At 44.1% G+C, this 57,671-nt stretch carries 52 protein-coding genes and 2 pseudogenes (2 of these 54 cut by a window edge); 11 read left to right on the forward strand and 43 right to left on the reverse strand.

The window, feature by feature from the left end; all coding sequences use genetic code 11:
* On the reverse strand, positions 1 to 1,098 hold the start of the coding sequence (locus OE749_RS02600; protein WP_263710784.1) for a TonB-dependent receptor. 1,569 nt of this gene lie to the left of the window's left edge; only the first 1,098 of its 2,667 coding nucleotides appear in the window; its start codon is at positions 1,096 to 1,098; its stop codon lies off the left edge, out of view.
* A gap of 260 nt (positions 1,099 to 1,358) precedes the next feature.
* Here OE749_RS02600 and OE749_RS02605 point away from each other — a divergent pair, with 260 nt between their 5' ends.
* Positions 1,359 to 3,347, forward strand: coding sequence for a BCCT family transporter (locus OE749_RS02605; RefSeq protein ID WP_263710785.1), 1,989 nt, complete (start codon positions 1,359 to 1,361; stop codon positions 3,345 to 3,347).
* Between the two features lie 185 nt (positions 3,348 to 3,532).
* Positions 3,533 to 3,785: pseudogene (locus tag OE749_RS18575) on the forward strand (helix-turn-helix domain-containing protein); the annotation flags it as partial.
* An 11-nt stretch (positions 3,786 to 3,796) separates the two neighbouring features.
* On the opposite strand, the gene OE749_RS02610 reads toward OE749_RS18575, so the two are convergent.
* From OE749_RS02610 to nudF, 12 genes and pseudogenes are all read right to left on the reverse strand, one after another.
* Entirely contained in the window at positions 3,797 to 4,276 is a 480-nt protein-coding gene (locus OE749_RS02610; RefSeq protein WP_263710786.1) for a hypothetical protein, read from the reverse strand.
* Positions 4,277 to 4,327: 51 nt separating this feature from the next.
* A complete protein-coding gene (locus OE749_RS02615; RefSeq protein WP_263710787.1) occupies positions 4,328 to 4,483 on the reverse strand; it encodes a hypothetical protein in 156 nt (51 codons plus the stop codon).
* A 185-nt stretch (positions 4,484 to 4,668) separates the two neighbouring features.
* Positions 4,669 to 5,310, reverse strand: coding sequence for a hypothetical protein (locus OE749_RS02620; protein ID WP_263710788.1), 642 nt, complete (start codon positions 5,308 to 5,310; stop codon positions 4,669 to 4,671).
* Between the two features lie 99 nt (positions 5,311 to 5,409).
* Positions 5,410 to 5,595, reverse strand: a complete 186-nt coding sequence (locus OE749_RS02625) for a hypothetical protein (protein ID WP_263710789.1) — start codon at positions 5,593 to 5,595, stop codon at positions 5,410 to 5,412.
* Between the two features lie 242 nt (positions 5,596 to 5,837).
* Positions 5,838 to 6,224 carry a DUF2750 domain-containing protein gene (locus OE749_RS02630; RefSeq protein WP_263710790.1) on the reverse strand — a complete coding sequence of 129 codons (387 nt, stop codon included), beginning with the start codon at positions 6,222 to 6,224 and terminating at the stop codon, positions 5,838 to 5,840.
* A gap of 28 nt (positions 6,225 to 6,252) precedes the next feature.
* Positions 6,253 to 6,408 (reverse strand): annotated as a pseudogene (locus tag OE749_RS18590) (NucA/NucB deoxyribonuclease domain-containing protein); the annotation flags it as partial.
* 218 nt (positions 6,409 to 6,626) lie between these two features.
* Positions 6,627 to 6,980 carry a DUF7668 domain-containing protein gene (locus OE749_RS02635; RefSeq protein WP_263710791.1) on the reverse strand — a complete coding sequence of 118 codons (354 nt, stop codon included), beginning with the start codon at positions 6,978 to 6,980 and terminating at the stop codon, positions 6,627 to 6,629.
* A gap of 284 nt (positions 6,981 to 7,264) precedes the next feature.
* Positions 7,265 to 9,154 (reverse strand): DNA topoisomerase IV subunit B, encoded by a 1,890-nt coding sequence (gene parE / locus OE749_RS02640; RefSeq protein ID WP_263710792.1) that lies wholly within the window; start codon positions 9,152 to 9,154, stop codon positions 7,265 to 7,267.
* Positions 9,155 to 9,318: 164 nt separating this feature from the next.
* Complete coding sequence (locus OE749_RS02645) at positions 9,319 to 9,900, reverse strand: YqiA/YcfP family alpha/beta fold hydrolase (protein ID WP_263710793.1); 582 nt, start codon at positions 9,898 to 9,900, stop codon at positions 9,319 to 9,321.
* A gap of 20 nt (positions 9,901 to 9,920) precedes the next feature.
* On the reverse strand, positions 9,921 to 10,658 hold the full coding sequence (locus tag OE749_RS02650) for a metallophosphoesterase (RefSeq protein ID WP_263710794.1): 738 nt from the start codon (positions 10,656 to 10,658) through the stop codon (positions 9,921 to 9,923).
* Positions 10,659 to 10,663: 5 nt separating this feature from the next.
* Complete coding sequence (locus tag OE749_RS02655; RefSeq protein ID WP_263710795.1) at positions 10,664 to 11,125, reverse strand: DUF1249 domain-containing protein; 462 nt, start codon at positions 11,123 to 11,125, stop codon at positions 10,664 to 10,666.
* 1 nt (position 11,126) lies between these two features.
* Positions 11,127 to 11,750: an ADP-ribose diphosphatase gene (nudF, locus tag OE749_RS02660; protein WP_263710796.1), complete on the reverse strand. Its 624-nt coding sequence runs from the start codon at positions 11,748 to 11,750 to the stop codon at positions 11,127 to 11,129.
* A 202-nt stretch (positions 11,751 to 11,952) separates the two neighbouring features.
* Between nudF and tolC the strand changes: the two genes are divergently transcribed.
* From tolC to OE749_RS02675, 3 genes are all read left to right on the forward strand, one after another.
* Positions 11,953 to 13,293 carry an outer membrane channel protein TolC gene (gene tolC / locus OE749_RS02665; protein ID WP_263710797.1) on the forward strand — a complete coding sequence of 447 codons (1,341 nt, stop codon included), beginning with the start codon at positions 11,953 to 11,955 and terminating at the stop codon, positions 13,291 to 13,293.
* A 206-nt stretch (positions 13,294 to 13,499) separates the two neighbouring features.
* Entirely contained in the window at positions 13,500 to 14,345 is an 846-nt protein-coding gene (locus OE749_RS02670; RefSeq protein ID WP_263710798.1) for an ion transporter, read from the forward strand.
* Positions 14,335 to 14,742 carry a hypothetical protein gene (locus tag OE749_RS02675; protein ID WP_263710799.1) on the forward strand — a complete coding sequence of 136 codons (408 nt, stop codon included), beginning with the start codon at positions 14,335 to 14,337 and terminating at the stop codon, positions 14,740 to 14,742. The genes OE749_RS02670 and OE749_RS02675 overlap by 11 nt, the downstream gene beginning before the upstream one ends.
* Here OE749_RS02675 and OE749_RS02680 read toward each other — a convergent pair.
* Complete coding sequence (locus tag OE749_RS02680; RefSeq protein WP_263710800.1) at positions 14,739 to 15,347, reverse strand: toxin co-regulated pilus biosynthesis Q family protein; 609 nt, start codon at positions 15,345 to 15,347, stop codon at positions 14,739 to 14,741. The two genes, OE749_RS02675 and OE749_RS02680, sit on opposite strands and share 4 nt — an antisense overlap.
* Before the next feature lie 28 nt (positions 15,348 to 15,375).
* Positions 15,376 to 16,308, reverse strand: coding sequence for an LpxL/LpxP family Kdo(2)-lipid IV(A) lauroyl/palmitoleoyl acyltransferase (gene lpxL, locus OE749_RS02685; protein ID WP_263710801.1), 933 nt, complete (start codon positions 16,306 to 16,308; stop codon positions 15,376 to 15,378).
* Between the two features lie 217 nt (positions 16,309 to 16,525).
* On the opposite strand from lpxL, the gene OE749_RS02690 reads away from it, so the two are divergent.
* On the forward strand, positions 16,526 to 20,083 hold the full coding sequence (locus OE749_RS02690; RefSeq protein WP_263710802.1) for a PAS domain-containing protein: 3,558 nt from the start codon (positions 16,526 to 16,528) through the stop codon (positions 20,081 to 20,083).
* Positions 20,084 to 20,215: 132 nt separating this feature from the next.
* Here OE749_RS02690 and yghU read toward each other — a convergent pair whose 3' ends face one another.
* On the reverse strand, positions 20,216 to 21,085 hold the full coding sequence (gene yghU / locus OE749_RS02695; protein ID WP_263710803.1) for a glutathione-dependent disulfide-bond oxidoreductase: 870 nt from the start codon (positions 21,083 to 21,085) through the stop codon (positions 20,216 to 20,218).
* A gap of 504 nt (positions 21,086 to 21,589) precedes the next feature.
* On the opposite strand from yghU, the gene OE749_RS02700 reads away from it, so the two are divergent.
* On the forward strand, positions 21,590 to 22,822 hold the full coding sequence (locus OE749_RS02700; RefSeq protein ID WP_263710804.1) for a PqqD family protein: 1,233 nt from the start codon (positions 21,590 to 21,592) through the stop codon (positions 22,820 to 22,822).
* Positions 22,819 to 24,621, forward strand: a complete 1,803-nt coding sequence (locus OE749_RS02705) for a tetratricopeptide repeat protein (RefSeq protein WP_263710805.1) — start codon at positions 22,819 to 22,821, stop codon at positions 24,619 to 24,621. Before OE749_RS02700 ends, OE749_RS02705 begins: the two co-directional genes overlap by 4 nt.
* Before the next feature lie 122 nt (positions 24,622 to 24,743).
* On the opposite strand, the gene OE749_RS02710 is transcribed toward OE749_RS02705, so the two are convergent.
* The 11 genes from OE749_RS02710 to OE749_RS02760 all read right to left on the reverse strand — a co-directional run bounded on the left by OE749_RS02710 (position 24,744) and on the right by OE749_RS02760 (position 36,188).
* Positions 24,744 to 27,149 (reverse strand): TonB-dependent receptor, encoded by a 2,406-nt coding sequence (locus OE749_RS02710; protein WP_263710806.1) that lies wholly within the window; start codon positions 27,147 to 27,149, stop codon positions 24,744 to 24,746.
* A 320-nt stretch (positions 27,150 to 27,469) separates the two neighbouring features.
* Positions 27,470 to 27,715 (reverse strand): recombinase family protein, encoded by a 246-nt coding sequence (locus OE749_RS02715; RefSeq protein ID WP_263710807.1) that lies wholly within the window; start codon positions 27,713 to 27,715, stop codon positions 27,470 to 27,472.
* Between the two features lie 189 nt (positions 27,716 to 27,904).
* On the reverse strand, positions 27,905 to 28,414 hold the full coding sequence (locus OE749_RS02720) for a hypothetical protein (protein WP_263710808.1): 510 nt from the start codon (positions 28,412 to 28,414) through the stop codon (positions 27,905 to 27,907).
* 611 nt (positions 28,415 to 29,025) lie between these two features.
* On the reverse strand, positions 29,026 to 29,259 hold the full coding sequence (nqrM, locus tag OE749_RS02725; protein ID WP_263710809.1) for a (Na+)-NQR maturation NqrM: 234 nt from the start codon (positions 29,257 to 29,259) through the stop codon (positions 29,026 to 29,028).
* A gap of 9 nt (positions 29,260 to 29,268) precedes the next feature.
* Positions 29,269 to 30,291 (reverse strand): FAD:protein FMN transferase, encoded by a 1,023-nt coding sequence (locus OE749_RS02730; RefSeq protein ID WP_263710810.1) that lies wholly within the window; start codon positions 30,289 to 30,291, stop codon positions 29,269 to 29,271.
* Positions 30,292 to 30,373: 82 nt separating this feature from the next.
* Positions 30,374 to 31,606 carry an NADH:ubiquinone reductase (Na(+)-transporting) subunit F gene (gene nqrF, locus OE749_RS02735; protein WP_263710811.1) on the reverse strand — a complete coding sequence of 411 codons (1,233 nt, stop codon included), beginning with the start codon at positions 31,604 to 31,606 and terminating at the stop codon, positions 30,374 to 30,376.
* A gap of 21 nt (positions 31,607 to 31,627) precedes the next feature.
* On the reverse strand, positions 31,628 to 32,236 hold the full coding sequence (gene nqrE / locus OE749_RS02740; RefSeq protein WP_263710812.1) for an NADH:ubiquinone reductase (Na(+)-transporting) subunit E: 609 nt from the start codon (positions 32,234 to 32,236) through the stop codon (positions 31,628 to 31,630).
* A gap of 3 nt (positions 32,237 to 32,239) precedes the next feature.
* Positions 32,240 to 32,872, reverse strand: a complete 633-nt coding sequence (locus OE749_RS02745) for an NADH:ubiquinone reductase (Na(+)-transporting) subunit D (RefSeq protein WP_263710813.1) — start codon at positions 32,870 to 32,872, stop codon at positions 32,240 to 32,242.
* A 12-nt stretch (positions 32,873 to 32,884) separates the two neighbouring features.
* Positions 32,885 to 33,643, reverse strand: coding sequence for a Na(+)-translocating NADH-quinone reductase subunit C (locus tag OE749_RS02750; protein ID WP_263710814.1), 759 nt, complete (start codon positions 33,641 to 33,643; stop codon positions 32,885 to 32,887).
* Positions 33,633 to 34,844, reverse strand: coding sequence for an NADH:ubiquinone reductase (Na(+)-transporting) subunit B (locus OE749_RS02755; RefSeq protein ID WP_263710815.1), 1,212 nt, complete (start codon positions 34,842 to 34,844; stop codon positions 33,633 to 33,635). The genes OE749_RS02750 and OE749_RS02755 overlap by 11 nt, the downstream gene beginning before the upstream one ends.
* A 3-nt stretch (positions 34,845 to 34,847) precedes the next feature.
* On the reverse strand, positions 34,848 to 36,188 hold the full coding sequence (locus tag OE749_RS02760) for a Na(+)-translocating NADH-quinone reductase subunit A (protein ID WP_263710816.1): 1,341 nt from the start codon (positions 36,186 to 36,188) through the stop codon (positions 34,848 to 34,850).
* 513 nt (positions 36,189 to 36,701) lie between these two features.
* On the opposite strand from OE749_RS02760, the gene OE749_RS02765 reads away from it, so the two are divergent.
* Entirely contained in the window at positions 36,702 to 39,173 is a 2,472-nt protein-coding gene (locus OE749_RS02765; protein WP_263710817.1) for a penicillin acylase family protein, read from the forward strand.
* Positions 39,174 to 39,294: 121 nt separating this feature from the next.
* On the opposite strand, the gene fabV is transcribed toward OE749_RS02765, so the two are convergent.
* The 10 genes from fabV to OE749_RS02815 all read right to left on the reverse strand — a co-directional run bounded on the left by fabV (position 39,295) and on the right by OE749_RS02815 (position 51,245).
* Positions 39,295 to 40,473 carry an enoyl-ACP reductase FabV gene (gene fabV, locus OE749_RS02770; protein ID WP_263710818.1) on the reverse strand — a complete coding sequence of 393 codons (1,179 nt, stop codon included), beginning with the start codon at positions 40,471 to 40,473 and terminating at the stop codon, positions 39,295 to 39,297.
* A gap of 104 nt (positions 40,474 to 40,577) precedes the next feature.
* Positions 40,578 to 41,672, reverse strand: a complete 1,095-nt coding sequence (locus tag OE749_RS02775; RefSeq protein ID WP_263710819.1) for a TRAP transporter substrate-binding protein — start codon at positions 41,670 to 41,672, stop codon at positions 40,578 to 40,580.
* A gap of 9 nt (positions 41,673 to 41,681) precedes the next feature.
* Entirely contained in the window at positions 41,682 to 43,046 is a 1,365-nt protein-coding gene (locus OE749_RS02780) for a TRAP transporter large permease (RefSeq protein WP_263710820.1), read from the reverse strand.
* Between the two features lie 3 nt (positions 43,047 to 43,049).
* Complete coding sequence (locus OE749_RS02785; RefSeq protein ID WP_263710821.1) at positions 43,050 to 43,565, reverse strand: TRAP transporter small permease subunit; 516 nt, start codon at positions 43,563 to 43,565, stop codon at positions 43,050 to 43,052.
* Positions 43,566 to 43,752: 187 nt separating this feature from the next.
* Positions 43,753 to 45,108: a lysine-sensitive aspartokinase 3 gene (gene lysC / locus OE749_RS02790; RefSeq protein ID WP_404828105.1), complete on the reverse strand. Its 1,356-nt coding sequence runs from the start codon at positions 45,106 to 45,108 to the stop codon at positions 43,753 to 43,755.
* 151 nt (positions 45,109 to 45,259) lie between these two features.
* The gene (locus tag OE749_RS02795; protein ID WP_263710823.1) at positions 45,260 to 45,706 is read right to left on the reverse strand and encodes a DUF192 domain-containing protein; all 447 of its coding nucleotides are present in this window, start codon (positions 45,704 to 45,706) and stop codon (positions 45,260 to 45,262) included.
* The gene (locus OE749_RS02800; RefSeq protein ID WP_263710824.1) at positions 45,691 to 45,939 is read right to left on the reverse strand and encodes a hypothetical protein; all 249 of its coding nucleotides are present in this window, start codon (positions 45,937 to 45,939) and stop codon (positions 45,691 to 45,693) included. The genes OE749_RS02795 and OE749_RS02800 overlap by 16 nt, the downstream gene beginning before the upstream one ends.
* A gap of 36 nt (positions 45,940 to 45,975) precedes the next feature.
* A complete protein-coding gene (locus OE749_RS02805; RefSeq protein ID WP_263710825.1) occupies positions 45,976 to 47,178 on the reverse strand; it encodes a DUF819 family protein in 1,203 nt (400 codons plus the stop codon).
* Positions 47,179 to 47,328: 150 nt separating this feature from the next.
* Positions 47,329 to 49,941 (reverse strand): bifunctional aconitate hydratase 2/2-methylisocitrate dehydratase, encoded by a 2,613-nt coding sequence (gene acnB, locus OE749_RS02810; RefSeq protein WP_263710826.1) that lies wholly within the window; start codon positions 49,939 to 49,941, stop codon positions 47,329 to 47,331.
* Positions 49,942 to 50,132: 191 nt separating this feature from the next.
* Positions 50,133 to 51,245: a PQQ-dependent sugar dehydrogenase gene (locus OE749_RS02815; protein WP_263710827.1), complete on the reverse strand. Its 1,113-nt coding sequence runs from the start codon at positions 51,243 to 51,245 to the stop codon at positions 50,133 to 50,135.
* A gap of 104 nt (positions 51,246 to 51,349) precedes the next feature.
* On the opposite strand from OE749_RS02815, the gene OE749_RS02820 reads away from it, so the two are divergent.
* Entirely contained in the window at positions 51,350 to 51,817 is a 468-nt protein-coding gene (locus OE749_RS02820) for a hypothetical protein (RefSeq protein WP_263710828.1), read from the forward strand.
* Here OE749_RS02820 and OE749_RS02825 read toward each other — a convergent pair.
* On the reverse strand, positions 51,814 to 52,401 hold the full coding sequence (locus OE749_RS02825; RefSeq protein WP_263710829.1) for a porin family protein: 588 nt from the start codon (positions 52,399 to 52,401) through the stop codon (positions 51,814 to 51,816). The genes OE749_RS02820 and OE749_RS02825 overlap by 4 nt on opposite strands.
* A 409-nt stretch (positions 52,402 to 52,810) precedes the next feature.
* Here OE749_RS02825 and OE749_RS02830 point away from each other — a divergent pair, with 409 nt between their 5' ends.
* Positions 52,811 to 53,398 (forward strand): DUF1554 domain-containing protein, encoded by a 588-nt coding sequence (locus OE749_RS02830; protein ID WP_263710830.1) that lies wholly within the window; start codon positions 52,811 to 52,813, stop codon positions 53,396 to 53,398.
* A 66-nt stretch (positions 53,399 to 53,464) separates the two neighbouring features.
* Here OE749_RS02830 and OE749_RS02835 read toward each other — a convergent pair whose 3' ends face one another.
* From OE749_RS02835 to OE749_RS02855, 5 genes are all read right to left on the reverse strand, one after another.
* Positions 53,465 to 54,682 carry a serine hydrolase domain-containing protein gene (locus OE749_RS02835; RefSeq protein WP_263710831.1) on the reverse strand — a complete coding sequence of 406 codons (1,218 nt, stop codon included), beginning with the start codon at positions 54,680 to 54,682 and terminating at the stop codon, positions 53,465 to 53,467.
* Positions 54,683 to 54,874: 192 nt separating this feature from the next.
* Positions 54,875 to 56,194 carry a tetratricopeptide repeat protein gene (locus OE749_RS02840; RefSeq protein WP_263710832.1) on the reverse strand — a complete coding sequence of 440 codons (1,320 nt, stop codon included), beginning with the start codon at positions 56,192 to 56,194 and terminating at the stop codon, positions 54,875 to 54,877.
* A 13-nt stretch (positions 56,195 to 56,207) separates the two neighbouring features.
* On the reverse strand, positions 56,208 to 56,822 hold the full coding sequence (locus tag OE749_RS02845) for an energy transducer TonB (RefSeq protein ID WP_263710833.1): 615 nt from the start codon (positions 56,820 to 56,822) through the stop codon (positions 56,208 to 56,210).
* 3 nt (positions 56,823 to 56,825) lie between these two features.
* Complete coding sequence (locus tag OE749_RS02850) at positions 56,826 to 57,233, reverse strand: ExbD/TolR family protein (RefSeq protein WP_263710834.1); 408 nt, start codon at positions 57,231 to 57,233, stop codon at positions 56,826 to 56,828.
* Positions 57,234 to 57,294: 61 nt separating this feature from the next.
* Positions 57,295 to 57,671 carry the 3' portion of a MotA/TolQ/ExbB proton channel family protein gene (locus OE749_RS02855; protein ID WP_263710835.1) on the reverse strand. The gene runs 145 nt beyond the window's last position, so only the last 377 of its 522 coding nucleotides appear in the window; the start codon falls outside the window, past its right edge; the stop codon is at positions 57,295 to 57,297.

Here is a 57,671-nt window from a genome sequence, read left to right on the forward strand (position 1 = left end):
ATCAATGGTTGAATCGATTTCACGGTTTAAATAGCCGCCAGTATACACTAACTCGAGCTGCGCTAGCCTGCTGTTAAGTGTCCATGTGGTTAAACCAAATTCATCGTCATTTTCTTCTGGCACAAAGCGATTGGTTGACGTATCACCGTCTAAATTAGGGTCGTAGGCAAACACCCCTTCGGTTTCTAATGTTTGCTGAGTATGCTGAACTAAAAGATCCCAGTCATCAGCACGATAAGACAGGCCCAGACGCGCTCCTGCATAAGTCGCATCATTGAAGTCATCTTCTGTTAACCCGTCGTTTTTAGGTGGGACGACAGGCGTATTTGCAGGATCAGCCAACACACCACCTGAAATACGATCAATCACGACTGCACTGCCGATGTAGCCTCCCTCACCAGGTTGGTTAAGGATATTGTCGATCCATCCTCCTTGTTTATCTGAATATGCAGCCACGCGAACGGCCATATCTTCAGTAGGCGTGAAGTTAAAATACGCTTCGACAGCATTACTCATTTCACCGTCTTTGGTGGTAGACAGATCAACGTCAGCACCGGCTGAAAATCCTGTATGATCTGGCTTTTTCGTGATCATACGTACCGTTCCCGATTGAGAACTGGCACCAAATAGCGTTCCCTGAGGCCCCGGTAGCACTTCTACCCGTTCCATATCGGTTGCGTAAATGTCTAAGTTACGTCCCTGCATAGAAACGGGTTGCTCGTCTAAATAAAACGCCACAGAGGGTTGAAGTGCCTGCACCGTAGAAACAGCGATACTCGTTTGTGTTGTGGCAGCACCACGAATGTAAATCTCATTCTGACCTGGCCCCGTCCCCTGAAACACGACATTGGGAAGGAACTCGACATAATCTTGAAAGTTGTCGACACCCAAATTTTCGAGCGCCTGCCCATTGAGTGCGGTCACCGATACCGGAATATCTTGAATCGATTCGGTACGTTTTGTTGCCGTTACCTGAATAGTCTCGATTTGGGCTCTATTCGTTTGCGTGTTTGGGGCGAGTGCTTCGCTGGTTTGCGCGTGCGCAGAGACAGATGCCAGCGCTGCTACCACCGCGCAATATATCCGGTTTCGTTTCATGTGTGTGCCTTCCTGAAGGGGTATGTCCTATTTTTATGCTGCTGAAAACCATTTGTTTTCAACATATTAACTGTATAACTTTAGCGTAAAATGCCTATATAACAAACCATCATTGTGTAATTAAATCAGTCTGATAGTATTGTTTTTATTACAATTTATTTAAATACTGTCGTTTACCCTGTTTATATATCAATCTATATAGTTAGACATCTAATAGATTGAATAAAGACGATATATCGACAGTTTCGCGTGAATTATTTATGACAATACCCAACAACGCAGAGCGCCCCTCTTCTCACCTGAATAAACAGGTTTTTCTGCCAGCATCTGGTACTATCGTAGCGCTTTTGCTCTTTGCCCTGCTCGCCCCCAACGCCGCAGATACCCTCTTTCAACACGTGCAAGGAGTCATTGTCACCAACGGCAGCTGGTTCTATGTATTAACCGTTACCATCATCGTCATCACCGTGCTGTATTTAGGCCTGTCGCGATATGGAGAAATTCGATTAGGTCCCGACCATGCCCAGCCGGATTACAGCCTATTGACTTGGCTATCAATGTTATTCGCTGCTGGAATGGGAATTGGCTTAATGTTCTTTGGTGTAGCGGAGCCATTAATGCACTTTTTAGCACCGCCGACCGCTCCACCAGAAACGATTTTGGCTGTTAAAGAAGCCATGCGCACCACATTCTTTCACTGGGGCTTTCATGCGTGGTCAATCTATGCAGTAGTGGCTTTGGTGCTCGCGTATTTTAGTTTTCGTCATCAGCTGCCATTAACCTTGCGGTCTGCACTTTACCCTATTATCGGTGATCGCATTTACGGCTGGGCCGGCCATGCGGTCGACATCTTTGCGGTGACCAGCACCATCTTTGGGGTGGCGACTTCGCTGGGTATAGGGGCTGCGCAAATCAATGCTGGGCTAGCCTACATGACCGATATCGAAGTTAACACAGCTAACCAAGTGTGGATGATGGCAGCAGTAACCTTGCTTGCCGTCGTGTCAGTATCAACTGGGCTTGATAAAGGCATTCGCCGCCTATCCGAGCTCAATATGATACTGGCCGTCGCACTATTGGCCTTTATATTACTGCTTGGCCCCACCGTATTTTTACTTCAGGCTTACCTTCAAAATACAGGCGCTTATTTGTCTGATATTGTCCGAAATACTTTCAACTTATTTGCCTACGAAAAAACCGACTGGATTGGCGGCTGGACCATTTTCTATTGGGGTTGGTGGCTGGCTTGGGCACCTTTCGTTGGCTTGTTTATAGCGCGGATTTCACGTGGCCGCACCATTCGCGAATTTGTGATCGGCGTGTTACTTGTTCCCACGGCATTCACTTTATTTTGGATGACCGTATTTGGCAATGGTGCCATCGATTTAGTCTTCGCGCAGGGCGAAAGTACACTCGCAGATCTGGTTAACGAGGATGCCTCGATTGCACTTTTTGCATTCTTGGAATATTTCCCCTTTGCCAATATTCTGTCTGTTGTTGCCATCTGTATGGTGGTTGTATTCTTTGTTACGTCTTGTGATTCTGGCGCAATGGTGGTCGACATGTTGTGCTCACACGGGGAAAACAACACCCCACTTTGGCAACGTATATATTGGGCTGTAGGCGTCGGATTAGTTGCATCAGTCTTGTTATACGCAGGCGGACTAAACGCACTCCAAACCATGACCATCGCCGCAGCGCTCCCCTTCGCTATCGTTTTAATTCTTGCTATTTTCGGGCTGGTGCGTGCGCTAAGAGTCGATGGGTTTAAACGCGACAGTTTGAAATATAACGTCAGCCAAACTCAACCTTCTCAACGCGAAGATGATTGGCGTGAACGTTTGCACACCATTGTTGCCTTTCCTAATCGTGATAAGGTCGACACCTTTATCAAACACGTGGTTGAAACCGCGTTCAACACGGTGGCTGACGAGTTCAAGAAAAACCAGCTTGAAGTAGAAATCCATCATCGCGACAAGGGCATGACATTCGTTGTTAAACACGGTGACGAGCAAGACTTTGAATACAGCGTATATCGCCGCCGACACATCCAACCTGAATACGCAAACGCAGAATTGCTATCAGACGAAGATGATGATGCCAACGACAGCGTCTACTTCCGCGCTGAAGTACATCTCAGGGAAGGCGGGCAAGATTACGACATTATGGGTTGGTCACGAAATGGGGTTATTAATGACATTATCGACCAATACCAAAAACACCAACACTTTTTGCATTTGCTGAGATAGTGTCATTGCTTTAAGTCGTTACTTTACCCAAACGGACTGCACTGTTTTGCTAACTTAAGAAGTGGATGGCCTATGTCGTTATCGCCATGCTTTCTCACTTTATGGCCTTGCGACTGCGCCAAGCGAAGCGGCGAGACTTCCGCTTTTGATCTGTTCACTACGTCATCAGATAGTTGAAGAAGTAAAAAGTGGGACAAGCCCAACCCTCGCTGGATGCATTTACTTAAGAAAGTTACCTTAGAGCTTCACATGAGTACCAACGTCTCACTATTTGAAGAACATGAACGTGGACCTAATGACGATCTGGCTTTAAAGCTGTAAGCGATTAGCCAGATGCCCGAAGATGAGCAGATGGTGATTCGGGAGGTCTTAGAGAGTCTGAGTATTAAGCACCAGTCAAGGCGCTGGGATTCGGGAAGACAAAAGGCTAACGGCTAAGGAAAAGCTAATTACGATTGACCATTAAAGCCGCTATCTTTCAATAGTTTTAGCTCCACTGTCGTTGCAGATAGCCATAGGACGATCCTGTAATAGTCGCCACCTTCTAGGCCATCTTCACTGAGAGTATTCAGCCCTTTATACAATATATGGGCCGCATAATAGCCTGGCTTAACATTGATTCTTTTCGCATCAGGGAGGTAATCACTAGGCCCTCGAACAACTAGAACGCCAGAGCAAAGCTCAACCCCACAAGAAACAGCATGCTCCCATGCTTCTATATCTAACGGCTGCTCACTTTCGCAAATCAGTACCTCCACAGGCACATCCATATTTCTTGCAGTAGCTACGCCGATAGCTCCATCAATCACAGCAGCCATATTTTTATATGCTTTATCATCCCAACTATCAGCAAAGTCAGCTTCAGCTGATTCATCATGCAAATAAACTTGATTGTAATCGGCAAATATCTCTAACTTGTAAGCTGTCACACTAAAAACCTATCCATAAAAAGATAGAACCCAGCATTTGCTGGGCTTTATCTATTCAATAATTTTAAACTCTATTTGAGCACCATCTGGCAAATCAATAATCTGGCGAGCTAAGTTCGCTCTAGACTTCATGCCGCTAACAGCATTGATAGCAATTAAATTATCTAGTTCAAAGCGACCACCACATACGAAAGGAGTTTTAGGCATCAAACGGAATTCACTCGACAGAATTCCACTATGCTCTTGCCTCGCGTACGCTAACGAATACTGTAGTAGCACACTAAACCTGAACCCCATTTTATGTGGTAAAGTTACCGCTATAGAAGAGGTGTTTAATGAAAAGACAACGTCGTTCCTTTTGCAACATTTAATTTTGGCGATCAGTCAAAAAATTACAGATCATAGACCAAGGTTACCTCCCTCACTTTATTGATCACTCTTACCTTGCTGTCATCTATCTCCACCTTGTTAACATCGAAGTGCACGACGAAAGGATCTGGATCACAAGTAAATATTACTTGCTCATCGAGTATTTCCTTCTTCTTGTTAATCTTTTGCACAACTAAAGTGTAGCTATCGTACTTATAGCGATGCAGCGCTTGTACTGTTACATCGCCAACTTTTTTTGGCTTAGCTTTAATGTCATATTTAAGTCCATCAGTGAAACTATTCTCTAGTTTTGCTTGTAAATCAGCCGTAAGGTTTAAATTAAACTGCTTATCGAATCTAGCAAAACCTTCCAAATACTTCGTAGTGAAGTATCGATGAACGTCACCTTCAGTGGCAAACTGATTCAGAGAGTAGAACTCCGGTTCAACGCAAACTCGGAAGGCCTTATCACCTACGGCGGACATATCTCTATCATTACCTTCTTGAAAAACAATCCTATTGAAAAAGCCCAATTCTAATTTGAGCTTTTTCAACCAATCGGAAATGAAAAGAGTGAGATAATTCGCCAATAATTGATACTTAGCCCGTAGTAAAGGCTCAAATTTGGCTTCTTCCAGAGTCATATATACTTGAGATAGCTTCATAGCTAAGGCCTCACATGATAATCAGGGTTAGTAAGATTCGACGGGCGTAGCCCCCTAGCATTAGCAGCCTCTAGTATGAAGCGCTTTTTGCCTAGCCCCTTAGCCCGCTGGGATTTCGGCGATAATGGTTGAATCAAAATCATCCTTACCCAACTTACGCCGCTGCCTCTCAGTACGGTAAGACTTGCCTTTCTTGCTGATCTTTCCTTGACTAATACCAGTTTTCACCACTTCGCCGGTTTTATTGTTACGAATTTCGTATACGTGTTGGGCTCTCTGGCTCAATTTGGAATTACCATGCACTCCCTTCGTAACTTCCTTTACAAACCTCTTCCCTGCATAAGTGACGAGTGAAGCCTAGGAAGTCCAGTTGGCCCAATTGCACCTTTTGGTATCAGGAACGCAGTTCCTCCTAGAAGATTTCGAAATCGGGCGCTTTACCTCCGCCCTTTGTAACATTAGTTCATGCCCATATATCGTAGGCACAAAAGCCCCGAATTACGAGGCTTCCGGCATCACAACGTTATTTATTCGTACTTGGCCAATTCTTCCCTAAGATCAGCTTCGAGTTCGTCAACATCAGCATTTACACTTCCATCATGCATTGTAAAGAAAACGCCCGGCAAAATTCCTCTTTCGCGAAGCATCGGTATGATGCTATCCAAGACTTCGTCCAAATCAATTGGCTCGGGTTGATAATTCACCCAATCCCCTAATATACATAATTCAGCGTATTCTTTCTCAGGCCAAAGAGGAAAGACCAGCTCTCCATCGTCAGTCTCAGACGTTGCCCAACCATCATCGTACAAAGCCCACAACAGCTTCCAGCCAACAACTTTTTTGATAAAATGGCTATATCGTTTAGGGGCTGGCAGCTTGAGTATTGCCTCAATTTGTTTTTGACTAACGCTCATGGTACTGGCCTCTCTGTATTTTTCATAGCTAATCCACGACCCTGACATTAAATGAATCGCCATCTTTGATGTTGTGTTTTTTATCGAACTGGCTGATTTGGCCACCCTGAACGCTTTGCTCTCTGGCGCACACTGCTGCTACACATGCCCCTGAGCCACCTTGCTTGGTTGATGCAAACGAATATTCATCAAGAGACTAACAAGCCCCGCTGACTTCTGCCCCCTTAAGCGTCCCTTCGATTCTGTCTTATCTGTCTTTTGAAAGACTCACGAGTGAGAGTCGTAGGCGCGCATTGAGCCATCGCACTTTCAACATTCTTTGCGATCCCTGGAGTTGCCGACCTGCTTACATCTAGATGTTGGCCCCTTTGTAACGTTACTGCATCGCCGCAACTGAAAAACCTACATCACATGTATATTGTCTAACTCAACCCCCATTATCTCTTGATCAGTTTCGATCAATGTAGCTTCCAAGGATAAATCTGACCGACCTTCGTCTTCAGTCCATAAGTCATACCTAATTGACCATGATCTGGGGCTAGCGCCCGTAATTTCGATAGCGTCGATATTTTCATAATCAGAGTCAGGAGGTAATACTAGAACCGCATCATAGTCACAAATGGCTTGATCGATTTCGGCAGCAGTTAAACGCACACTTCCGCATAACTGCTCTAGCTCCTGATATTTCTTGGCAACCAACAATTCAACTATTTTCTTGATTGTCAAAATAAGCTTGACAAGCGTTGCATCCATCATCGGCTTCCTCTTCTGTTGCGAACGGTTCGCATAGGTGTAGACCCTGTTACTCCTAAGCCGCTGAAATAGTCGTTCGCTTGCTTGGCTTCTGACGGGACTTTAGCCATGAATAAAACCCGCTTGGCGAACAGACAACACGCGGGGCATTGGTAAGTGATATTGCTCACTGAATGAAGAGTACAAAGCGATGAGATCAGGCCAGAAACCATATAATGTCAACTAATGGGGTTCAATTTATGACACAATATGGTTTCCAAATGACAGGTTATGGTGTTTTATACAAATTACACCACCGCCATGTTTCCTTTGGCTTCCAGCCATTCTTTGCGATCGCCTGAGCGTTTTTTGGCAAGCAACATGTCCATTAATTCAAGGGTGCTTTGTGCATCTTCTACCGTGAGTTGAACAAGGCGACGCGTGTTCGGATCCATCGTGGTTTCACGCAACTGCATAGGGTTCATTTCACCCAACCCTTTAAAACGCTGAACATTCACCTTACCGCGTTTTTTCTCGGCCTCAATACGGTCTAGAATGCCTTGTTTCTCGCCTTCATCTAAGGCGTAATAGACTTCTTTACCTACATCAATACGGAATAAAGGAGGCATCGCAACATACACATGCCCTTCGTTCACCAAGGTGCGGAAGTGCCTTACGAATAGCGCGCACAGCAAGGTGGCAATGTGCAGACCATCTGAGTCAGCGTCGGCCAGAATACAGATTTTGCCATAACGAAGCCCTGATAAATCGTCGGAGTCAGGATCGATTCCCAGCGCAACGGAAATATCGTGGATTTCCTGAGAAGCCAACACTTGTGACGAGTCGACTTCCCAGCTATTAAGAATTTTACCTCGTAGCGGCATAATCGCCTGAAACTCGCGATCGCGCGCCTGTTTTGCCGAGCCACCTGCAGAGTCTCCTTCCACCAAAAATAACTCTGAGCGCGTAATATCTTGTGCAGAACAATCGGTTAATTTGCCTGGTAATGCAGGCCCTTGAGTGACTTTTTTACGCGCGACTTTCTTGCTTTGACGTAAACGACGCTGGGCGTTGTTAATGCACATGTCAGCCAATTGTTCGGCAATTTCAGTATGCTGATTCAACCAAAGGGAAAACGCGTCTTTTACCACGCCCGAGACAAACGCCGACGCTTGGCGCGATGACAAGCGCTCTTTGGTTTGCCCTGCAAATTGTGGATCTTGCATTTTGGTGGATAAAATATAGCTACAACGATCCCATATATCTTCTGGGGTCAGCTTAACTCCCCGTGGCAATAAATTTCTGAACTCACAAAACTCACGCATTGATTCCAACAGCCCCTGACGCAAGCCATTTACATGGGTTCCGCCTTGCGCAGTTGGAATTAGGTTGACGTAGCTTTCTGTTACCATATCGCCACCTTCAGGTAGCCACATTACCGCCCAGTCTGCGGCCTCATGGTTACCAGAAAAACTGCCTACGAAAGGCGCATCCTCTGGAAGCGTGACAAACTCTTTCACAGATTGGTAAAGATAATCTCGCAATCCATCTTCGAAGTACCATTCGTGGGTTTCTTTGGCAATTTTATCGTCAAAACGAATCTTTAAGCCTGGGCATAGCACCGCTTTCGCGCGTAATACATGCAATAATTTGGCAACAGAAAATTTGGCTGAATCAAAGTACTGTGCATCTGGCCAAAAGCGTACGCTCGTGCCGGTGTTACGCTTACCGCACGAATCTACCACGGCAAGCTCTTCAACTTTGTCGCCATTCTCAAACGCGATTTTGAATACGTTTCCGTCGCGGCGAATCAACACTTCCACTCGCTTTGACAATGCATTTACAACAGAAATACCTACACCATGCAAACCGCCCGAGAATTGATAGTTTTTATTTGAAAACTTACCGCCGGCATGCAGCTTTGACATGATCAATTCTACGCCGGAAATTCCCTCTTCTGGGTGAATATCTACTGGCATACCACGGCCATCGTCGATCACTTCCAGCGATTGGTCTTCATATAAAGTCACTTTGATATTGGAAGCGTGACCCGCTAGGGCTTCGTCGACACTGTTATCGATAACCTCCTGACTTAAGTGATTGGGTCGTGCAGTATCGGTGTACATGCCCGGACGACGTTTAACAGGTTCAAGACCATTTAAGACCTCAATGGCCTCTGCGGTATATTGATTTGACATAGTATTATCGTGTTATTCTGCTGCCAGATGTTAGATACATACGGCGCACGAGGCAATCTGGCCTTTTGCGCGTGAAAACGGAATCGCCGTTCATGCATCGCTTTTCAATGATGTTACCAACTCGCCGAACTCTCAGCAATCATGATAACGAGGATAAGGCCAAGTTATTCTGCTAATAAAAAGCGGAAGATATCGCTAAGGTAGCGTTCATATCCCTGAAAGCTGTGATCACCGCCCGCCTCAACTGTGTATTTTGCACCTTGATAGTAAGCAATTGCTTTGCTGTAATCCAGTGTCTCATCGCCCTCTTGCAGGAGTACCCAATAGGCTTCTGGGGTAATTAACGATGTGGGTGTCCATTGTTGAATCATATCAACATGACGTTGGGTTAAATGAAACGCCTGCTTCGTGTAAGGATTAACATGATGACCAAGATAGTCAGCAAAAAGCGTATAGGGCTTTACTGCCGGATTAATCAGTACAGCTTTGCCACCAAATTGCTCCACTAAATAGGTTGACAAAAATCCCCCCATAGAGCTGCCAATAAATCGCAGTTCTCTACCTTTAAATGGCGCAAGCGTTGACGCAAGCACGTCTAGCATCCCATCTGGTGTATTCGGCAAAGCTGGAATGACAAAATCAAGATGAGGGTAATGGGTCTCAACAAACTGCTTTGTTTGTTGTGCTTTTACAGATTGAGGGGAGCTTAAAAAGCCATGCAAGTAAACAACCGCAATATTTTGCATAGTAAAAGACGACTTATATATTAAATTCTTTCAACAGATGTGTGCAGTGTACCATCTGGATGCAGTGAAAACAGCCTAAAGCCGGCGCTTTCGTCAGTAACAGCAAAAGAAGGCGTGAGTGCGAATTGCCAACAGGTTGAAGGCGCAGCAAAAATATCACACTGAGCAATACGCGCTTGTTTGTCTGCATGAATATGCCCATGCATAAGCCCACGAATTTGCGGCGTACTCTCTATCAAAGCCAAACACGCCTCGCGATTTATCCAAGCGTGTTTGTCCATCCAGCTATGAGTAGGAAGCGGATGATGGTGTACGGCGAGCATATGAAAATCATTTGGGTGCTGTAGCACCAACGCTTTCACCTGTTCCAGCTGCGTATGCGAGACAAATCCTTCCGCTTTTTGATAAAAACTATTCAGACCATGAATATGCCAATTTCCGTGGGTTACAGGCTCGCCAGCATGCAGCACATACTCAGCCAACAGCGAATTCACTAGGTCTGGGTTGTCGTGATTCCCTATGACAATCCGCATCGGTATGTCTGGCAGAATATCATTAACAATATGCAAGAACGCAAGATAACTGGCTTCTGAACGATCACCGCTAATATCCCCCGTTACCATCAGTAGGTCGGGTTGATGCGCGACGAGTTTACGCAGCGTTTTGCGTAATGTGTCGGCAGGATTGATATCGTTGTAACCGTTTTTGTGCGGATTCTCAAACAAATGGCAATCTGAAATTTGGACAATCTTAACCAAAGACACTAATCCTGTTGCGCCGCGTTGTGCTGACGCACATTCTGAGTAGAGCAAAAGCTCAGCCACTCAGCTAAAAAGCGGTTTACCATTTCTTTTTCATTGGGTAAGTGCATGTTGTTATTGGGATAGCCATAGCTTGACTTCAGCCCGCCCGTTTGTTGCGCGCTGACCACTTCGGCCACTTGCGCATCATGATACAACCTCACCAACATCAAGGGGCGCAAATAATGAGGCGTGATGGTACAGTCTTGCTCTAATTCCAGCGTACTGGTGTATCGGCTGCTATCTACAATGCGAATCTTGTATTTAGTTGCTGCCGACACGTCGAATGTGTAACTCAAATCACTCGTATCGCAATCAGGAAGTAATCGTAATAAACGCGCATAATTCCACTCGCAGACCGACAAATGACTGGGCAAATGGGGGACGTATTTTTTCTTCATGCGAAAAGGATCAGGTTTGTTCATTCTAACGATTATCACTCCACTGTTTAAGTAAACTCTCTTTATTCAACGCAAACCATTGTAGCGCAATTACGCTGGCCGCATTATCGATTTTTCCTTCACGTAGCATTGCCATGGCATCAATTTCGGGCACTCGCATCACCAAAATATCTTCATGCTCTGAGTCTAGACCATGAACTCCCTCTGCCTGTGACGTATCCACACGTGCCATGTAAATATGAATCCGCTCAGTTGTACCACCGGGGCTAGACAGATAACTCAGTGCAAAATGTAAGTCTTGAATATCAATGCCCGCTTCTTCTTTTGCTTCGCGGATACAAACATCTTCACGGGCTTCTTCGGGTTCAATCATACCCGCGATAATTTCAATCAGCCACGGATTGTCGCATGTCGCCATGGCGCCAGTACGGAATTGCTGCACCATGACAAACTCGTTTAACACTGGGTCATAAGGTAAAACAGCGACAGCATGCCCCCGCTCTAATATTTCCCGTGACAATGTTGGACTCCATCCGCCCCGAAAAAGTTTATGTTTAACGCGATATTCTTTTAATTTAAAAAAGCCGTCTGACATCACGTTTTTTTCTACAATCTCAACGTCATCACAACTAAACTTCTGCACTTTCATTCTACGATGTCCTTTGCAACCTCATAAAAATATGGGGTAATAGTACATGACTCTTTTCGCCTTAACACATTCTGTTACATTAAAGAAGAAAGTGTTACTACAAAAGGCTATGGCTTAGCACTTGATTTACTTAGACTTTGCCTTGATATCAAAGCGACAAATAGCGTAACTTAACGAAGTTACGGAAAGACTAGGAACTAAAATGAAGAAAACATTAATGGCAATGCTTGTCGGTTTTAGCGTGACCACACAAGCGTTAGCTGATGATTTATATCAGGTTTATCAACAAGCCTTAGAAAACGACCCCGTTGTTAATCGAGCCAAAGCGCAGCGCGATGCTGCCTATGAAGGCATTGCAATCAGTCGTGCGAGTTTACTTCCCAACTTGTCTGGTGACGTCACCTACTCTGACTCATACCGTGAAGAAGTCGACTCAGAAAGCGAGCTTATTGCCCTAACCCGACGTGATACCGAATCATTTGGTTGGAGCGTAGAACTTAATCAGTCTATTTATGATCATGCAAACTGGTTAGGCCTAGATCGTGCTGAAAAAGTTGCTCACCAAAGCGATGCCAATTATGCATCCAGCCTTCAAGCGTTAATTGTAAGAACAACCCAAGCTTACCTTGCCATTTTGCGAGCGAAAGACGCATTGGAGTTTGTAAAAGCAGAGAAGCGTGCCATTGAGCGTCAGCTAGAGCAAACCAAACAACGTTTTGAAGTTGGGCTAACAGCCATTACCGACGTACACGAAGCACAGGCAAATTTCGATAATACGGTTGCCCAAGAAATTCGTGCAGAAAATGTACTTGAGCTACGCCTTGAAGAGCTTCGCGAAATTACTGGCAAGTATCACAGCGATCTTGCTGAGTTAAATACCGACACCTTCTCAGCGACTAAACCTGTTCCTGCCGACGTAAAAGCTTGGCTAGACTTAGCAGAAGATAAAAACCTTGAGCTATTGGTTCAGCAATATGCGCGTGATATCGCCAAAGAAGATATCTCAATTGCATCGGCGGGTCACCTGCCTACGTTGGGACTTCGTGGTTCGTATGGCAGAGCAGACACCGAAGTCGAGCTTAAAGGATTCACTACAGACATCCCTACGGCAGACAACGCATCGATTACGTTGCAGTTGAATGTGCCGATTTATTCAGGGCATGCCACCAGCGCTAGAACGTCACAAGCGCGTTACAATTATGTGGCAGCCAGCGAAAACCTTGAAGCGACTCATCGCCAAACGGTGCGCTCAGTCAGGAGCTCATATAACGATGTGATTGCAAGTATTTCTACGATTCGTGCCTTACAACAAGCCGTCGTTTCAGCAGAAAGCGCACTTAAAGCGACCGAGGCAGGGTTTGATGTAGGTACACGAACCATCGTTGATGTGCTTAATAGTACGCGTAATCTATTCGATGCTAGACGTAATTTAGCCGGAGCTCGTTATGACTTTATTCAGTCCGTAGTGAACTTAAAACGTGCAGCGGGAACATTACAAGAACAAGACGTGGTTGATATTAACCGTGGATTAATCAATCAATAATCCATTTTTAATAGGGGGGAATTTGAGAGGCTCGACACAGCGCTCATTGCACCTTGCCTTATTGGGTTGTTGTAAAACCTCTAAGCCCTGGCGATGACCAGGGCTTTTTATATGCTTTCACCGTCTTTCATCATAACGATTTGTAGATTGACTCTTCACTGAAAAACACTATTCTATCGCCGATTTTACCTTACTTTTGAAACACTATGCAGTTAACCAAATTACAAAATCAGTTCGTAAAAATTCGCACAAACAAAGCCTTTGAGCTGTTTGTGATTGGTGTCATTATTTTTTCGGCGTTACTCGTCGGTGCCAAAACCTATGAGATGTCGCCAACATTGCATTACGTAACGAACCTTCTTGATTGGTTTATCAGTGCGTTCTTCTTAACCGAAATCACGATTCGTTTTCTTGCAGAAGAACGGAAAAAAGACTTTTTCAAAAGCATGTGGAACCTCTTTGACACTGTCATTGTGCTCGTGAGTTTAATTCCTGCCGACGATACTGACATGGCGGTGATTGCGCGATTGGTTCGGGTATTTCGTGTGCTTCGAATGGTGTCTATTATCCCTGAGCTTCGAATTTTACTCGTTTCTCTTGTAAAAGCTTTGCCTCAGTTGGGCTATGTCATGTTGCTGATGTTTATTATTTTCTACATTTACGCCGCCGTAGGCAGTACATTGTTTGAAAATATTAATCCAGAGTTATGGGGTGACATTACCATTTCATTGTTAACGCTGTTCCGCGTCATGACCTTCGAAGACTGGACAGATGTCATGTATGAAACCATGACGGTTTATAGTTGGAGCTGGATTTATTATTTAACCTTTATCTTTCTCTCTGCTTTCGCATTTTTAAACATGGTCATCGGTATCGTGGTCAATGTGATGGAGCAAGAGCATGCTGCCGCGTTAAAAGAGAAAATGGAAGATGAAGGTGAACCTACCCTAAAAGACATCCAAGCACAAATTGCTGCGCTACAAGTGCAACTCAGCCAATTGGCAGAAAAGCCATCTCAAGACACTACGTATGTCAAAGTGAATGCTGAATAACATCATTGCGCTTTTCATATTCGCCCTTGTAGGCCCCCTGGTTGGGAGCGTTGTACTTGCTCCCTTCGTGGGCTCTGCAATCATTCTTGGTTACATATTCGGGATTATCCCTGCGCTGCTTGCCTATTTGCTCATGCAAATTATGCGGCGCTTTATTGCATGGCCATATTATCTGTGTGGAGGACTAGCTGGGTTTTTAGGCGTTTTCATAGTACTCGTCGTCTTTACCCTAGCAGGAAGCATCAACCTTGTGCACGCAGCTGCCTTTAGTTTATCTGGCGTATTACCGGGAATACTGTGTGGATATCTGTGCGGGTGGCTTTTTCAGCCGTCTTATGTGCAACAAAGGTATGCAAAAAAACTGCTGTCGAGCAAGCAGAACCAACTCGGTAGTTAGTGCAACTTCTCGCAATTGTTTTGCATATATTCGGTGTCATTTGCAGTAATAACTAGCGAGCGCTGACGCTTGCACATATATACCACTACGGTTTTTTCAAAGCTGGCATCAATGGCTGAGGCTATCTGTTTGATAGAACCAATAATGGTGCTCTCTACTTGGAAATGATGTTTAACAATAAAGTCTTTATCAAGCTCCCATATCACCTGCATGCCCTCTAACTGCGCATAACTGGTAATCGCTTCACGTAACGTACTGCCAGCTTTAAAGCTTCTGTATTTGTGCTCCCCAACCCAGCGGCTAGACACTGGCTTTTGGGTGCTTTCCATCCCCTTTAATCGGTCGGTTAACGGCGTTTCGTCTTCCGAGAGTTCCATTACAAAGTCGCCAATATCGTCCTTGAACGGTTTAGTAGACGACAATTTGTGAGAGGCATAAAAATCTGTCATTCCTTGTGACAAACTTTTCTTTTCTGGTTGACCTTCTGGCACGGGCTCTGATGCTTGGCGATCACGCAATGTAATCACCACTGCAGCAATAATAACCAATGCTAGCGCCAAGCCAATGTGCTTTGCCCAGAATAGTGCTTCGGATGACTTTTTCACAAAACCTCTTTATTCACCGTTAACCATCTTAATCATACAACGAAGGCATGTCTTTTTCAGGACGCGTTTTGAATCGCTTATGCATCCAGAGGTATTGCTCTGGTGCAAGCATCACTAGCTCTTCAACCTTCTCGTTGACTCGTCTCACATCTTCTTTATCGTCACCCGAAGGGAAATTCTCCAGTCCTGGAACAAACCTCGCGATATAACCGTCTTTGGTATAGAGTGAGACCACAAAAACCGTCTCGCAATTCGCCTCTTGCGCGAATAAAAGTGTGCCCGTTGTGGTAGCCGTCTCTTTCACCGCGAAAAAGGGCACAAATTCAGCACGGGTACGACCATAGTCTTGATCTGGCAAATAGAGGCATAGCTCGCCATTATTTAGCGCATTTATCAATCCACGCACATCGCGCTTGTTGATCATGTACTTATTTGAACGAGCACGACCTCGGTATTGCATATATTCCATTAATGCATTGTTATGCTTTCGATAAAATGCAACACAAGGGTCGTGCAGCCCAACGGCGCGGCATCCTACTTCTAAATTCATATTGTGTGTAGCCAGCGCAAGCACACCTTTGCCTTTTGCCTTAATTCGCTCAACGTGTTCATACCCTTCAACACGGGTAATCTGTCTAATACGCCAATTTGGCCACCACCACCCAATACTCGCCTCTAAAATCGCCATACCTGCGTGCTCAACATTGAGCTTAACCAGCGCTTCTCTCTCACTTTCAGGCATAGTTGGAAAACATAGCGCGAGATTCTTACGGGCAATATTTACGCGTTTTTTACCCGCTACCCAGAGCAGCTTGCCTAAGCCTTTACCAACCAATCGCTGAAAAGAATAAGGTAACCACGAAAGCGTATATAGGATGAAAATACCTAACCATGTTAGCCAATATTTGGGTGTTAAAAATACTAACTTAAAAGGAGGTGGATTGATTTTGGTGTCCTTCACGCGACTCTCTATATATTTTTTTAACTGCGGTATTGTAAAGAAGCAACGTCAGTTAACAACATTTTTATGGTATTACCTGAGCCAATTAACCTTTGCTGTCGGTATATTGTTCAAGAACTCCCAATGCGAATCAACTCCGATTAGTTGACCAACCCCCGCGTGCGTACCATTATTTAATCTTTATCAAGTTGAAAAGGCTGTGAATTTGCGTCGCATAATGTCTTTTTTCCACCGGCTTTTTACACGACCTCGTAAGCATCTGCACAGCCTTTTGGATGCCTGCGCAGCGGGTATTGTAGAAATAACAGAAAAAGGCCTCATCGTTTATGCAAACGACGCGGCGATCGATATTTTAGGTTACGAAGACGGCGGCTTAGTGGGCTTAAACATTGAATCATTAGCACCTAAACACACGCACGCAGCCATTCGAAAAAACATAAAGCAGTTTTTAGCCTCGCCCATAAAAAGACCGCTGCTTGCGAGTGAAACATTCAAAGCCATCAAAAAAAACGGCAAACCTGTTTACATTCGTGTGGAAGTCGCATTATCAGAAAACGAAGGCAAATCCAGACTAATTGGCACGATTACCAAATCAGACAAACTCAAAGTCACACAAGACCGTTTAAGCAAACTCAACGAACGTTTTCACATTGCGATTGAGTCAGCAAAGATAGGCATATGGGAGTACGATATTCCCTCACAAACATTGATTTGGGACGAGCGCATGTTCGATCTCTATCAGGTCAGTCCCGACACTTTCAACGGCACATTAGAGGACTGGTCTAGGCACGTTCTGCCAGAAGACTTGAAAATAACGCAAGCGCTGATGGAAGCAGCCGTAAATACCAAGACAAATCTGGAAACCCATTTCCGCATCCATACACCCAATGGTTTGATTCGCCATATCAAGGCGCATGGCTATATTATCTGTGATGCTATAGACAACCCAGAACGTATAGTTGGCGTAAATTATGATTTGACTGAGCTCTATGAAGCACAAGAGCTGCTTCAAAAAAGCTTAGAGGAAAATGAGTACCTCGCGCGCGTCGTTCAGGTGACTGACAGTTTAGTGATTATCACTAATAAGGCCCTTGAAATAAAATGGGTCAACCCCGCATTTACCCGTGCCAGTGGCTACACGTTCAGCGAAGCCATTGGCCGACGCCCAGGCGATATTTTGATGGGGCCAGATACCTCCAGTTCAGAGGTAGAACGTCTTATTCAAGCAACCAGAGAAGGAAAAAGTTATTCGGGTGAGATGATTAATTATCGCAAAGACAAAAAACCTTATTGGGTAAGAATCAATGTACAACCCATTTTCGAAAAAGACGAAATTAAGGGTTTTGTAGCACTTGAAACCGATATCACCCAAGAAAAAGAGCATCAGCTCGAACAACGCAACTTTACGCTTCTTCAACAAGCCATACTCAATAGCGCCAACCTGATCATTCTATCTACTGACTCTGAAGGTCATATCGTTACCTATAACAGAACCGCGGAGCAACTTTTAGGCTACTCAAAGTCTGAACTGGAAAAGCAAGGCGGCGTTATGGCACTGCATATGGAGGAAGACGTCTTTCTTCATGCGAACGAATTGCACGAGGAAACAGGTGAAACCATTAAACCCGGCTTTACCTCATTAACCTACCGAGCGCGACAAGGCAAAACAGACGAGAATGAATGGACACTCATTGGCAAAAATAATGTTCAGTTTCCAGCTTCCGTGTCGGTTGCCAGCATAAAAGGTGATGACGATGCTATCGAAGGCTTTTTATATATCGCCAGAGACATCACCGAAATGAAGCGCATTGAAGGCGAACGCAAACGTAATCAAGCATTACTTGAAACCACAGGCCGTATGGCACGCTTAGGTGGATGGGAATATTTTGTTCGGGATGACCACTTATTCTGGTCTAAAGAGGTTTACCGAATCCATGAACTGCCAGAAAATGAACCCGTAAAAATAACCGACTTTGTTAAATATTATATTCCCGAACATCGGCCTTTGTTAATGCAAGCCATTGAGAAAGCCATTAGCGAGGGCGCACCGTGGGATTTACAACTCGCACTAAAAACCGCCAGAAACAACAAAATTTGGGTAAGGGCTGTTGGCTACCCCGAATATCAGCGCCATAACGCCATCGTACTAAAAGGTGCATTTCAAGATATTACTCAATTAAAACTCGCTGAAGAAAAAGCCAAAGAAGCCAGTCAGGCAAAAAGTGAATTCCTTGCCAATATGAGCCATGAAATACGCACTCCCATTAATGGCATCATTGGTATGTTGGAATTGCTTTTACAGTCTGATTTAGACAAAAAACAAACACGTTTTGCCGAACTGGCTCAAAGTAGCGGACAGGCTCTATCGCACCTAGTAAACGACATACTCGACTTCTCTAAAATTGAAGCTGGAAAAATGTTGTTTGAATCAATCGACTTTGATTTGTTCGATATGCTGAAGAAATTTAGCGATACCATGTCTTTGCGAGCAGAAGACAAAGGACTGCACTTTATCTACCAGCGCGACGATACCGTCCCTCGATATATTCGCTCAGATCCTGGGCGGCTAAGACAGGTGCTAACCAATCTTGTTAGCAACGCTATCAAGTTCACCGATAAAGGCAAAGTATCACTGCTTGTCACCCTCAAATCAGAGAACACTCTGTTGTTTAGAATTATTGATACGGGTATTGGCATCCCACAGGAAAAGCAACAATACCTATTTGGCAAATTCATGCAATTGGATGCCTCTACCACACGAAAGTTCGGCGGTACAGGACTAGGACTGGCGATTTCAAAACAATTAACTGAATTAATGAAAGGCAACATTGGCGTTAAAAGTGACGGAGAGAATGGCTCTGAGTTCTGGATAACCATTAAATTTGAGCAAGCCGAGCCTGTTGACATTCCTCCCGCGCCAACAACCGCGTCAAAACTCAACGAATTTAAAATACTGATAGTCGCAGACAGTGAAGCGCAGGCACATAAAACGATCGACATTCTCGAACAGCATAGTATTTCCCACACACTTGCACAGTCTGCATCATTGGCTATCAAAACGCTAAGGCAGTCTCAAAAAAGCAAAGAGGCGATACACGGTGTAATCGTAGATGACAACATGTCAGGCATCAACGCTGTCGAATTTGCCAAAGCGGTTAAACATGACGACTCACTCAACCATATTCCAATGCTAATACAAACCACTAGTGCGATTAAGGGGGATGCGTCACTCTTTAAACAAGCGGGATATGAAGCCTTCTTATCAAAACCCGTTAACGAAGACAATCTCATACATGCACTCAGTGTGTTGCTGATAAATAGAGACAGAGAAAAGGCACTCCCACTACTCACGCAACACAACCTTTCCGGTGCGTTAACGGAAGCAAATAATAAAGAACGCAAAAGTAGAGTGTTGTTAGTAGAAGACAACTTTATCAACCAACAAGTCGCGATCGAAATGCTCAAACGACTCGGATATAGTGTCGATGTAGCCGAAAATGGGCTGCAATCAATTGAAAAGCTAGACGAGAATCCGGAGTCTTACGATGTGGTGCTTATGGATTGTCAAATGCCGGTCATGGACGGATATCAAGCAAGCCGGACGATTCGCGCAACAAAAGAAAAGGCCTACTCCTCAATTCCCATTGTCGCGCTGACCGCTAACGCGATGAAGGGCGACATGGAAAAGTGCATGGCGGCAGGAATGGACGGCTACCTTGCCAAACCCTTTGTATCAGATGAACTTGAAGCAGAGCTCAATAAGTGGATTCCTTAAATACCACTCACTCTGCTGTCCCCCCCCGATGCATCGCATCATGAGACCGATCTGGCAGTGTGTTAACAAGGCCGCCTGAATAACGGCGCATCAAAGATGTGTTACCTATTAGCCTCACCCAGAACAAGTGACTCAAGACTGCTCGAGTTTATCTTGTGTTCTAAGCGCAAAGTCATCACCATGATGCCTTTCATGCAATTGCTCGGATAGCTCTCCCCAAGTGCGGTTAACCATTCTTCCACGCTTCACTGCTGGGTGGTCATCAATCGCTTTAGCCCAACGCATTACGTGCTGATAATCCGATACTTGCAAAAAGGTTGCTGCATCATAAAGTCGACCTAGTACTAATCCACCATACCAAGGCCATATCGCAATATCTGCGATAGAGTATTCGTTTCCAGCCATAAAATTGTTGACTTCAAGGTGCTGGTTGAGCACATCAAGTTGGCGTTTCACTTCCATCGTATAACGGTCAATCGGATATTTCATCGGATAGGGAGCATAATTGTAAAAATGCCCAAAACCACCGCCTAAAAATGGCGCAGCCCCAGCTTGCCAAAATAACCAATTCATACATTCTGTTTTTGCTTTATGATCAGATGGAATAAAAGCGTTAAATTTCTCTGCGAGATAAAGCAGTATATTACCTGACTCAAACACACGAGTAGCTGGTGTAGTGGTGGTGTCTGACAAAGCCGGTATCTTAGAGTTCGGATTCACCGCCACAAAACCCGATGAAAATTGATCGCCTTCGCCGATATTAATTAAATACGCGTCGTATTCTGCCTCACTGATCCCCCTCTCCAATAGTTCTTCAAACATGATAGTGACTTTTTGACCATTGGGTGTAGCCAGAGAATATAACTGAAAAGGATGAACGCCACGAGGTAAGGCCTCCTCTTGTCTTGCACCTGCTGTAGGGCGGTTAATATTCGCGAACTGACCACCATTATCGGGATCCCAAACCCACACTTCAGGTGGTGTATAATCTTGTTGACTCATCAGGTTCTCCATCCATTTATTACACTTAATCTTGCTATTAAAAAAATAAAAATGGACCTAGATATAAACAAATTCAATATAAACTAATAACTCCTTTCAACTAATAAATAACACATCAATATAAAGCATATATCTCATAGTACTTTTCGCTATATTAAGACTCCCAAAATAGTATTAATTCTACTTTCATTTTTGCTAAAAAAGTTGCATTTAGGCCATTTTACTTGCCTTTTAATATTTTATATCTAGTCTAGATTCGTGCAGAATTTTTACCTCTGCACCCCTTCCAAGGGAACGTTTCAACAATTATGTTAAGGAATGAAAAATGAAAAAACTATCTGCAAAGAAAGTTCAGAAACTTAAAACAACATCTGTTGCTCTATACCCAATTTGGGAGTGCTGGCCATTCCCAGTACCTCGTTAATCGAAACAGGGTAATCACCGGAGGGTATGCATAAGAATACCCTCCTTATTCACTAAGTAGTTTCGAAAAAGGAGCAGCACGTGTCAAATGGAGAGCATAAACCCTCACACTTTTTTGTTCCCCCGCTGAGCATTCAGCGAGAAGGCGAAAACTGCATCATTGGAGACAAAGCCCTCGACGAGTTTTACTCATTCCCAATTGAGGCAGCTTTAATAGTCGAAGAACTTCAACAAGGTACATCGATACAAGACATTCAAGACATTTTGAATTCAAAGTATGAAGACGACATCGACCTAAATGATTTTATTGAACTTTTACAAGAAATTGGATTTATTTACCCTGTAGATCAAGCTCATCTTTATCATGAAAAATTAAATCAAAACGCCGATAATGAAAAGAGATTATCTATTGAGGTTTCACCTAAATTTGCTCGAAAAATAGTATCGCCAGTTGGTGCCTTGTTATACGGCATACCCATTGCCTTTGCTTGCTATTTATTTTTTAGTACACCAGTACAACCATTTAATCTTACTGCGCTTCATTTTACCGAAAATTTTACCGTAACACTTTTTGCTTTATTGGGACTTTACTTAATCGCTACCCTATTCCACGAAACTGGACATGTGCTCGCAGCAGCAAGTCAAGGTGTATCAGCCAAGCTGGGGATAGGAAATCGTCTTTGGAGTATTGTACTTGAAGCAGATATTTCTGGACTGATGTCTCTTCCCAAGTCTGCCCGCTATTTTCCTCTTTTTGCTGGCATGATGATGGACATTTTGACGATATCTTTGGCTACAATCACGCTTCATTTTTTACTAACCGCAGGCAGCTTTCCGTATCTAGAGCAATTGATTCAGGCGTTTATACTTCAAATCCTTTTTACCATGAGCTGGCAATTCAACATCTTCCTTCGCACAGACGTCTATTATGCGTTCTCTAACTATTTTGATTATCCGAACCTAGATGAAGAAGCACGCATCTACTTAAAAGACAAGTTTCACATCTGCACTTTCGGGCTCGTTGGCAAACCCGCTAAAACATCTTTTTATAACAAAAACGTGCTGGCCTACTTTTCGTTGATTTGGCTTTTCGGCAGAGTCATCGCCGTATTTTTTCTCATTTTCGTGGTCATTCCCACGGTCTACCGTTACTTCGAAGACATCTATACCGCCTTTGCAGCAAAGGAAGTCAGTCAGTCAACCACGCTCGATCTGATACTTTTCGGCTCTATCAGTACGCTTATATTGGTAGCGGGCTTAGTAATGTGGATGCGAGAGCGAATTAAAAGACATCAAAAGGAGTTAGAATCATGACACAACACTATTTTCAATTGACTCAAAGCCACACTTCATTTTCTTCGACAGAGCAAAGCGAATGGCTAGTGTTTGATGCATCATTTTTTCAAGGCGGCGTTTGGTCAGCGGCTACACCACTGATTGAAAAAGTGTATCTTGATTTAAAGTATGCTGGAGAGACAACCTTACTCGAAGAGCATAATTATGCGTTGTACATGGTATTACCAGAGTACCGTGATGAAATACAACTTCAGTACGCCTGCTTAACAGACTCTGCGGCAGGTCAGGAGCGCACTCGAAATTTTCCACTTGATCGCGCATATCGCATCATTCATGGTTTGGTTTCATTGATCAAAGAATGGAAATCCTCCATTCCAGCTGATTACCATTTAAACATAGTAGCTAGGCGCTTCGATCAAAGTCAGCACCTCAGCTGTAATTTTTTACTTGAATTGGCACGCCGTACAGCTGAAGTTGATATTCATGTTTATGTCGATAGTATGCCTGATGAAGCAATCGTACTACCAGTAAATCACACCACAGTAAATCTCGCAAAGCGCGTCATGCTACCGTGCGATTCAGTAGAATTAACCGCATCGGCAGAATTGATAGATGAAGAACAGGCCAATGCACTTAACGCTCAAATTAATTTATGCGACGAACAATTTGAGTCACGCTTTCTCTCGCTATTTGCCTACTATTCATCTAAAAACAATACACAAGAGCTCGCTAACTTAGCGCTCCATGGCGTGTGTTTTTATAACCATTATGGCTATTACTATGAATCAGGCGCACTCGTTGCGTTTTGCACGCCCTATTTCAACGAAATTGTGGGTGATGATCAAACCACACGCTGGAATCTCGTGGGGAATATGTTTCAAGGCCTTGTAACAACAGGAAAGCAGCAAGAGGCGCTGGCAATTATCAATACCTATGCCAAACCTCAGCTTACCGACAATGAACTCCAAGCAAAGATGCATTATTTGCTCTCAATGGTTTATTTACGTTACTTATCAGATCAAGACTTAACCTTAGCAGAGCAGCACATCATGGCGGCTAAACAGCATATCGCCAAAGCAAAAAATGAAATAAAAGACAATGACCACGCATTTTTACGTGTTTTTATCGATAATGGCTTAGCATTTTTGCGTGTTAGGCAGCAAAGAAAAGAGGAAGCACTATCACTCTGCCAAGAGGGTTATCAGTTTTTAACAGAAAAGCTAGGTGAAGATAAACACAAACTTCATCGCTCGGTATTGCTTTACAATTCTGCACAAGTTTACATGATGATGGGACGACTAGAAGATGCCCTATCATTTTACGGAAAGGCAATTGAAATAGACCCTTATTATTCAGAATATTACAACGAAGTGGGTAATATTTATCAGCGTATTGGAAAACCGCAAGAAGCCGAAAATTACTACAATCAAGCCATCAAATATAGCGCCCCTTATCCCGAAGTCTATTTCAACAAAGGTAATAATTTTTCCAATCTAGGCATGACAGATGAAGCCATCGCCTGTTATTCACAAAGTTTGGAACTGAACCCTTATCAAAGCGAAACTTTGCTGCTACGGGCTGAATTATTGGAGGAAAAGGGTGACATCGACGCAGCATTACACGATTACAACGCCGCGTTAGACATTGAACCAGACAGCGAGATCGGACTCGTAAACCGCGCCTCCCTCTTATTTGAGCAAGGTCGCTTTCATGATGCACTCACAGATATGGTTAATGCTGCAAAGGTTAACAACGATCCAGATTACCTAGAGAATATTCAGCTAATTGAATCGAAAATGAAAGCGGAAGCAGTGTAGTGCGGTTTCATGCTGCTGTTTAAATTCATTATTTTCTTCTCAACGTGGGCAACTAACAAAAAGGGAGCCTTAAAAAAGCTCCCTTTGCATAGTTACTTACTACAACGCTTCGTCCGTGAGTTTTAGAAGAATGTGTAATCTAAACGCACTGTGACGCTACGTCCTTCAAGATAGTCGATATACTGCTGAGCAGTAGTATTGTCAACGCTTCGGCTTCGTGCACGCTTGTATTTAACGGCTTCTTTATCAAATACATTGTTAACATGCAGACTAAGTCGAACATCATCAGAGACTTCATAACGAGCAGATAAGTTCACAAAGCTATATGACGGTACCACATCTTCAGGGCGAGTATCAAAATGCGTTTTATACTCCCCATAGTATGTCAGGTCAGCTCGAACGTTTACTGGCTTACCCATTAGGTCAAACCCTTGATCTAAGGCCAGGTAACCATTCCACTCTGGAACCATCGTCATATCGTCGCCTTTTTTGGCATCAATAGCGGGGTTGTCTTTTTCGATCTTAGAGTTCGTATAAGAGGTATTAAAAGTCATCTTCAGATCATCAGTCAGATAGGCTGTAGATTCAAATTCAAACCCTCTAGATACGGCTTCACCTGCATTTGCTGTATAGCTAAAGCCACAGGTATCCATGTAGATGTCTGTCTTGATATCTGTCCAATCAATTTGGTAAACAGAAGCCGCGAAGTCAAACTTGTTATCAAACAGTGATGCCTTCAAGCCCAATTCATAGTTTTCAATTGAATCCGAAGTGTAACGGTCTTTTCTATCTTTCGCTTTTGGATCGTCAAGACATGAACCAGCAAGTGGGCCATTATTTCCGCCAGGACGATAGCCTTCAGAATAAAGCGCATAAACCGACATTGCACCAGTAGGGCGGTATGAAACACTGAACTTGTAACGATTGCCGTCTTCCTCTCCACCTATGGTATCAGCTTGTGGTGCCCAAGGGCCTTCCTGATAAGTAGACCAAATACCCGTTTCAATATCGACAGTTTCATCTTCTAGATCAAAGCGACGAATTCCGCCGTTTACCTCTAACTCGCCGTGTTCACCTAGGTCAAAGGTATAAGCAACATCTGCAAACATAGCGAATTCTTTATAATAATCACTAACGATGTTGTAATTCCAATTCATTTGCGGGTTATTGAACGTAAGCTGTCCGCCTCGGGTCGCATCTACGCCCCACCACGCTGCAACTATAGCTGATGCTTTATCGCCTGGTTCGTGGAACTGAGTCTGATAGTTTGGCTGATCTTTAGACTCTTCCTTGTTATAAAACATACCTACAGTCCAAGACCAAGGGCTATTAATATCAAGGTTACTTAATCGCAATTCATGCGTGGTCTCTTCATAATACTGGTCATTAATGATCCAAGTTAGGAACATATCATCCCCATCTAATCTCGACCAATTATCTAATGAGTACTCTTTGTACTTTCTGAAAGAGCCCGCATAAGTCAAGGTTGCAAAATCAAAGAAATTGTCGTCTGACACGTTTAACGTGTAGAGATTGTTGCTGGTTTCAAACCACGGGTCTAAGCTTTCCCAAATTTGATACTTTTCAGGAACGTTACCGCGTGTGCGCAACGCAGATCCCATACGACATGATGGACGCTCTGCACCAGCAGGACAATCTACGCGAGAGAAGTCAACATCGTAACCGTACGGCGCATCTGCATTTTCAGTTAAACTGTAATCCCAGTAATAACCAGGTATGGAGCGATCACCTAAGTCATTCCCTTCATCTTCGTATTCTGTACGAGCAAAGCCAAACACAACACTTACATCATCTGACGCTTGCCAAAGAAGCTGGGAACGAATAAAGCCACGCTGGATTTCAGATTGCAGCCCAGTATTCATATTAACAAAAGGCAAATTGTCATTTTCTAAGTTGCCGTTCACTCTTAACGCTAATTTACCTTCGACCAAAGGCACATTAACTCCCAATGAGATATTAGAGTCATAGCCATCAACGTCTTTTTCAGCTCCTGCCTGCACAGAGCCAAATAACTCGAACTCATCCAAAACAGGTTTCTTAGTGATAATTCTAACAGTACCACCAATTGCATTTGAGCCGTAAAGCGTCCCTTGTGGGCCCCTAAGAATTTCTACGCGCTCAACATCCGAAAGGTTGTTGAATAAAAACGGCACATCATCAACAAAGGTGGCGGTAGTATCGGGTGTTGTTGTATTACCGCCACTCAGACCACGAAGGATTAGTTGAGTTCTTGGCATTGCTGCACCAGCAAGCGTGCGGAAAATATCACGCGCACTTGTATAGTTTCTATCTGCTATTTCTAACGCTGAAACACTAGAAATCGCCATTGGAATTTCAACTAACGTTTCTTCTTTGCGTCTTGCTGTGACGGTAATTTTTTCAAGCTTTTCATCTTCTTTTGCTGCATCTTCTTGCGCAAAAGCCTGAGTAGATGAAAAAGAGAGTGAAGCACAAACTGCTGTACAAATAAGGCTTGTGCGGAACATAGTGTGTAAGTGAGATCGCATAATCTTCCTTCAATATTGTTATTAGAATATGCAGCAACTGGTTCCAAATTTGCTGCTAGCCTTAGGCTATCGTTTTTTTTTCGCTTTTTACACTTAAAATTGCAACTATTCTGAAATAATTGTGTCTAATCCAGCATTTTCCTAACTTGTTTGAAGGGCTATCTTTTGATAGATAAAATAAAAATAAGCGCAAAGAACTCAGCAATAAGAATACGCAGCTAATCGGTTTCCTTCAGAGTCTTCAAAGCTGAAGCCTCTGGGTGCCCATTGGTTTTATTATGATTTGTGGACAAAGAAAAAGCCCTGAAGGCAATGTTGCGTTATTCCAAATCGTTGATGATGTCTACTAAGCTTTTCAGAGAACGTCCCATACGGTCAAGTCGCCAAACAGCGAGTGTATCGTTAGAGCTTAATGAATTGAGTATTGCTTCGAGCTCGGGCCTGTGTCGTTTACCACCTGAAATGGTCTCAATGAAGGTGGTTTGACACTCAGCTTGAGTCAGGGTGTCGAGTTGTAAATCATGATTTTGTTCTAGTGTTGATATTCTTCCATAATCAATAAGCACGTAATCTCTTAGTTTAGGGTAACTCAAGCCATATTGAACATTGACCTCTTTACAGATTATCGGCTGCTTTTATTATAACTAGCCGTAAAGGTGGCAATGGTTCAATAACGGTGGTTTTCTTTACAAAGTGAAATATGGCGGGAATTGTTAGTAATGATGATGGGAACATTTTAAAGATTGGGGTTAGCGCTATTTGGGATTGATACCCATGCCTTTACCTTCTCTTAACCAAAACATTTCAGTGCTATCATCTTCAAGTGAGCTTAATGAAAATGCAAGTAACCCTTTTTCCTTAGAATAAAAATATTGAAGCTTTAGACCTTCTTCGGTGGTCATTTCAATTAAGTAAGTGGCGTAATTGCTACCGAATACTTGCAAATCTACTTTACTTTTAACCGTGAAGTACTTACTTTCAATTTCCCAGCCATCCCCAGGGTTCGCCCCCTTGTGAGGCAAGGCAAACAAAAATTGCCTAGCTTTCACGCAAAAGTATTCGCTTTTCTTTTCACATACTTTGATAGAGCTATATTCGTTTGTCGGGTCCAGCATATAGGATTCATCAAAGTTAAAGTAAAAAGAGATTGGTAGCTTCCATTTTTCAGAGTCCAAGCTGTAGTTATCATAGTGATACTCACCTGCCACGCTTTTTAGAGTAATAACTAAACCGATATGTCCCAATAAATTAAATAATCTCTTCATTGCACTAATTCGTCCCTCTGACAAATTTTATATCTTTTCTGTTTACTTTCGTTCCTGATAGCCTGCGAGGGTAGTGTTTCTTCGCAAATGAATTGGCAAACAATTCTTTTCTCGTTGATGTCCATTTTATTGCATTCTGACGGCCAACTACATTTCCGAACGCGTGCTGTCCAAAAATAGTCATCTAGTATCACCGCTCATATTCTGTTCTAGTGGTAGGGAATTTGATATTTGGGTCACTCAATTTCTATAACTTTTCGATCAACACATGGCGGACCCTTTCAACTCACTCAAATTGTTGGTAAGTACATAACCGCCCAAATCTTCAAGCACTGCAAAATGGGGCAATCTTTCCTAATGCGCGCACAAAGTTACAAATAGCAATGCTAAATGCATCATAATGGCAGGGCCTCACAATTTATTAAAAGATATTCGCACCAACCTGCTCGCCACTTCGCGCTTATAATGAAAAACATCAATGATGAACATAGAACATACTACGAGCGATCTCACACTCGAATTTATGAAGAGGAAGACTGAGGATATGAATCGTAAATCGCGCGCTCAGATAGCACTCCAAGCACGCCTAATAAAAGAAAAGATCGAAAGGGTTAAACGATTTGGTTTTTCTTCCACTCTTTCAGTTTTTCTTCTCTCGCTGCTTCTTTTTCCATACGGGCTTTTTTACGATCGCATGGTTCAGGACAGTCACAGGCCTTTTCAATACCTAGTGCCCCTAAGCCGCCACAACTACCGGAAATTGTTTTTTGCTGAACGATATAACCCACTGCCATTGCAATGACAACAACAACAAAAAAAGCAAAAGCTAAAATAAACGTACTCACAACTCTATCCTACTTTATCACGGTCACTAGGTCTGAAAAACGAGGGCTAGTATACTCTTTAAACTCGCCATTTTCTCGGGTAATCAATAGTACCGCGAGATTATATTTCTCAGCAATATGAATTGCTTTATCTTTCCCCATTACATTGAGGGCGGTGGCAACCCCGTCCGCAGTCATTGACGAAGGATGAATCACTGTCACAGCGACTAAATTGTGTGTTATCGGCGCGCCAGTAATGGGGTCAATCAAGTGGGAATATCGCACCCCATTCTCTTCGTAATAATTACGATAATCGCCAGACGTGGCGATTGCATTGTCGCCAATAGATACAATACGCTGAATTGCGCGCTCTTTTGATACGGGCTTTTCAATCGCAATTTTCCACGCGGTTCCAGATGCCTTATTCCCTTTGACACGCATTTCACCGCCAATCTCTACAAGGTAGTTCTCAATACCCTGCTTTTCAACTAGCTCTGCTATAGCATCTACGCCATAACCTTTAGCGATGGTGGAGAGATCGATATACGTATTTTTATGTGACTTAGTCACTAGCCCATTTTCGATGCTAATGTGTTCGATTCCCACAAAATCCCTTACCGCTGATATTTCCGTATCAGAAGGAATGGTTACTGGACGCTTGTCTGGGCCAAATCCCCACATATTAACCAAGGGGCCGACCGTCACATCCAAATAGCCTTCGCTGAGCTCGTGCAAACGCACTGCTTCTAGCAATACGTGCTCTGTTTCTGCTGACACTTTGAACGGCTGACTGCCATTACTGTTGTTGAGACGAGATAACTCTGAATTAGGATCGTAGGTCGACATCAACGTGTTTATGCCTTCGAGTCGAGTATCTATCTGGCTTTTTAACGAAGGCACGTCAGCGTCTAACGTATTCACAAACTTAACATTGTAGGATGTGCCCATAGTCTGCCCCTGAATGTGCGCCTCAGTCACAATAGGTTGTTGAGAGCATGCGGAAATAACAAACACTAAGAGGAATAGGGCAAAAATTCGGATTGGTTGATTCATCTCTGTTGCGTTCCTGTAACAGTTAAAGACAAAGCTGCAATAAAAAAGGGGCTAGAGCCCCTTTATTATTTATCAAATAATCTTAGCCACCGAAGTCATCAAGCATGATGTTTTCGTCTTCTACACCAAGATCTTTAAGCATATTGATTACCGCAGCGTTCATCATAGGAGGCCCACACATGTAGAACTCACAATCTTCAGGCGCTGGGTGATCCTTCAGGTAGTTCTCTAGCAACACTTGGTGGATGAACCCTGTGTAGCCTTCCCAGTTATCTTCTGGTTGAGGATCTGAAAGTGCCACATGCCACTCAAAGTTGTCATTTTCTTTTGCCAACATATCGAAATCTTCTACATAGAACATTTCACGAAGTGAACGTGCGCCGTACCAGAAAGTGATCTTTCTTTCAGAGTTAAGTCGACGCAATTGGTCGAAAATGTGCGAACGCATAGGTGCCATACCTGCACCACCACCGACAAATACCATTTCAGCATCCGTATCTTTAGCAAAGAACTCACCGAATGGACCAGAGATTGTCGCTTTGTCACCCTCTTTAAGGCTCCAAATGTACGACGACATTTTACCCGCTGGTAGGCTCAAGTTATTAGGTGGCGGCGTAGCAATACGCACGTTCAACATAATAATGCCTTTTTCTTCTGGGTAGTTAGCCATTGAGTATGCACGAATGGTTTCGTCATCCACTTTAGATTCAATATCAAAGAATCCAAAGCGCTCCCAATCAGCACGATACTCTTCAGGGATATCGTAGTCTTTATACTTAACATGGTGAGGTGGAGCTTCAATTTGAATGTAACCACCTGCACGGAAAGGTACACTTTCACCATCAGGGATCTTAAGCTTCAATTCTTTAATGAACGTGGCTTTGTTATCGTTAGAGATAACTTCACAATCCCACTTTTTCACACCGAATACTTCTTCAGGAAGCTCGATATCCATGTCTTGCTTAATTGCTACCTGACATGACAAACGGCAACCTTCACGGGCTTCACGCTTGCTGATGTGATCTAACTCTGTAGGTAGAATTTCACCACCGCCTGCATGCACGTCAACGCGACACTGACCACATGAGCCACCGCCACCACACGCTGATGATACAAAAATACCTGAGTCAGCCAATGCGCCCAGCAACTTGCCGCCCGGCGCAGTTTTAATAGCTTTTTCCGGATCACCATTAATCGTAATGGTGACGTCACCTGAAGGAACCAGTTTCGATTTAGCAAACATGATAATAAATACAAGCGCTAAAACGATAACAATAAACAGGCCCACTCCTAGGTAAATTTCTACTTGATTCATAATTTACTCCGTCAAGTTGACTTACAGGGCTACGCCAGTAAATGACTGGAATCCGAGTGCCATCAGACCAGCAATCATGAATACTGAACCAAGGCCACGAATACCATCAGGCATGTCTGCATATTTAAGCTTCTCTCGTACAGCAGCCAGAAGTGCGATAGCGATCGCCCAACCGAAACCACTGCCGATACCATATACTACGCTCTCTGCTAGGTTATATTCACGTTGTACCGCGAATGCAACGCCACCAAAAATCGCACAGTTTACAGTAATCAATGGTAAGAAAATCCCCAACGCGTTATATAACGCTGGGAAGAACTTATCCAAACTCATCTCAAGAATCTGAACCAACGCCGCAATAACGCCGATAAAGGTTAAGAAGTTAAGGAAGCTCAAGTCAGCCTCTGGAAAACCGGCCCATGCCAATGCCCCAGGAGCAAGTACGTTTGTATAAATCAATTGGTTCGCAGGCACAGCGATACCGAGTACCACTATTACCGCTACACCAAGGCCAATAGCCGTTTTTACCTTTTTAGAAACCGCAAGGAAAGTACACATACCCAAGAACAATGACAGCGCCATGTTCTCGATGAAAACCGAGCGGACGAATAAGCTAAGATAATGTTCCATGAATTACTCCTTCGGCTCTACTTGCTCTGGACGAATGGTACGGATGAACCAAATCATACCGCCAATCAGGAAGAACGAGCTAAATGGAAGAATCAATAGACCATTACCCTGATACCAACCACCGTTTTGAATAAGCGGAAGGATTTCAAAACCAAGAATCGTACCAAAACCGGCAAGCTCTTTAATCGTACCGATTACGATCAGAATGAATGAGTACCCCAAACCATTACCGATACCGTCTAAGAAACTCATAAACGGCGGGCTCTTCATGGCATATGCTTCGGCACGTCCCATTACGATACAGTTAGTAATAATTAAGCCTACGAAGACCGACAGTTCTTTGGCAATCTGATAAGAGAATGCTTTAAGAATTTGGTCTACTACGATTACCAACGAAGCGATAATCGTCATTTGGATAATGATACGCACACTCGAAGGAATGTGGTTACGAATCATTGAGATGAACAAATTAGAAAATGCGACAACGGAGGTCAATGCCAACGACATTACCAGCGCAGTTTCTAACTTGGTTGTAATAGCAAGTGCCGAGCAGATACCCAGTACTTGTAATGCAATCGGGTTGTTGTCCAGAACAGGTCCGAACAACACCTTTTTCATTTCTTTTGTATCAGCCATTGTTCAGAATCCTTACGATTTCCAGTTTTGCATGCTCAAGAACTTTGCGTACCCTTCACGACCAGCCCAAAAAGCCAATGTGTTTTGTACGCCGTTACTTGTAAGCGTTGCGCCTGATAGAGCGTCGACCTGATAGTCGTTGCCTTCTTTCGCACCTTTTGTTACTGCAATTGCAACTTCACCGTCTTTGTAAAGTTGCTTACCATCCCACTTTGCTTTCCAGCTAGGGTTTTGAATCTCGCCGCCCAATCCTGGCGTTTCTTTGTGTTGATAGTAAACCAGTTCGCGTACAGTATTTCCATCTGCGTCAACTGCAAGAAAACCATACATAAGATCCCAAAGACCCGCGCCATGTACTGGCAATACAATACGCGTTGTTTCACCCGCATCGTTCTTGACCAAGTATACGCTTGCTACTTTTGGCTTAGTTTGAAAGCCAACAGCGGTATTTTCAACGCGCTCATTGTAGTCTTTGTCTTTAGCGGCCTTGTACATGTTGTAATCTTCAGATGGCGCTTCAACAAATTCACCTGTTGCTAGATCAACAAAGCGTTGCTCAATGTACTTGTCATACGTGCCCGCAATATCACCTTTGGCGATCTCTTTCAGGCCCGCTGCTTCAACGATATTTGTTTGCTTATCTAGCTCTGCGTTCTTTTCTTGAAGAGAACGTAAGCCCACAGCGGCAGAAGATACAACGATTGAACAAACAAGACACACCGCAAGAACGATACCAACGGTTCTTCCTAAAGTTTCTTTTTTAGCCGACACGTGCAACCCTCCGCTTGATATTGCTCTGTGCAACAAAATAATCGAATAACGGTGCCCAAAGGTTAGCGAATAAAATCGCCAGCATGATGCCTTCTGGGAAAGCTGGATTTAGTACGCGAATCATTACCGCCATAAATCCAATTAAGAAACCGTATGCCCATTTACCTGTATTGGTGAAAGAGGCTGATACCGGATCCGTCGCCATAAAGAACATACCGAACGCCAAGCCACCTACAACCATATGCCAGTACCAAGGCATAGCAAACATGGGGTTAGTGTCGCTGCCGACCATATTCAGTAAGGTTGCAAAGAACGCGACACCTAATGCTACACCTGCGACAATTCGCCACGATGCAATACGCAAGTAGATAATAAACAGTCCGCCAATCAGTAACATCAGGGTAGATACTTCACCCATAGAGCCTTGAATGTTACCGAAGAATGCCTGCCACCATGCGTCGTTGATAGACCAATCTGTGATGTTTCCTGCTGCCGCTTGACCTAGCCATGTTGCGCCAGAGAAACCGTCTGCTGCCGTCCAAATTGCATCACCTGAAATTTGTGCAGGATACGCAAAATAAAGGAATGCGCGGCCTGACAGTGCAGGGTTCAAGAAGTTACGGCCCGTTCCACCAAAGATTTCTTTAGCAATAACCACACCAAAGGTAATACCCAAGGCAACCTGCCAAAGCGGAATCGTCGCGGGTAAGGTAAGGGCAAACAATACAGAGGTAACGAAGAAGCCTTCGTTCACTTCGTGCTTACGCACAGACGCGAACAAAATCTCCCAGAAAGCCCCAACAACAAACGTGGTTAGATACACAGGCAAGAAGAAGCATGCACCGTATGCCATTAAACCAAGCCATGTCACGCTATCAATGCCAAGCTGACCGCCAAGCGCCGTGAACAATTCTGCTTGCCACATATCTGGAAGCGTACCAGCACCGCTTAGAATAGCAGCGTGTGCTTGCGCGCCAATATTGTACATACCATAAAACATGGCAGGGAATGTCGCCATCCATACCAAAATCATGATACGTTTAAGGTCGATACTGTCTTTAACGTGAGTAGTCGACTTATTTACTTTACCTGGCGTATAGAAAACAGTCGCAACTGCTTCATACAGGGCATACCACTTTTCGTGTTTGCCGCCTGGTTCAAAATCGGGTTCGATTTTCTCTAAATACGCTTTCAACCCCATTATTTAACCCTCTTTCTCAATGGTGGTGAGACACTCGCGCAAGATAGGTCCGTAATTATATTTGCCTGGGCAAACATACGTGCATAGTGCCAAATCTTCCTCGTCTAACTCTAGGCAACCAAGGCTTTGTGCGCCATCAGTATCGCCAGAAAGCAAGTCACGCAACAGCAATGTTGGTAGAATATCCAGCGGCATAATGCGCTCATAGTTTCCGATTGGAACCATCGAACGCTCAGAACCGTTTGTCGTGGTTGTCATGTTAAACAAACGACTTGGGCTCAAGTGACCAAGATAAGCACGGGTAACCGAGTGCTTGTCTGAGCCTGGCGCTAACCAACCAAATAATTTCTTCTCACGGCCTTCTTTCAGTAACGATACCTGAACATGGTAACGCCCTAGGAACCCGTGTACGCCGTGTGCGTGTGTTCCCATTAGTACGGAACCAGACACAACTCGGATTTCTCCACCATCAGATTCGCCTGATGTAAGCTGTGCACAGTCTGCACCTAGAAGGGTACGAACAAGGCGAGGTGATTTGGCAGCTGGACCAGCAAGCGATACCACACGACGGTTGTCGATTTCACCTGTAGTGAAAAGCGCACCGATAGCGATAACGTCTTGATAACCAATGTGCCACACTTTCTTACTCGCACCGACGGGATCGATGTAATGAATGTGTGTACCAACCAGACCAGCAGGGTGTGGACCTTCAAACTCTCGTACATCTGCACTTGAGCTTCCAGTCGGAATGTTAGCGTCAGACGCCTTCGTCACGTACAACTTGCCGTCTGTAAGGTGTTTGATAACCGCTAGACCGTGTTCGAAATCCGCTTTACGCTCAGCAATGATGACCTGCGGATCGCCAGCCAATGGATTGGTATCCATCGCGTTAACGAATATTGAATTAGGCGTGCTGCCTAACGCAGGAACTTTGCTAAATGGACGTGTTCTGAATGCAGTCCACATGCCTGAATCTACCAAGGTTTTCTCGATATCATCACGCTTAAGACTGGCCAACTGAGACGCTTCAAATTTAGGGAAAGTAATTTGATCTTCGCCCTCAATTTGAATCACCACAGATTGCAAAACACGTTTTGCGCCGCGGTTAATTTCAACCACTTTACCAGCAGCGGGCGCAGTAAATTTTACGCCAGGGTTTTTCTTGTCTTCAAACAAGATTTGCCCTTTTTTCACCACATCGTCAACTTGCACGTGCATGGTAGGACGCATGCCAACGTACTCTTCGCCCAAAACAGCTACCCGCGTTATGGCGGGACCATCATGGATTTTTTGCTCCGGCGAGCCTTCTATAGGAAGGTCAAGCCCTCGTTTAATTTTTATCATAAGCAATCGCACTACTTTCTGTAAAAACAAATCACCATTTGACTCTTTGGCCCTCAGCGCATACGACAACGCTGACTCTCTCCTTAAAGTCCAATCGTGATTATTCTTTGTAATTGAAATCCTTGCCCGACGTTGCTACCCACGTGAATACAGGGTAGTTGAATAAGACAGTTCTATAAAGCTGAGAGACACTGTCTCGCTTAACTTCGGAATTTTAGCATTAATTGCCTCACTTCCGCCACGTAAATTGTTGCTTAATAGGCTTTTTTGCCATTTTTTTATACAATTCTTTACTGTCGACAAATTGAGCTGAATAAAAATCCAAAGAATACGCTTATTTACCTAATACTGCTCATACATCTAAACAAGCCGCTCTTTTTTTGCACAATCTCTTGCATGCACCTTCTCACAGTATAAAGTCTAAAACACTCGGTAACGTTTTTCCGCGTGAGTTACCTGTAAAACATAGGACAGTCTATGTATTTTGCCATTTAACTACGAGAAGGAATCACTATGACTGGCATCTTACTTCGTATTCTTTTCACCCTATTTTTGTTTTCTACCTTGTCCTCTTGCTCCGACAATGATGACGGGGGCACACAACCCGACAATCAAGCCCTTCCCCTTTTTGCACCCGAAGGTAAGCTGAAGGCAGAAATACGATGGACCACACACGGCGTCCCTCATATTAAAGCCGAGAACATTGAGAGTATGGCCTATGGCGTGGGTTATGCTTCGGCCAACGATAATATCTGTATCATCGCTGACCAAGTCACCAAATTTAATTCTCAACGTTCGAAATACTTCGGACCAGATCGCGTAATCAATTCCGGTGATAGCGCGAATCTAATCAGTGACTTTGGCTACTTAACCATTGGTTTGCGTGAACTTGCCGAACAACACATTTCGTCGATGTCAGACATGTCAAAAGCACTGCTGTCTGGATATGCGAAAGGGTTCAATTTTTATCTCAACGAAAAGGGAAAAGACAATCTAGCCCCAGCATGCGCAAGTCAGCCTTGGGTTAAAGATATTGATGAAACAGACATGCTCACCTATTTATTAGGGATTGGCACTATTGCCAGTAGCAATAACTTTCTAAACGCCATGTTTATTGCAGCACCACCAAGTGAAGACTTTCGACCTAGAGTTAAATCTACGCAGCACCCATACACACAATTTCAAGCAAAGCGCGTATCACTACCCAATCTAAACCCCATGTCGCTCGGTTCAAACGGTTGGGGGCTTGGACGAGAGAAAACCGAAAATCAGCGGGGCATGGTGTTGGGAAATCCACACTTTCCACACCGAGGCGCACTGCGATTTTGGCAATTTCACACAACAATTCCTAATTATTTAAACGCGATGGGAGCATCTATTCTCGGTATGCCGGGGCCAATTAACATCGGCTTTAATGAAAATGTCGCGTGGACGCACACCTTCTCGACAGCCGAACATTTTATTATCTACGAATTATTTTTAGATGAAGCAGACACATCCTCGTTATCTTATCGCTTTGATAACACCTCTCAGGACATCACCAGTAGAGTTTACGAAATAGAAGTTGCAGACGGCACTGGAGGGACAACAATGCTCCAAAAAACAAGCTTTTATTCAGACCTTGGTCCTATTGTAGTTGTCCCCGATGTGTTTGAATGGAAGCAAGGACAACGAGCCTATGCCTTCAAAGATGCTAATTTGCCTAATTTAGATATCCTCGATCACTGGATGAGCATGAATCTTGCCGACAACATGCAGGCATTCAAGCAGGCCTTCCAAAACCATGATGGCGTAATTTTTAACAACACCATGTCTGCCTCCGAAGACGGACAGGTTTTTTACATTGATGATTCAACCGTTCCTGCTCTTTCAGATGAAGCAATGACTCTCTTAAAGGGTAACACTGCATATCGGCAAATAAGACAGCAATTTGGCGTTACTGTACTTCCAGCTAATGAATCGAAGTATGTATTCACTTCGCCAGTTTCATATGATTCAGCGCCAAAATATGAGAGTTTCTCTTATGTACAAAACTCCAATGACAGCTATTGGCTTACGAATGCCGAAAATCCATTGCCAGAACATTCGCCCCTATATGGAAAGTTCGAGTATCAACAGTCTTTACGGTCTCGCATGGCACATAGAATGATGAAAGATAGCAGCGGCGTTGATCAGCGATTCAGCCTGCAAGACTTGGAAGACATGATTTTTAATAATCGTAGTTACCTTGCCGAAGAGGCGTTAAACCCGCTTCTCGTATCATGCACTCAACAAGGTCCCACCCCTATATTGGTTGATGATGAGGATGTTTCAATTCAAGACGCTTGTAATGCGCTCGCCAATTGGGATGGGCGATTCAATACAGACTCAATCGGCGCGGCTATTTTCAAAGAATTTGCATTTCAGTTTAATACATCGCCACAATGGGTTGTTCCCTTTTCGGCTTCGACTCCCCTAGATACACCAAGGGATCTACTCAATAACAGCACGACACTTGCGCATTTTGCACGTGCAGTCAAAAACCTTAACGATGCCAATGTTCCCATGGATGCAGCACTGGGCGATGTTCAATTTGTCGAAGCTTCATTGCCCGACGGTTCGCCTTCTGGAAACAAACTCCCTTGGGCAGGCGGACACAACATAGATGGCAGCTTTAACGTATTTGATGGACGCGTCAGAGAAAACGATACCATGATACCTCGCCATAGTTACCCCACCCTTCCAAATACTGATTTAAGTATTGAAGCAGGAGGTTACCATTTAACGTATGGCAGTAGTTGGGTGATGTTAATGAACTTCACTAACGATGGCCCTATCGCAAAAGGCTTGCTAACTTACTCTCAGTCTACACACCCAACGAGCGAATATTATAATGACCAGACACGCATCTATTCCCAGGGCCCTCAACTAAGAACGTTATTTTTTAGCGAAAATGATATTCAGGCTAATGTAATTAAATCAAAGGTAATTAGCTACTCCCCCTAATTATGGGGACAAGTATGAATGAAGCGGGAAATATAAAACAATCAATAAAAACAGAGTGACGGTTTTGATACAGCTGACGTTATTCGTCAGCTGTATCATATCGTCTATTACGATGAATGGATTACCAGTTTGCTAAAGGCGAAATGTCCTCTTCATAATCAACGCCTTCAACGTCAAACCCAAATAACTTCAAAAATTCGTGGTGATAGCCTTCATAATCACTCAACTCATGGAAATTATCTTGCGATACCTTATCCCAAAGCGCTTTGATTTTAGCTTGCGTGTCATCGTTAGTTTCAACACCATCCATGCGATAGCGTTTCATTTCGTCGGTTACAGGGTTGCCAGCAAACAACTTTTGCTTAAACAAACCAAAAATTTGCTCAATGCAACCTTCATGTGACCCTTCTTCTTTCATCACCTTGTACATCAGAGAAATATACAGCGGCATCACCGGAATCGCAGAACTCGCCTGAGTAACAAGCGCTTTTAGCGAAGAGACATTCGCCTCTACATGATGACTACTATGCGCCGAAATGATAGCTGCCGCGGCGCGATCAAGGTCCTCTTTGGCCTTGCCGATGGTTGCCTGACCATAAATTGGCCATGTTAGTTCTTTTCCAATATAGGTATACGCGGTAGTTTTACAGCCATCAGCCAGTAAGTCTGCTTCTGCCAGAGCCTGCATCCACAGCTCCCAATCTTCACCACCCATCACTTTAATGGTATTTAAAATCTCTTCTTCAGACGCAGGCTCTAACGACACATCATGTACCAAATCTTTATCGGTATCATAGGTTTTTGTTGTATACGCGTTCCCAACTGGCTTTAATGTAGACTTGTACACCTCACCTGTTTTTGGGTCTGTTCGGCGCGGTGCTGCAAGGCTGTAAATAACCAAGTCTACTTTGCCCATATCTGCTTTAAGGGTTTCGATGACCTGTTGTTTCATCTCATCGGAGAAAGCATCCCCATTCAAGGTTTTTGCATACACACCTTGTGCTTCAGCGCGTTGATGAAAGGCTGCCGTGTTGTACCACCCAGCCGTACCCGTTTTCTTTTCAGTTGGTGCTTTTTCAAAGCAAACCCCCAACGTATTGGCTCCATAGCCAAAACCAGACACGATACGAGACGCGAGCCCATAGCCAGTTGAACATCCAAGGACAAGGACATTTTTCGGCCCATCTCCTAATGCTGGCTGGGCTTTGACATAACGAATTTGCTCATCGACATGAGCAGCACAACCCTTTGGGTGTGCATTAGTGCAGATAAAGCCACGAATCTTGGGCTGAATAACCATGTGTTCTTCCTTTTCGAAAAATTGTTGGCTATTTTATCGGTCAAAATGTCAATAACAACTCTGAGCAGATAAAACAGCCGAACCAAAGCCATAGGAATCAATATTTATTGGGGACGGTTTTTGTAATACTCATACTCACTCAACGCGTGGTAAGCACGCGCATTGTTTAAGAATGCTTGATAGGAGGCGTAAACCTTTTTAAACATTGGGTCAGCGTTTGCCTGTTCTTGCATCACCTCTTTACTAGCAGCTTTTAATGCTTCTATCACATCTGCTGGTAAAGGTCGCATGTCTACACCGTGCTTTTCTTTCAACGCCAGCATGGCTTCATGATTTCTCGCAGTGTATTCGTCTAACATATCTTGATTCACAGCACGTGTTGCCACTTCAACAATCGCTTTCAAATCGTCAGGGAGTTGATTCCATGCATCTTGATTAACAATAAACTCAAGTCCTGTACCCGGTTCATGCCACCCCGAGTAATAATAGTAGTCAGCTGCTTTGAACAGACCAAATGCCAGATCATTGTATGGCCCAACCCATTCAGTCGCGTCAATCGTACCTGATTGCAATGCCGTAAACAGTTCGCCACCGCTCAGTGCCACAGGCACACCGCCCACTTTCTTGAATACTTCTCCACCCAATCCAGGGATGCGCATTTTCAGGCCTTGTAAGTCTTCTAACTGAGTAATTTCTTTTTTGAACCACCCCGCCATTTGAACGCCAGTATTTCCGCCAACGAATGGCACCACGTTAAAAGGTGCGTAAAGCTCACGCCATAACGCCATACCACCACCGTATTGCAGCCAAGAGTTAAATTCTGTGACATTCATACCAAAAGGAATCGCAGAAAAGATCTGAGCAGCCGGCATTTTTCCCTTCCAGTAGTATGCGCCTGCATGGCCCATTTCAACACTACCTTGAGACACTTGGTCAAATACCTCAAATGCTGGTACAAGCTGTCCTGCACCGTACACTTTAATTTTTAGGCGACCGCCAGACATTTCATTCACGTAAGTTGCGAATGTCTCTGGTGCGCGTCCTAGACCTGGAAAATTCTTCGGCCATGAAGTGACTAATTTCCACTCGAAGGTTTGTTGTGTCTGCGTATTTTGCGAGGCCGTTTGCGATTTATCTCCGCAGCCTGCAACGAATATCACGCTACATACCAACACCCATATCCGTACTAACATAATCATAGGAACTCTCTATCCGTAAAGGTAATCCGGCAATCCTGTCACCAATTCAGGCCACAGCGCCAACATTATTAAAAGACACAATTGAATGACAATAAAAGGCATTACGCCACGATAAATATCTGCCGTTTTCACTGACGGCGGCGCCACGCCTCTTAAATAGAACAAAGCAAATCCAAAAGGCGGCGTTAAAAATGAGGTTTGTAAATTTACCGCAATCATAATACCTAGCCAAATAGGATCCAGCCCCATTGCCAAAAGCACAGGTGCAATGATTGGCACCACAACAAAGGTAATTTCAATAAAATCAAGAATAAAGCCCAGCAAAAAAATCACTACCATAACAATCAACATCGCGGTGAATACCCCGCCAGGTAATTGCTCAAACAATTCTTCGATTAACGTCTCGCCCCCAAAACCACGAAATACTAACGAGAAAATTGATGCGCCAATCAATATTAAAAACACCATTGAGGTCACTTTCGTAGTACCCAACATGACATCTTTCAATTTATCTAGCGAAAATTGCTTTTGTATTATTGCCAGCACTATCGCGCCCAACGCGCCCACACCAGCCGCTTCTGTGGGCGTGGCAGCACCAGTGAGAATAGAGCCAAGTACAATAAAAATGAGCAACAAGGGAGACGCTAGTGCTGACAACAGCTTACCTGCATCTAATGGCTTTTGCTCTACAACACAGTCTGATTGCTGAATATGTTTATTGGAAAAGAGCAGGACGTAAGCCAAATATAAACACACTAAAATGAAACCAGGGACTAATGCTCCCACAAAAAGGTCGCCAATCGACACCGATTCCGGAGAGAAAATGCCCATGTTCAACTGGGCTTGCTGATACGCGCTCGACATTACATCGCCTAGCAACACCAGTGCAATAGAAGGAGGAATGATTTGTCCTAACGTGCCAGTTGCGCAAATCGTGCCTGTCGCAAATTGTGGAGAATATCCACGCTTTAGCATCGAAGGTAACGATAGCAACCCCATTGTGATCACCGTTGCACCTACGATACCCGTACTCGCTGCGAGCAACATACCAACAAGCACAACAGACACGGCCATACCGGATTGGTAGCGCCCAAATAACTGTGACATCGACGTAAGCAAATTCTCTGCGACTCTCGATTTCTCCAGCATAATGCCCATAAACACAAATAGGGGCACAGCAATTAACGTTTGATTAGTTAAAATACCGAATAAACGACTGGGTGTTGTCATTAAATAGTGACCATCGAACACGCCAAAAAAGGTGCCTACACCCGCAAAGATCAAGGCTGTGCCTGCCAAACTGTAAGCGACAGGGTATCCCAACAAAAGCACCAAACAGACCACCGCAAACATGACAAGAGATAGATATTCCATGCTCTACTCCTCTCTTATCAGTGTTAATGATTGACGAATTATTTCGGCGATGCCTTGCAACGTCATTGTGAAGGCAAACATCAGCAATAATGATTTCAAAATAAATACGAATGGCAGCCCTCCCGCCTCTGGAGAGCCTTCGAGCAATTGCCAAGAATTAACAACGTACTCAACGCTCATTGCGAATATAAACAGGTTCACAGGCAAAAGTAGAAATAGGCTTCCGCCTAAATCAATCAAGGCTTGTTTTTGGGGAGACAAGGTTCGGTAGATCACGTCTACACGCACATGCTCGTTAACGCGGAGCGTATGTGCCGCGCCCAGCATAAACACCGCGGCGTGCAGGTACATCACTGATTCCTGCATGGCAATCCAGCCCATATTGAATACGTATCGCAGTATTACAATCAAACAGGTAATTAACACCATCAGTAAGGTAAACCAGCTGACAATACGGCTTAATGTGTCGTTGGCGCGATCAATTCCAACCTGAAGAGACTGGAGAAAGGTTTTACTCATTATTTTTCTTTTGAACAATTCGTTTGTTTAACGAAAATGCAGACTTGTTACTAACTGGTAAATGTTTTTAACAAAAATCAAAGAGATGAGCAATGATAGAAACCATTAGGCGCAGGTAAAATGGAATAAATAATGGACGGAATAGGAGAAACCAAAATGTGGTTCTCCTATTCAAGACGTAAAGCAGCTACTCAAACAATTCGCTGTGCAGCTCTTTCACGACGTCGGTACTGTCTTTTGCATGTACAAGAAACGACATATTGTGTGGATTCGCGCCATAGCAAATCATACGCAGATTAAAGTTTTTTACTGCCGCAAAAATACGAGACGAAACACCAGCAGCGCTGTTCATGTTATTCCCTACAACAGTGACTAGGTCGTAATCATTCTCAATCACCACCTCACAGATTTCTTTGAGTTCTGCCAAGGTTTCTCGATTAAGGCGTTCCGCCACAGAGTTACTGGGATTATCTAACGTAAAGGCTACTGCTATTTCAGAGGTGGTAATAAGATCTACGCTCAAGTTATGGTCGGCAATGATCGTAAACACTTTTTGCAGAAACCCTTGCGCATGCATCATTTTAGGTGTTTTAACGGTAACCATCACCTGTTCTTTACGGCGTGTAATGGCTCGATAATGGGGCTCTTCTTTACAATCTCTGGCAATCCATGTTCCGCCCTTCTCAGGCTCTTTGCTAGACCCGACAAATACACGAATATCTTGCCGAAGCGCAGGCTCCATAGTAGCTGGGTGTAATACTTTTGCCCCGAACGTCGCCATTTCTGCGGCTTCTTCAAAACTCAATTCTGGTAAAGGCTTTGCTGCAGGCGTAATGCGAGGGTCGGTGGTGTAAACGCCAACAACATCCGTCCAAATTTCACAGGTTTGTGCATCCAACGCTTCGGCCAGTAACGCGGCGGTAAAGTCAGATCCGCCTCTTCCCAACGTCGTCGTGTTGCCTTGTGCATCAGCGCCAACAAACCCTTGTGTTACCAACACACAATCAGCCATTTCTGGACGTAACAATTCATTCGCCAGAGTACGAATTTCATTGAGTTGGGGGGCTGCTTCACCATAGGTATCATCTGTACGAAGTACTTTTCTTACATCAAAGTTTTCAGCTTTTACACCTATTCCTTTCAATACTTCGGTAAATAACAGAGAAGACATGCGCTCACCCAGTGACAGAATGGCATCTTTTAAATCTGGACGGTGCAGAATTTCTTCATGGTGTGCTAACTCACGCGCGTGACTCAATAATTCATCAAGTTTGGCTTTGACGGGGGCGGGGTTTCCCAAGTCATTCAAAATGGCATATTCAATCGCTTCAATTTGTTTAATCGTGGCATTGATCTGCTCTTTTGTGAGTGCTTTATGCGCCAGTTCAACCAGCAGGTTGGTAATTCCTGCCGCCGCACTCACCACGACCACTCGGGTCGCTGAGTTTGCCCGAACAATGTTGGCACAATTAGACATCGCCCCAAAATTAGCGACACTTGTTCCACCAAATTTAGCGATATTTAAAGACAGATTGCTCACCATGTTTCCTTGTTTGTTATTTATGCATTTACGTTAGCAGTTTTTTCGCACGCAAGGCAGCGTTATTCCGCGGTTTATATGAACATTTAAATTATAGTTTATTCCCAAAAATCACTGCCCACTAAGCGAGAATACTCTGCCATTATAGCGTCGATTAGGGCTTTTTTTGCTCAATAACCCTAATCTTATCGCCTTCTTTTACATTGTTTTTCTCGAACCACCCTTGATTCATTTCAAGCGCATAATGCACTTCACCACTGGATCCCACAGGCGTTAAGTCATGAGGGGATAGCGGCTTAATATCCAAAATTTTTCCATCTGATTGAATAAATGCGACATCAAGGGGAATATAGGTGTTCTTCATCCACATACTGGCATAGCGACTATGTTGAAAGTTAAACAACATACCGCAATCTGAGCACAGCGTTTTACGGTGCATTAACCCTTTATTTCGCTCTTCGTAGGTGCTTGCATATTCAACCGTAAGAGGTTGATTATTTACCTCTATTAGAATGGTCTTAGGTGGATTCTGAACCGCTTCAGCAAACCCACCCGTCATCGACATCAGAGCAAACACAAGTGTCGTTACAATGATTTGCATGAGCATCCCTCTGTGCCGTCGCTCGTTTCCCAAGACTCGAAATGCCCTTGCTGGCACTGGGATTTAACCGCAAAACATTCATTGGCACCATAACCAACCTGTGCGCCAGCTGCCTGCCCAACACCTTTGCCCAACACCTGCTTTATGTCAGTACTACTGCAACCCGCTGTTGTTAAGATTAAACCCGCGAACAAAATCGTCATACTTGTCGATACCCGTATACGAAATCCCATTGCCTTGGCCTTTATGTGTTTTAGACTTTACACACTTTATTGCATCATCGCTGCTACTGCCAGCCCTAAAGGTGTACCAACAATATAACCTGCGACACCCACGAGGACGCCGGGCGTAACTAACGCGGGCCAACCTCGAGCCATCGCCAGAGCAGGCGCAGTAGTTGCACCAAGTACCGCAGCGTTTGATGCGATAATGCACTCAGGTAATGACAACGCCAGTCCGGAATGGGGATTGCCTGTCAATCGCTGTGCAGCTTTAGAAATCAGCGCCCCACCACCAAACACAACAAGCCCATGTACGGTGAGTAAAATAATTACGAACGCTAACAAAATTGGCGCAGTACCTAATAGCTTTGCAACATCAGCGCCCGCGGCAATTGCCGCAAAGAAAACAAATGCAAGCACCAATCCTAAACTTTGTCCACCGTGAAGTTTCTGCATTTGTTTGGGAGCAAACGTCGCCGGCAGCACCGCAAAAAGAGTAATAAAGACATATCGAAGGCTCGCAAAGTTAAAATCGCTCCCTAACGAATTTAGTCCAGCAACCACGGCATCACTCAATGCAACAACTGTAAGAGAAAAGGCAATCGCACCTGCCATGCTGTATCCACTCACATTACGCTCTATAGACGATTGCGCCTGCCCTTCTTGCTCATCATGATTACGCTGTGCAAACTGGCGCATTAACCACGCCGATGCAGGCATTAACGCCAAACCTGCCAAAAAGATTGCACTCATCAAATTGTCTACTGCCGTTGCAGCAGAAATTATATTTGCGTCATCATATCCCGTAGATTGAATCACAGCCGCATAATTGACGGAGCCGCCCGTATAAGTTGCGGTAAAAATACCTGCTAAATCGCCCTCTCTGGCACCGAGGTCGACAACATTGGCTGCAATGATTGCACCTAGTGCCGTTCCAATACAGGCCAAAATAAACGCGATGCCTACACGCCCACTTTCAGCAATAATTTTTCTGACATCGGCGTGCATTAAAAAAAGAGGAATAAGCGCTGGTACCAAATATTTGAAAACAAAACTGTACGCTGGTGCGCTTTTTGGAATAAGTCCGATGTTTGAAGCCAATATAGCACCGAGAATGGCCCATACAGCCCCAGTGACCATTTTCCCCCAAGACTTTTGCTCAGCCCAAAAGCCAAATAGAGCGATTAAAAATAATGCTGCCGCCACAGCAAAAGGTTGATCCGCAGGGATCAAAGAGGACGATTCCATCATAGTATTCGCGCACCTTTATTATTGTAGGCACCTGTTTTACATAAAAAAGCCGGACTTATCAAAAAATAAGTCCGGCTTATGATGAAATAATGTTGCGATCTACGCTGATTTGGTTAAGACCAAACCAGACTTACACGCTGTTTTACATTATTAAGCAATGTTTAGCGTAGGAATAATCTTCTCTTTCGCCGCTTCTTCTGCTTTCTTGAATACGTCCATGTGGTCGAAGTTCAAGTAGCGGAAAATGTCAGCAGACATAGCATCAATCTTGCTCGCATATTCCATATACTCAGCCGCTGTAGGAATACGTCCAACAATTGCACCAACCGCCGCTAGCTCAGCAGACGTTAGGTAAACATTGGCTCCGTCACCTAAACGGTTAGGGAAGTTACGCGTAGAGGTAGACAATACCGTCGCACCCGGCTCAACACGCGCTTGGTTACCCATACACAATGAACATCCTGGCATTTCTGTACGCACACCTGCACGGCCATAAATGTTGTAATAGCCTTCTTCCATTAGCTGCGCTTTATCCATCTTCGTTGGTGGAGAAATCCACAGACGCGTAGGAAGCTGCCCTTTGTACTGCTCAAGCAGTTTACCCGCAGCACGGAAGTGGCCGATGTTAGTCATACATGAACCGATGAAGACTTCGTGCACTTCGTCTCCAGCAACGTCAGAAAGGGTTTTCGCATCATCAGGGTCGTTAGGGCAACAAACGATTGGCTCGTTAATGTCGTCAAGATCGATTTCAATGATTTCCGCATATTCTGCGTCTTTGTCAGCTTCCATAAGTTCTGGATTTGCCAACCACTCTTCCATTTTACGAGCACGACGCTCAAGTGTACGCGCATCGCCGTACCCTTCATTGATCATCCAACGTAACATGGTGATATTCGAGCGTAAGTACTCAGAGATTGATTCTTCAGACAGTTTAATTGTACAGCCCGCAGCAGAGCGCTCAGCCGATGCATCAGACAGCTCAAATGCCTGCTCAACGGTAAGGTGCTCAAGGCCTTCAATTTCAAGAACACGACCAGAGAACGCATTGATTTTGCCTTTTTTCTCAACAGTGAGAAGGCCTTGTTTGATTGCGTACAATGGAATGGCGTGTACAAGGTCACGTAGCGTGATACCTGATTTCATTTTACCCTTGAATCGAACCAAAACCGATTCTGGCATATCGAGAGGCATTACACCTGTTGCCGCAGCGAACGCCACCAAACCTGATCCTGCTGGGAATGAAATACCCATAGGGAAACGCGTATGCGAGTCACCACCTGTTCCCACTGTGTCTGGCAACAACATACGGTTTAGCCAAGAGTGAATGATACCGTCACCAGGACGAAGAGATACGCCACCACGGTTCATGATGAAGTCAGGCAATGTATGCTGAGTATCAATATCGACTGGCTTAGGGTACGCCGCTGTGTGACAGAAAGACTGCATGGTTAAATCAGCCGTGAAGCCAAGGCACGCCAAGTCTTTCAGCTCGTCACGCGTCATTGGGCCTGTTGTATCTTGAGAGCCCACTGTGGTCATTTTTGGCTCACAATACGTGCCAGGACGAACACCGTCTACACCACACGCTTTACCCACCATCTTCTGAGCGAGTGTGAAGCCTTTACCTGAATCTTTTGGTTGCTCTGGCTTGCGGAACAAGTCAGACGCTTCTAAGCCTAGTGATTCACGGGCTTTTTCTGTTAAACCACGACCGATAATCAAATTAATTCGACCGCCAGCACGAACTTCATCAAGAATCACTTTTGATTTGTAGCTGTATTCAGCCAGTACTTTACCCGTCTCGCTGTTGGTAATTTTGCCTTCATGCGGGAAGATGTCGATAACATCACCCATTTCCATTTCTTCCACGTCGGCTTCAAATACTAATGCACCTGCGTCTTCCATCGTGTTGAAGAAAATGGGAGCTACTTTACCACCGATACAAATACCGCCACCGCGCTTATTAGGCACGCCTGGTAAGTCTTCACCAAAGAACCAAAGTACCGAGTTAGTCGCAGATTTACGAGATGAACCCGTACCCACAACATCACCAACAAATGCAACAGGGTGACCTTTTGCTTTCACCTCTTCAACTTGCTTCATTGGGCCAACTTCGCCGTGTGCTTCGGGCTCAAGGCCTTCACGGGTCATTTTGTACATCGCGCGCGCGTGAAGTGGAATATCAGGACGAGACCATGCATCTGGTGCAGGTGACAAGTCATCCGTATTCGTTTCGCCAGTGACTTTAAATACGGTAGCCGTGATTTTTTCAGGTAAGTCTTTGCGATTTGTGAACCATTCAGCGTCAGCCCAAGATTGCATTACGCCTTTAGCATGCTCATTACCTGCTTTTGCTTTGTCTTCTACGTCATGGAACGCGTCAAACATTAGCAAGGTGTGCTTAAGTTCTTCTGCAGCAAGTGCCGCCAGTTTGTCATCATCAAGCAAAGATACTAGCGTTTCGATGTTGTATCCGCCATGCATGTTGCCTAGCAATTTTACAGCGTCTTCTTTAGAAATCAGAGGCGAAGATGTCTCGCCTTTTACAATCGCGCTCAAAAAGCCAGCTTTCACATATGCTGCTTCATCAACACCCGGAGGAACGCGTTCAGAAATCAGTTCTAGGATGTAATCCTCTTCACCTGCTGGCGGATTTTTTAATAGTTCAACCAGCTCTGCCACTTGCTCTGGATTCAGTGGTTTTGGTGGGACACCTTCTGCGGCACGTTCTTCTACGTGTTTACGATATGCTTCTAACACAATTTGGTCCTCTTGTTTTTACTCCGGAATTACGACATGTATTGGAGTATAGAAATGAAACCGTGCAAGTATAAGCGGAAATGATTAAAAATTAAATTTATTAACGCTTTTGAATACTTATGGTGGCTATTCAACAAATTAATACGTTTATATTTGTTAATAACCTGCGCAAATTTGTGTACATCTTTTGATTACTTGCTGCGAATACGCAAAAGCCGCCCGTTTGCACTATCCGTCAATAAATAAATACTTCCGTCTCCTGCCACACGAACATCGCGAATACGTTCATCTATTTCGTCGAACAATACGACCTCTGATTCGACCTCACCGCCCGCTACTTTTACCCAGCGAACGTCCCGAAACTTCAATGAACCAATCAACAACCCACCGTTTAATGACGGAAACATTTTATTATCGTAGTAAGCCATTCCCGATGGCGCAATAGAGGGTGTCCAATCGTGTAATGGCTGCTCCATGCCGTCATATTCGGTAAACGGCGTAATCATGGCTCCTGAGTAATCTTTGCCAAAGGTGATGACTGGCCACCCATAGTTTTTTGCAGACTCGATTATATTGATCTCATCACCACCAGCAGGGCCATGTTCATGAGCGAAAACTTTGCCACTGCGAGGTTCCAATACCATACCTTGTGGGTTACGATGACCCAGTGAATAAATGTAACGGGCGTTTTCTTCTTTGTGCTGTAAAAATGGGTTATCTTTCGGTAAAGAACCATCATCATGGATTCGAATAATTTTGCCTAACTGACTAGACAATCGCTGCGCATCTTCACGATAGTCAAAACCATCTCCGGTTGTTACAAGCAATGTTCCATCTGCCATAAACGCCATTCTCGCACCATAATGCACTGGCGTATCCTTCATAGGCTTCGCAGCAAATACCGTATCAATATTTAACAGTGTATTTTGTTGCAACTGCGCACGTATCACTTTCAATTGGTTCGCGTTGGCATTTCCTGCGGCATAGCTCAAATAAACCAGGTTGTTTTGGGAAAACTCAGGATGCAGTACGATATCTTGGAGCCCTCCCTGCCCTGCAACGAAAACGTCGTTTGGGAGTCCATCTATTTGAGAAGCGCTACCATCACTTATCTTAACGAGCCCACCGTTACGCTCAGCTATTAACATCTCCCCGTTTGGTAAAAACGCGAGAGACCAAGGATGATTCAACCCGTCTGCGACTTCTTCAATGACGTAATCGTCTTTCATCAGTTGCCCAGCTGAAACTAAACTACTTACACACATATGTAAAAACAGCAGACTACAGACAAATTGCGCTCTCATTTATTGACTCCTATTTTACGTTCGTGCTTTGATGGTAAGACATTCAAGATAAGTATATTTATACGTATCAATTCGCGATAACAACCATTTTGGGTAAATTTTTTATGAAAATAATTGGCGCTTACTTGTTTGCATGTTTATTGTCAGCAGCATGTACCTTTGTGCTCGCAAGCCTATTTCATACCCAATTTGTCCTTCATGAACTTGTAAAAATAGGCACCGAGATTACCTTTGGCACTCGACTAGAAATGACCCTAAGCGACTTGTCAGGCCTGTTAATCGGCTATGGAAGTGTCATCTTTATTGCCTTGCTATCGGGCTTTCTAATTGTGGATGTAATTAAATGGAAATTGTCAGCAATACCATCATGGCGCTATGTCGTAGCTGGTGGACTATCAATGGCTATGGCTTTGAGTCTAATGCAACCACTACTGGGCGTCACACTGATAGCCGGCGCTAGAAGCGATTTCGGATTTGTGTGTCAAATAATTGCAGGACTGTGTGGAGGCTGGATATTTATTTTGCTGAAAAACAAAAGGAGGCAGCCGCCTCCTTTACAGAAAAATGCTTAGAAGCTGTAACGACCTGTTAGCATCCAAGTGTCATAGTCTTCGCCAGATTCGAAGCTAGCACCTGCAGAGAAGTTGTCAGTGAAGAAGTATTGACCACCTAGACGGTACAATTTGTATGACTCATCACCAATTTTCACAATACCCGCAGACGCGTCTAGCTCAACATTAGATGCAACCATGCTTCTTACACCAAGGCGTAAACCCATTCCATTGTCATCATCACCATCAGACATATAGCCGTAAGATAACTTTGCTTCTGCGTGTTCAATAGAAACAATACCGTAAAAATCTGTACCTGTCGCAATTTCTTGGTTAAATCCAAGACCAATGCTCATCGTTTCATATTCAAACCTAAGTCCGTCGTCAGTTTTCGACATATCAGACACGCCCGCAGCCAAGAAGAAGTTTTCAGCAAACTCGAAAGAACCATTCAAAGCAAAACCGTCTGTATCGACATCAAGATCATCGAGAGATAAATCAGCGTAAGATGCTTCTACGTAGTTCCAGTTTGGCGTTTCAGCGGCAACGTGTGAAGAAAGAAGTGACGCCGCGATAAGTGAAGAAATAGAAACAAGTTTTTTCATTTTTAAATCCTTAATACAACGCTTAATCCATATATTAAGCGGCGCGGAGTATATCAGGATAAAATTTTGTAATTCAATTTCTTCTGCAATTTTTCATTTTACTTTGTTTCAAAATATTTACGAAGAAGATGAAAAGAAAAAGGTGGGCCACCTCACTACCGTTAACTATCTTGGCAACCCACCCCTTACAACACGTTGAGTCGGACCAATTACTCAACGTTTACAGGCAGATTCAATTTAATGCAAATGATAATGATTTGCAATACCAATCTTGAATTTTATTAATCCCACCATTTCATCCATTCGTACCAGAACGTCTCACACTACCCACCTAACTGATAAATTCTCTTCCCTCGCGAGTCAGTGAAGACTCGTCAAATATTTTTATGTCGTAAAATCAGGAACTAAAATGAACAAAAATATTATGATTGGTGCACTAACATTGTCTGCATTCCTGTCAGTATCAGACGCCTCTGCGCTCCCTTCAAAGCTAGACAATATGGAAAAACGTACGATATTCATCACGTCAGCTCAATTTAACGGCAATTTGGGAGGCACCGCGGGTGCAGATGCTAAATGCAATGAAGCAGCAGCACACCCTGATGCGCTCGTGCCTTCGGGCACATACAAAGCACTCATCGCAGACGAACAACAAGCTTGGGCAGATGTATTGCCGACGGAAAACGTATTGTATATGAGCGCCATGAATGAACCGACTACGACCGCGTTTCACCTATTACACGGACGCGGTGCCTTTAGTAGTTTGGGATTGAACGAATTTGGTGCATACCAAAGTATTTCTCAGGCATGGACTGGCTACACACCTACTAATGATAGCTTCATCAACAGTAAAAACTGCGCTAACTGGACGAGTGACAAAGGCTGGAGTGCACCACTATTCGACGAAGGTGCTACGTTTGACTATCCAGGTTACTATATCACCAGTTCTTTAGACGTCTGCGAATCACAACATAGTCTGATTTGCGTTCAGCAATAATGTTCGTGTTGCATAACACCTTAGACTAAAACATCATGCAGGCGCAGCTAACACGCCGCCTGCATGTTAATGACTAAAGTGTTGAACCAGTCCTCTGAACAAGGCCATATGCTTAGCATTCCAATTATGGCCACGTTGAGTAAAGCGATGATTTGCTGAGTTTTTCACAATTACAATGCGTTTATCTGGATCAATATAGATGAACTGATGATAGATGCCTCTAGCGAGGAACTCGTCTTCTGCCCCCTCAGGAAGCCACCATTGATAACCATAACCTTCGCGGTTGCTTGAGTAGGCATTAACGCCAGGTAGAGTATGCTGTCCATCTGGCGTTATAGACTCTGCAATCCATTCGGCAGGCACAAGTTGCTGACCTTGCCAGCTACCTTTATTTAAGTATAACCAACCAAATTTTCCATAATCCCTCAGAGCAACATGCAATCCCCCCAATGCCAACTCCATGTCATATTTATCTTTTAACCAGTAGGCGGGATACTCCATTCCTAAAGGGTGCCATAGTTTTTCTTGCAAATAATCGGTAAGACGTTTGGGTGAAATAGCACGATCAAGCACCATGCCTAACGCTTGCGTATCAATACTAACGTAATGGTTGTAAGTTCCAGGCTGACGTTCACGTTCTAGAGATGCTGTGAATTCGTCTAATGAATTACCAAATGCGATGATTCGTGAGAATCGATTGATATCTGAGTGAAAGTCACCATAATCTTCGTTGAACCTTACTCCTGATGACATTTGTAACGCATGCTTAATCGTCACACCATCATAAGCCGATCCCACGAGCTCTGGCACATAGTCGGTAATTTGCTGCTCGATACTTTTGATATACCCTTCATCTATGGCAATTCCAATCAGCGCTGATACAAACGACTTACCCATAGACCAAGAGATGTGAAGCTTGCTCTCCTCATGACCTTGAAAATATTCCTCAACACGAATCTCTCCGTCTTGTATCAACAATAAGCCTGTCGTGCCACTTTCCTTCAAAAAACTAGAAATATTTAACTCCGATTCTTGAAACGGAACGAATTCAGGCATGGGTTTACGTGCGACAGGGAACGTAAAGGGCGTATCTGCAGGAGGAATTCGGTTTGATTCAAAAGTGTGGTAAAGGGTAACAAAGTTGTCTACTATTTTGTCTTCATCATAAAGCGTAACAGCAATCCACAATCGGCTTACGCTCTGCCAATACAGTGCAATCACCAGCATTAAAATAACAATGAATATCATCGACGCTATAGACGCACGTCTCTTTGCGATTATCATGATATGTGCCTCGCTCTATGCAATTCAATATCAACGACTAACACCTACCATACGCTATCTAAGTAGTGATACTCAAGTGACCAGAGTCGAGGCAAGTCATGCATTAAAATCAATGAACAAGGCACTATTTTGAATGCCAACAATAACGGGGCAGCTGCCCCGTAAACGTATTTAGGTGTGAAATACGTTATGTTAATCTGATGCAACCTCCACGCGTTGACGTTCAGAGCTTTGCTTCTCTGCTAACACAAACTTTTCCCACTGACGCGCAACACCGCGACTGCGCTCAAAATTTTCAGCATTTGCCAGTTCATTTAGCGCATCATTAAATCGACGCTTGTTGTAATAGGCCATACCTAAGATAAGGTGAGGTATTCCAGCATTACGTAAGCCGCCTTTATCAATCGCATTTGATGCCGCAACTATTGCTTCATCATACTTTTCCATATTCAGTAAAATTTGAGCCAGTTGAGCATCTAATTGTCCATCCTCTGACAACGCCGCAGCTTGACGCATCACAGGCACAGCTTTGTCATTCTCTTTCGCCAAAGACCAGCTTTGCGCTAAAAATTTGAGATTACGAAGGTTACGCTCTAGCACGCCCTGCTCCATACCCATTTCCATCATTTTAGCGCTTTTGTAGGGCGCCTGATGGTAATAGTACAATTGGGCTAAATTGAACATATCAGAGGCACTGGTAATAAAGCCACGCTGATTTGCAGTCTCAAGCACAGCAAGCTGCTTTTTCTCTTCGCCAATTTCGCCATACATGCCGCCAAGCTGAATCCAGTATTTCGGCTCGTCAAATAATCGAACCATGGTTTCTAACACTTCTACGACTTTTTCAGGCATTTTGAGTTCGTAATAAATTGCACGCTGAAGCACATACCAGTTTTCGGGCACAGTAAAACCTTGCTCGCTGTTAAGCTGAGCGTCAATGGCGGCCTCGATGTAGCCAAGTGCATCTTGGTAGTTCTTTTGTTGGTACATGGCCTGCGCTTTCAACACATGGGTTTTTGCGGGCACAACGCCTTCATTCAACGACTCCCAACGCTCCAGATACTCAACAGTTTTGTTGTAGTTACCGCGCATCATATTTAGCTGAGCCAAACTAAATAACGTAGATTGCTCAAAAGACGCTGGGATCGGTTGTTGCGCAATCACCTTTTCAAACGAAGCGATAGCATCTTCGAAGTTTTCAACGTTATAGTGAATAAAACCATAAAAGTTGTACATCATGGCCAATTCATAGCTATTCATTGAACTCGCTCGTTCTTCCACCATTGCTAGCGCATTCAGTGCCTCTTGCGTTTTGCCCTCATCAGCTAAGCTCTGAGCCCTAGATAGTTGTTCATACACTTTTGAGCGTAATGCGGGGGTACGGCGGGTTTGTTGCTCACCAGACTCTTGGGCTAATACCCATTGTTGTCCGGTCACAACAGGGGCAGAGTATATGCCAAGGGTTATTGAAGCAAAAACAACGATATTTGAAATATGTCGCAGGTTCATCATCTGATTTTCCTTCTTAACCATCTATCTGAAACGAAATACGGTTCTGAACACCCGAGACTTCAGTTGCCTCGCCGTTGATGACCCGTGGCTTATACTTAAATTTCAGTGCAGCATCTACCGCAGCCTGATTAAAAATATCAGCTGGGTTTGCTTCAATGACTACCGGATCCTTTACCGAGCCTTGTTTGGTTACAGTAAATTCAACAATAACGTAGCCTTCTATACCTCGAGACAATGCACGTCGCGGATAAACAGGCGACACCTTAACAATTGGTAAGTACTCACCATCACCATTCTCCAATGCTAACCCGCCTTCCAATGCTACATCACCAGCAACGTCGGCAGCAAAATTCATGCTTGCGCCTTCCGCATCAGGAGACGGTGAATCCAACTGAGGCTGTTGCATTTGCGGAGGTGGCTCTTCGGGTTTAGGCGGTTTTTTCGGCTTTCGCTCTTTTTTCTCCACCGTTTCTTCTTGTTTAACACGAACGAAATCTAGTACGTTGCCTCTTGGCGGTTCCGTGAGTGCACTTCCCCCCATTTTGATCAGTGACTGCATGACATAAAACAGTCCAAGGGTAATCACTAACGAAAGTGCAAAGGCAATCAGTATTCTTGGCGCAGCCATAACTTATTGCTCTTGTGCAGCGATAGACACGTCATAAACCCCCGCCGCTCGAGATGCGTCCATGACTTTAATTAGGGTTTCTGTTGTCGCTTTTTTGTCTGCTTGAATCACAACCGTTCCTTGTGGATTTTCCGCATATAAGCGCTCAATATTCGCCTGTACTGCTCGCACATCAACACGACGCTTATTAATCCAAATTTCACCTTTGTCGCTGATTGCAACTAAAATATTGGCGCGGTCTTTTTTTACCGCTGTAGCGGCTTCAGGACGATTCACGTCAATACCCGCCTCTTTTACAAAAGACGCCGTGACAATAAAAAATATCAACATGATAAACACCACGTCCAGCATAGGCGTCATGTCTATGGCTGCTTCTTCTTCCTCAACCAAATTTTGGAAATGTTGTTTCATAACTTTCTCACTTATTAGGTCCTGTAGGGCGACTGGTTAATTTATTGATCCACTCTTCGCCCTAGCGCTGAATCTGTAATGCGTCTTCGATGTGGGTGCGTTCACGCTTTGCAGTACGAGTTAACCACGTTGATGCAAATACGCCTGACAACGCACCAACCATGCCTGCCATTGTAGGAATGGTCGCTTTTGATACGCCAGAGGCCATCGATCTGGCATTGCCAGAGCCAGAAATGGCCATGACATCAAATACCTCGATCATCCCCGTCACCGTTCCGAGTAGTCCAAGCAAAGGACAAAGCGCAACGAGTGCCTGAATAATGGTGATGCCAGAATTCAGGCGTAACGACACCTGAGACACCATTTTTTGGCGTATTTGTTCTGCATTCCATGACGCGCGATCTTGTCTGGCTTGCCACTGGGCCACCATACTTTTCT

It is taken from the genome of Fluctibacter corallii (assembly GCF_025751585.1).
Taxonomy (GTDB): Bacteria; Pseudomonadota; Gammaproteobacteria; order Enterobacterales; family Alteromonadaceae; genus Fluctibacter_A; species Fluctibacter_A corallii.

Bases quoted from the DNA above. Each gene is read 5' to 3' on its own strand.
- OE749_RS02605 (WP_263710785.1), top strand. From the start codon at position 1,359: ATGACAATACCCAACAACGCAGAGCGCCCCTCTTCTCACCTGAATAAA.
- OE749_RS02615 (WP_263710787.1), bottom strand. From the start codon at position 4,483: ATGCCTAAAACTCCTTTCGTATGTGGTGGTCGCTTTGAACTAGATAAT.
- OE749_RS02620 (WP_263710788.1), bottom strand. From the start codon at position 5,310: ATGAAGCTATCTCAAGTATATATGACTCTGGAAGAAGCCAAATTTGAG.
- OE749_RS02630 (WP_263710790.1), bottom strand. From the start codon at position 6,224: ATGAGCGTTAGTCAAAAACAAATTGAGGCAATACTCAAGCTGCCAGCC.
- OE749_RS02635 (WP_263710791.1), bottom strand. From the start codon at position 6,980: ATGATGGATGCAACGCTTGTCAAGCTTATTTTGACAATCAAGAAAATA.
- parE (WP_263710792.1), bottom strand. From the start codon at position 9,154: ATGTCAAATCAATATACCGCAGAGGCCATTGAGGTCTTAAATGGTCTT.
- OE749_RS02645 (WP_263710793.1), bottom strand. From the start codon at position 9,900: ATGCAAAATATTGCGGTTGTTTACTTGCATGGCTTTTTAAGCTCCCCT.
- OE749_RS02655 (WP_263710795.1), bottom strand. From the start codon at position 11,125: ATGAACAAACCTGATCCTTTTCGCATGAAGAAAAAATACGTCCCCCAT.
- nudF (WP_263710796.1), bottom strand. From the start codon at position 11,750: ATGAAAGTGCAGAAGTTTAGTTGTGATGACGTTGAGATTGTAGAAAAA.
- tolC (WP_263710797.1), top strand. From the start codon at position 11,953: ATGAAGAAAACATTAATGGCAATGCTTGTCGGTTTTAGCGTGACCACA.
- OE749_RS02670 (WP_263710798.1), top strand. From the start codon at position 13,500: ATGCAGTTAACCAAATTACAAAATCAGTTCGTAAAAATTCGCACAAAC.
- OE749_RS02675 (WP_263710799.1), top strand. From the start codon at position 14,335: ATGCTGAATAACATCATTGCGCTTTTCATATTCGCCCTTGTAGGCCCC.
- OE749_RS02690 (WP_263710802.1), top strand. From the start codon at position 16,526: ATGTCTTTTTTCCACCGGCTTTTTACACGACCTCGTAAGCATCTGCAC.
- yghU (WP_263710803.1), bottom strand. From the start codon at position 21,085: ATGAGTCAACAAGATTATACACCACCTGAAGTGTGGGTTTGGGATCCC.
- OE749_RS02705 (WP_263710805.1), top strand. From the start codon at position 22,819: ATGACACAACACTATTTTCAATTGACTCAAAGCCACACTTCATTTTCT.
- OE749_RS02710 (WP_263710806.1), bottom strand. From the start codon at position 27,149: ATGCGATCTCACTTACACACTATGTTCCGCACAAGCCTTATTTGTACA.
- OE749_RS02720 (WP_263710808.1), bottom strand. From the start codon at position 28,414: ATGAAGAGATTATTTAATTTATTGGGACATATCGGTTTAGTTATTACT.
- OE749_RS02730 (WP_263710810.1), bottom strand. From the start codon at position 30,291: ATGAATCAACCAATCCGAATTTTTGCCCTATTCCTCTTAGTGTTTGTT.
- nqrF (WP_263710811.1), bottom strand. From the start codon at position 31,606: ATGAATCAAGTAGAAATTTACCTAGGAGTGGGCCTGTTTATTGTTATC.
- nqrE (WP_263710812.1), bottom strand. From the start codon at position 32,236: ATGGAACATTATCTTAGCTTATTCGTCCGCTCGGTTTTCATCGAGAAC.
- OE749_RS02745 (WP_263710813.1), bottom strand. From the start codon at position 32,872: ATGGCTGATACAAAAGAAATGAAAAAGGTGTTGTTCGGACCTGTTCTG.
- OE749_RS02755 (WP_263710815.1), bottom strand. From the start codon at position 34,844: ATGGGGTTGAAAGCGTATTTAGAGAAAATCGAACCCGATTTTGAACCA.
- OE749_RS02760 (WP_263710816.1), bottom strand. From the start codon at position 36,188: ATGATAAAAATTAAACGAGGGCTTGACCTTCCTATAGAAGGCTCGCCG.
- OE749_RS02765 (WP_263710817.1), top strand. From the start codon at position 36,702: ATGACTGGCATCTTACTTCGTATTCTTTTCACCCTATTTTTGTTTTCT.
- fabV (WP_263710818.1), bottom strand. From the start codon at position 40,473: ATGGTTATTCAGCCCAAGATTCGTGGCTTTATCTGCACTAATGCACAC.
- OE749_RS02775 (WP_263710819.1), bottom strand. From the start codon at position 41,672: ATGATTATGTTAGTACGGATATGGGTGTTGGTATGTAGCGTGATATTC.
- OE749_RS02780 (WP_263710820.1), bottom strand. From the start codon at position 43,046: ATGGAATATCTATCTCTTGTCATGTTTGCGGTGGTCTGTTTGGTGCTT.
- OE749_RS02785 (WP_263710821.1), bottom strand. From the start codon at position 43,565: ATGAGTAAAACCTTTCTCCAGTCTCTTCAGGTTGGAATTGATCGCGCC.
- lysC (WP_404828105.1), bottom strand. From the start codon at position 45,108: ATGGTGAGCAATCTGTCTTTAAATATCGCTAAATTTGGTGGAACAAGT.
- OE749_RS02795 (WP_263710823.1), bottom strand. From the start codon at position 45,706: ATGCAAATCATTGTAACGACACTTGTGTTTGCTCTGATGTCGATGACG.
- OE749_RS02800 (WP_263710824.1), bottom strand. From the start codon at position 45,939: ATGGGATTTCGTATACGGGTATCGACAAGTATGACGATTTTGTTCGCG.
- OE749_RS02805 (WP_263710825.1), bottom strand. From the start codon at position 47,178: ATGATGGAATCGTCCTCTTTGATCCCTGCGGATCAACCTTTTGCTGTG.
- OE749_RS02815 (WP_263710827.1), bottom strand. From the start codon at position 51,245: ATGAGAGCGCAATTTGTCTGTAGTCTGCTGTTTTTACATATGTGTGTA.
- OE749_RS02820 (WP_263710828.1), top strand. From the start codon at position 51,350: ATGAAAATAATTGGCGCTTACTTGTTTGCATGTTTATTGTCAGCAGCA.
- OE749_RS02825 (WP_263710829.1), bottom strand. From the start codon at position 52,401: ATGAAAAAACTTGTTTCTATTTCTTCACTTATCGCGGCGTCACTTCTT.
- OE749_RS02830 (WP_263710830.1), top strand. From the start codon at position 52,811: ATGAACAAAAATATTATGATTGGTGCACTAACATTGTCTGCATTCCTG.
- OE749_RS02835 (WP_263710831.1), bottom strand. From the start codon at position 54,682: ATGATAATCGCAAAGAGACGTGCGTCTATAGCGTCGATGATATTCATT.
- OE749_RS02840 (WP_263710832.1), bottom strand. From the start codon at position 56,194: ATGATGAACCTGCGACATATTTCAAATATCGTTGTTTTTGCTTCAATA.
- OE749_RS02845 (WP_263710833.1), bottom strand. From the start codon at position 56,822: ATGGCTGCGCCAAGAATACTGATTGCCTTTGCACTTTCGTTAGTGATT.
- OE749_RS02850 (WP_263710834.1), bottom strand. From the start codon at position 57,233: ATGAAACAACATTTCCAAAATTTGGTTGAGGAAGAAGAAGCAGCCATA.